General features: G+C 30.4%; 66 protein-coding genes (1 of these 66 running past the window's edge). 21 read left to right on the forward strand and 45 right to left on the reverse strand.

Annotated elements, in window-relative coordinates:
- Nucleotides 1–76: 76 nt before the first annotated feature.
- The 6 genes from MKX83_RS23945 to MKX83_RS23970 are packed head-to-tail and all read right to left on the reverse strand — an operon-like array spanning nucleotide 77 to nucleotide 10,443.
- Entirely contained in the window at nucleotides 77–1,777 is a 1,701-nt protein-coding gene (locus MKX83_RS23945; protein WP_341060315.1) for an ArdC family protein, read from the reverse strand.
- 3 nt (nucleotides 1,778–1,780) lie between these two features.
- A complete protein-coding gene (locus tag MKX83_RS23950; RefSeq protein WP_341060316.1) occupies nucleotides 1,781–1,972 on the reverse strand; it encodes a hypothetical protein in 192 nt (63 codons plus the stop codon).
- A 13-nt stretch (nucleotides 1,973–1,985) separates the two neighbouring features.
- Nucleotides 1,986–3,929, reverse strand: coding sequence for a hypothetical protein (locus MKX83_RS23955; protein ID WP_341060317.1), 1,944 nt, complete (start codon nucleotides 3,927–3,929; stop codon nucleotides 1,986–1,988).
- Between the two features lie 12 nt (nucleotides 3,930–3,941).
- On the reverse strand, nucleotides 3,942–6,074 hold the full coding sequence (locus tag MKX83_RS23960) for a type IA DNA topoisomerase (RefSeq protein ID WP_341060318.1): 2,133 nt from the start codon (nucleotides 6,072–6,074) through the stop codon (nucleotides 3,942–3,944).
- Nucleotides 6,075–6,093: 19 nt separating this feature from the next.
- Complete coding sequence (locus MKX83_RS23965) at nucleotides 6,094–8,376, reverse strand: VirD4-like conjugal transfer protein, CD1115 family (protein ID WP_341060319.1); 2,283 nt, start codon at nucleotides 8,374–8,376, stop codon at nucleotides 6,094–6,096.
- A 12-nt stretch (nucleotides 8,377–8,388) separates the two neighbouring features.
- A complete protein-coding gene (locus MKX83_RS23970) occupies nucleotides 8,389–10,443 on the reverse strand; it encodes a MobA/MobL family protein (protein WP_341060320.1) in 2,055 nt (684 codons plus the stop codon).
- Between the two features lie 227 nt (nucleotides 10,444–10,670).
- On the opposite strand from MKX83_RS23970, the gene MKX83_RS23975 reads away from it, so the two are divergent.
- Nucleotides 10,671–10,928 (forward strand): hypothetical protein, encoded by a 258-nt coding sequence (locus MKX83_RS23975; RefSeq protein ID WP_341060321.1) that lies wholly within the window; start codon nucleotides 10,671–10,673, stop codon nucleotides 10,926–10,928.
- Nucleotides 10,903–11,193 carry a hypothetical protein gene (locus MKX83_RS23980; protein WP_341060322.1) on the forward strand — a complete coding sequence of 97 codons (291 nt, stop codon included), beginning with the start codon at nucleotides 10,903–10,905 and terminating at the stop codon, nucleotides 11,191–11,193. Before MKX83_RS23975 ends, MKX83_RS23980 begins: the two co-directional genes overlap by 26 nt.
- A 108-nt stretch (nucleotides 11,194–11,301) precedes the next feature.
- On the opposite strand, the gene MKX83_RS23985 is transcribed toward MKX83_RS23980, so the two are convergent.
- Nucleotides 11,302–11,859: a hypothetical protein gene (locus tag MKX83_RS23985; protein ID WP_341060323.1), complete on the reverse strand. Its 558-nt coding sequence runs from the start codon at nucleotides 11,857–11,859 to the stop codon at nucleotides 11,302–11,304.
- Nucleotides 11,860–12,145: 286 nt separating this feature from the next.
- On the opposite strand from MKX83_RS23985, the gene MKX83_RS23990 reads away from it, so the two are divergent.
- The 12 genes from MKX83_RS23990 (at nucleotide 12,146) to MKX83_RS24045 (ending at nucleotide 23,830) form a co-directional block, all read left to right on the forward strand.
- Nucleotides 12,146–13,396, forward strand: a complete 1,251-nt coding sequence (locus tag MKX83_RS23990; RefSeq protein ID WP_341060324.1) for a ParM/StbA family protein — start codon at nucleotides 12,146–12,148, stop codon at nucleotides 13,394–13,396.
- A 58-nt stretch (nucleotides 13,397–13,454) separates the two neighbouring features.
- Complete coding sequence (locus MKX83_RS23995) at nucleotides 13,455–13,871, forward strand: hypothetical protein (RefSeq protein ID WP_341060325.1); 417 nt, start codon at nucleotides 13,455–13,457, stop codon at nucleotides 13,869–13,871.
- A gap of 471 nt (nucleotides 13,872–14,342) precedes the next feature.
- Nucleotides 14,343–15,509, forward strand: coding sequence for a hypothetical protein (locus MKX83_RS24000; RefSeq protein WP_341060326.1), 1,167 nt, complete (start codon nucleotides 14,343–14,345; stop codon nucleotides 15,507–15,509).
- A 465-nt stretch (nucleotides 15,510–15,974) separates the two neighbouring features.
- Nucleotides 15,975–16,211 carry a hypothetical protein gene (locus tag MKX83_RS24005; RefSeq protein WP_341060327.1) on the forward strand — a complete coding sequence of 79 codons (237 nt, stop codon included), beginning with the start codon at nucleotides 15,975–15,977 and terminating at the stop codon, nucleotides 16,209–16,211.
- Nucleotides 16,212–16,318: 107 nt separating this feature from the next.
- Nucleotides 16,319–17,356, forward strand: coding sequence for a hypothetical protein (locus tag MKX83_RS24010; RefSeq protein WP_341060328.1), 1,038 nt, complete (start codon nucleotides 16,319–16,321; stop codon nucleotides 17,354–17,356).
- Nucleotides 17,357–17,371: 15 nt separating this feature from the next.
- On the forward strand, nucleotides 17,372–19,258 hold the full coding sequence (locus MKX83_RS24015) for a VirB4 family type IV secretion system protein (protein WP_341060329.1): 1,887 nt from the start codon (nucleotides 17,372–17,374) through the stop codon (nucleotides 19,256–19,258).
- Nucleotides 19,259–19,270: 12 nt separating this feature from the next.
- Nucleotides 19,271–20,302, forward strand: coding sequence for a M23 family metallopeptidase (locus MKX83_RS24020; protein ID WP_341060331.1), 1,032 nt, complete (start codon nucleotides 19,271–19,273; stop codon nucleotides 20,300–20,302).
- Nucleotides 20,295–20,864: a hypothetical protein gene (locus tag MKX83_RS24025; protein ID WP_341060333.1), complete on the forward strand. Its 570-nt coding sequence runs from the start codon at nucleotides 20,295–20,297 to the stop codon at nucleotides 20,862–20,864. Before MKX83_RS24020 ends, MKX83_RS24025 begins: the two co-directional genes overlap by 8 nt.
- Complete coding sequence (locus MKX83_RS24030) at nucleotides 20,857–21,111, forward strand: hypothetical protein (RefSeq protein ID WP_341060335.1); 255 nt, start codon at nucleotides 20,857–20,859, stop codon at nucleotides 21,109–21,111. Before MKX83_RS24025 ends, MKX83_RS24030 begins: the two co-directional genes overlap by 8 nt.
- Nucleotides 21,112–21,116: 5 nt before the next feature.
- Nucleotides 21,117–22,136: a conjugal transfer protein TrbL family protein gene (locus MKX83_RS24035; protein ID WP_341060337.1), complete on the forward strand. Its 1,020-nt coding sequence runs from the start codon at nucleotides 21,117–21,119 to the stop codon at nucleotides 22,134–22,136.
- 28 nt (nucleotides 22,137–22,164) lie between these two features.
- On the forward strand, nucleotides 22,165–23,562 hold the full coding sequence (locus tag MKX83_RS24040; RefSeq protein ID WP_341060339.1) for a hypothetical protein: 1,398 nt from the start codon (nucleotides 22,165–22,167) through the stop codon (nucleotides 23,560–23,562).
- 13 nt (nucleotides 23,563–23,575) lie between these two features.
- Nucleotides 23,576–23,830 (forward strand): AbrB/MazE/SpoVT family DNA-binding domain-containing protein, encoded by a 255-nt coding sequence (locus MKX83_RS24045; protein WP_341060341.1) that lies wholly within the window; start codon nucleotides 23,576–23,578, stop codon nucleotides 23,828–23,830.
- A 28-nt stretch (nucleotides 23,831–23,858) separates the two neighbouring features.
- Here the strand turns inward: MKX83_RS24045 and MKX83_RS24050 are convergent, their stop codons facing one another.
- From MKX83_RS24050 to MKX83_RS24080, 7 genes are all read right to left on the reverse strand, one after another.
- Nucleotides 23,859–24,953, reverse strand: coding sequence for a DUF262 domain-containing protein (locus MKX83_RS24050; protein ID WP_341060343.1), 1,095 nt, complete (start codon nucleotides 24,951–24,953; stop codon nucleotides 23,859–23,861).
- 201 nt (nucleotides 24,954–25,154) lie between these two features.
- A complete protein-coding gene (locus tag MKX83_RS24055; protein ID WP_341060345.1) occupies nucleotides 25,155–25,427 on the reverse strand; it encodes a hypothetical protein in 273 nt (90 codons plus the stop codon).
- A gap of 533 nt (nucleotides 25,428–25,960) precedes the next feature.
- On the reverse strand, nucleotides 25,961–26,308 hold the full coding sequence (locus MKX83_RS24060; protein ID WP_341060347.1) for a hypothetical protein: 348 nt from the start codon (nucleotides 26,306–26,308) through the stop codon (nucleotides 25,961–25,963).
- 30 nt (nucleotides 26,309–26,338) lie between these two features.
- The gene (locus MKX83_RS24065) at nucleotides 26,339–27,058 is read right to left on the reverse strand and encodes a hypothetical protein (protein WP_341060349.1); all 720 of its coding nucleotides are present in this window, start codon (nucleotides 27,056–27,058) and stop codon (nucleotides 26,339–26,341) included.
- A complete protein-coding gene (locus MKX83_RS24070; protein ID WP_341060351.1) occupies nucleotides 27,055–27,318 on the reverse strand; it encodes a hypothetical protein in 264 nt (87 codons plus the stop codon). The genes MKX83_RS24065 and MKX83_RS24070 overlap by 4 nt, the downstream gene beginning before the upstream one ends.
- A 64-nt stretch (nucleotides 27,319–27,382) precedes the next feature.
- Nucleotides 27,383–27,889, reverse strand: coding sequence for a hypothetical protein (locus MKX83_RS24075; protein WP_341060353.1), 507 nt, complete (start codon nucleotides 27,887–27,889; stop codon nucleotides 27,383–27,385).
- The gene (locus tag MKX83_RS24080) at nucleotides 27,886–28,401 is read right to left on the reverse strand and encodes a hypothetical protein (protein WP_341060355.1); all 516 of its coding nucleotides are present in this window, start codon (nucleotides 28,399–28,401) and stop codon (nucleotides 27,886–27,888) included. The genes MKX83_RS24075 and MKX83_RS24080 overlap by 4 nt, the downstream gene beginning before the upstream one ends.
- A 224-nt stretch (nucleotides 28,402–28,625) precedes the next feature.
- Between MKX83_RS24080 and MKX83_RS24085 the strand changes: the two genes are divergently transcribed.
- From MKX83_RS24085 to MKX83_RS24100, 4 genes are all read left to right on the forward strand, one after another.
- A complete protein-coding gene (locus MKX83_RS24085; RefSeq protein ID WP_341060357.1) occupies nucleotides 28,626–29,069 on the forward strand; it encodes a hypothetical protein in 444 nt (147 codons plus the stop codon).
- Between the two features lie 17 nt (nucleotides 29,070–29,086).
- On the forward strand, nucleotides 29,087–29,443 hold the full coding sequence (locus MKX83_RS24090; RefSeq protein WP_341060359.1) for a hypothetical protein: 357 nt from the start codon (nucleotides 29,087–29,089) through the stop codon (nucleotides 29,441–29,443).
- 179 nt (nucleotides 29,444–29,622) lie between these two features.
- A complete protein-coding gene (locus tag MKX83_RS24095; protein WP_341060361.1) occupies nucleotides 29,623–30,339 on the forward strand; it encodes a restriction endonuclease in 717 nt (238 codons plus the stop codon).
- Nucleotides 30,340–30,366: 27 nt separating this feature from the next.
- A complete protein-coding gene (locus MKX83_RS24100; protein WP_341060363.1) occupies nucleotides 30,367–30,990 on the forward strand; it encodes a recombinase family protein in 624 nt (207 codons plus the stop codon).
- Nucleotides 30,991–31,006: 16 nt separating this feature from the next.
- On the opposite strand, the gene MKX83_RS24105 is transcribed toward MKX83_RS24100, so the two are convergent.
- From MKX83_RS24105 to MKX83_RS24125, 5 genes are all read right to left on the reverse strand, one after another.
- Nucleotides 31,007–31,288, reverse strand: coding sequence for an AbrB/MazE/SpoVT family DNA-binding domain-containing protein (locus MKX83_RS24105; RefSeq protein WP_341060365.1), 282 nt, complete (start codon nucleotides 31,286–31,288; stop codon nucleotides 31,007–31,009).
- Nucleotides 31,289–31,600: 312 nt separating this feature from the next.
- Nucleotides 31,601–32,197, reverse strand: coding sequence for a hypothetical protein (locus tag MKX83_RS24110; protein WP_341060367.1), 597 nt, complete (start codon nucleotides 32,195–32,197; stop codon nucleotides 31,601–31,603).
- 23 nt (nucleotides 32,198–32,220) lie between these two features.
- The gene (locus MKX83_RS24115; protein WP_341060369.1) at nucleotides 32,221–32,871 is read right to left on the reverse strand and encodes a hypothetical protein; all 651 of its coding nucleotides are present in this window, start codon (nucleotides 32,869–32,871) and stop codon (nucleotides 32,221–32,223) included.
- A 17-nt stretch (nucleotides 32,872–32,888) separates the two neighbouring features.
- Complete coding sequence (locus MKX83_RS24120; RefSeq protein ID WP_341060372.1) at nucleotides 32,889–33,167, reverse strand: hypothetical protein; 279 nt, start codon at nucleotides 33,165–33,167, stop codon at nucleotides 32,889–32,891.
- Between the two features lie 102 nt (nucleotides 33,168–33,269).
- Nucleotides 33,270–33,620, reverse strand: coding sequence for a hypothetical protein (locus MKX83_RS24125; RefSeq protein WP_341060374.1), 351 nt, complete (start codon nucleotides 33,618–33,620; stop codon nucleotides 33,270–33,272).
- Between the two features lie 709 nt (nucleotides 33,621–34,329).
- Between MKX83_RS24125 and MKX83_RS24130 the strand changes: the two genes are divergently transcribed.
- A complete protein-coding gene (locus MKX83_RS24130) occupies nucleotides 34,330–34,974 on the forward strand; it encodes a hypothetical protein (RefSeq protein WP_341060375.1) in 645 nt (214 codons plus the stop codon).
- A 39-nt stretch (nucleotides 34,975–35,013) separates the two neighbouring features.
- On the opposite strand, the gene MKX83_RS24135 is transcribed toward MKX83_RS24130, so the two are convergent.
- The 15 genes from MKX83_RS24135 to MKX83_RS24205 form a co-directional block, all read right to left on the reverse strand.
- On the reverse strand, nucleotides 35,014–35,373 hold the full coding sequence (locus MKX83_RS24135; protein ID WP_341060377.1) for a hypothetical protein: 360 nt from the start codon (nucleotides 35,371–35,373) through the stop codon (nucleotides 35,014–35,016).
- 713 nt (nucleotides 35,374–36,086) lie between these two features.
- The gene (locus tag MKX83_RS24140) at nucleotides 36,087–36,365 is read right to left on the reverse strand and encodes a hypothetical protein (protein ID WP_341060379.1); all 279 of its coding nucleotides are present in this window, start codon (nucleotides 36,363–36,365) and stop codon (nucleotides 36,087–36,089) included.
- 17 nt (nucleotides 36,366–36,382) lie between these two features.
- The gene (locus MKX83_RS24145; RefSeq protein WP_341060381.1) at nucleotides 36,383–36,637 is read right to left on the reverse strand and encodes a hypothetical protein; all 255 of its coding nucleotides are present in this window, start codon (nucleotides 36,635–36,637) and stop codon (nucleotides 36,383–36,385) included.
- A complete protein-coding gene (locus MKX83_RS24150) occupies nucleotides 36,624–36,911 on the reverse strand; it encodes a hypothetical protein (RefSeq protein WP_341060383.1) in 288 nt (95 codons plus the stop codon). Before MKX83_RS24150 ends, MKX83_RS24145 begins: the two co-directional genes overlap by 14 nt.
- Nucleotides 36,912–36,990: 79 nt before the next feature.
- Nucleotides 36,991–37,272, reverse strand: a complete 282-nt coding sequence (locus tag MKX83_RS24155) for a hypothetical protein (protein WP_341060385.1) — start codon at nucleotides 37,270–37,272, stop codon at nucleotides 36,991–36,993.
- Complete coding sequence (locus tag MKX83_RS24160; protein ID WP_341060387.1) at nucleotides 37,269–37,523, reverse strand: hypothetical protein; 255 nt, start codon at nucleotides 37,521–37,523, stop codon at nucleotides 37,269–37,271. The genes MKX83_RS24155 and MKX83_RS24160 overlap by 4 nt, the downstream gene beginning before the upstream one ends.
- A gap of 473 nt (nucleotides 37,524–37,996) precedes the next feature.
- Nucleotides 37,997–38,215, reverse strand: coding sequence for a hypothetical protein (locus MKX83_RS24165; RefSeq protein ID WP_341060389.1), 219 nt, complete (start codon nucleotides 38,213–38,215; stop codon nucleotides 37,997–37,999).
- Entirely contained in the window at nucleotides 38,212–38,949 is a 738-nt protein-coding gene (locus MKX83_RS24170; protein ID WP_341060390.1) for an AbiTii domain-containing protein, read from the reverse strand. The genes MKX83_RS24165 and MKX83_RS24170 overlap by 4 nt, the downstream gene beginning before the upstream one ends.
- 40 nt (nucleotides 38,950–38,989) lie before the next feature.
- The gene (locus tag MKX83_RS24175; protein WP_341060391.1) at nucleotides 38,990–39,352 is read right to left on the reverse strand and encodes a hypothetical protein; all 363 of its coding nucleotides are present in this window, start codon (nucleotides 39,350–39,352) and stop codon (nucleotides 38,990–38,992) included.
- Nucleotides 39,353–39,402: 50 nt separating this feature from the next.
- Entirely contained in the window at nucleotides 39,403–40,473 is a 1,071-nt protein-coding gene (locus MKX83_RS24180) for a hypothetical protein (RefSeq protein ID WP_341060392.1), read from the reverse strand.
- A gap of 296 nt (nucleotides 40,474–40,769) precedes the next feature.
- Nucleotides 40,770–41,249, reverse strand: coding sequence for a hypothetical protein (locus tag MKX83_RS24185; protein WP_341060395.1), 480 nt, complete (start codon nucleotides 41,247–41,249; stop codon nucleotides 40,770–40,772).
- A gap of 150 nt (nucleotides 41,250–41,399) precedes the next feature.
- Nucleotides 41,400–41,798: a DUF4320 family protein gene (locus MKX83_RS24190; protein WP_341060397.1), complete on the reverse strand. Its 399-nt coding sequence runs from the start codon at nucleotides 41,796–41,798 to the stop codon at nucleotides 41,400–41,402.
- 74 nt (nucleotides 41,799–41,872) lie between these two features.
- A complete protein-coding gene (locus MKX83_RS24195; RefSeq protein ID WP_341060399.1) occupies nucleotides 41,873–42,142 on the reverse strand; it encodes a hypothetical protein in 270 nt (89 codons plus the stop codon).
- A 63-nt stretch (nucleotides 42,143–42,205) separates the two neighbouring features.
- Complete coding sequence (locus MKX83_RS24200; RefSeq protein ID WP_341060401.1) at nucleotides 42,206–42,703, reverse strand: hypothetical protein; 498 nt, start codon at nucleotides 42,701–42,703, stop codon at nucleotides 42,206–42,208.
- 314 nt (nucleotides 42,704–43,017) lie between these two features.
- On the reverse strand, nucleotides 43,018–43,374 hold the full coding sequence (locus MKX83_RS24205; protein WP_144919623.1) for a DUF4183 domain-containing protein: 357 nt from the start codon (nucleotides 43,372–43,374) through the stop codon (nucleotides 43,018–43,020).
- Nucleotides 43,375–43,526: 152 nt separating this feature from the next.
- Here MKX83_RS24205 and MKX83_RS24210 point away from each other — a divergent pair, with 152 nt between their 5' ends.
- Entirely contained in the window at nucleotides 43,527–43,907 is a 381-nt protein-coding gene (locus MKX83_RS24210) for a DUF4183 domain-containing protein (protein ID WP_341060407.1), read from the forward strand.
- Between the two features lie 120 nt (nucleotides 43,908–44,027).
- Here MKX83_RS24210 and MKX83_RS24215 read toward each other — a convergent pair whose 3' ends face one another.
- On the reverse strand, nucleotides 44,028–44,603 hold the full coding sequence (locus tag MKX83_RS24215) for a recombinase family protein (RefSeq protein WP_144919621.1): 576 nt from the start codon (nucleotides 44,601–44,603) through the stop codon (nucleotides 44,028–44,030).
- Nucleotides 44,604–44,750: 147 nt separating this feature from the next.
- Between MKX83_RS24215 and MKX83_RS24220 the strand changes: the two genes are divergently transcribed.
- Nucleotides 44,751–47,714, forward strand: a complete 2,964-nt coding sequence (locus tag MKX83_RS24220) for a Tn3 family transposase (protein ID WP_341060409.1) — start codon at nucleotides 44,751–44,753, stop codon at nucleotides 47,712–47,714.
- Here MKX83_RS24220 and MKX83_RS24225 read toward each other — a convergent pair.
- The 10 genes from MKX83_RS24225 to MKX83_RS24270 form a co-directional block, all read right to left on the reverse strand.
- Entirely contained in the window at nucleotides 47,700–48,086 is a 387-nt protein-coding gene (locus MKX83_RS24225) for a hypothetical protein (RefSeq protein WP_341060411.1), read from the reverse strand. The two genes, MKX83_RS24220 and MKX83_RS24225, sit on opposite strands and share 15 nt — an antisense overlap.
- A gap of 18 nt (nucleotides 48,087–48,104) precedes the next feature.
- Nucleotides 48,105–49,067: a type II secretion system F family protein gene (locus MKX83_RS24230; protein ID WP_341060413.1), complete on the reverse strand. Its 963-nt coding sequence runs from the start codon at nucleotides 49,065–49,067 to the stop codon at nucleotides 48,105–48,107.
- A 3-nt stretch (nucleotides 49,068–49,070) separates the two neighbouring features.
- Nucleotides 49,071–50,483: an ATPase, T2SS/T4P/T4SS family gene (locus tag MKX83_RS24235; protein WP_341060415.1), complete on the reverse strand. Its 1,413-nt coding sequence runs from the start codon at nucleotides 50,481–50,483 to the stop codon at nucleotides 49,071–49,073.
- Nucleotide 50,484: 1 nt separating this feature from the next.
- Complete coding sequence (locus MKX83_RS24240) at nucleotides 50,485–51,333, reverse strand: hypothetical protein (RefSeq protein WP_341060416.1); 849 nt, start codon at nucleotides 51,331–51,333, stop codon at nucleotides 50,485–50,487.
- Entirely contained in the window at nucleotides 51,333–52,154 is an 822-nt protein-coding gene (gene cpaB, locus MKX83_RS24245; protein WP_341060417.1) for a Flp pilus assembly protein CpaB, read from the reverse strand. Before cpaB ends, MKX83_RS24240 begins: the two co-directional genes overlap by 1 nt.
- Before the next feature lie 19 nt (nucleotides 52,155–52,173).
- On the reverse strand, nucleotides 52,174–52,614 hold the full coding sequence (locus MKX83_RS24250) for a DUF5411 family protein (RefSeq protein ID WP_341060419.1): 441 nt from the start codon (nucleotides 52,612–52,614) through the stop codon (nucleotides 52,174–52,176).
- A gap of 17 nt (nucleotides 52,615–52,631) precedes the next feature.
- On the reverse strand, nucleotides 52,632–55,190 hold the full coding sequence (locus tag MKX83_RS24255; protein WP_341060421.1) for a hypothetical protein: 2,559 nt from the start codon (nucleotides 55,188–55,190) through the stop codon (nucleotides 52,632–52,634).
- 1 nt (nucleotide 55,191) lies between these two features.
- Nucleotides 55,192–56,181, reverse strand: coding sequence for a hypothetical protein (locus tag MKX83_RS24260; RefSeq protein ID WP_341060424.1), 990 nt, complete (start codon nucleotides 56,179–56,181; stop codon nucleotides 55,192–55,194).
- Between the two features lie 12 nt (nucleotides 56,182–56,193).
- Complete coding sequence (locus tag MKX83_RS24265; RefSeq protein WP_341060426.1) at nucleotides 56,194–56,679, reverse strand: hypothetical protein; 486 nt, start codon at nucleotides 56,677–56,679, stop codon at nucleotides 56,194–56,196.
- 77 nt (nucleotides 56,680–56,756) lie between these two features.
- A protein-coding gene (locus tag MKX83_RS24270; protein WP_341060428.1) for a hypothetical protein crosses the window boundary here: on the reverse strand, nucleotides 56,757–57,671 show its 3' portion. The gene runs 303 nt beyond the window's last position; only the last 915 of its 1,218 coding nucleotides appear in the window; its start codon lies off the right edge, out of view — the gene reads right to left on this strand; its stop codon occupies nucleotides 56,757–56,759.

Here is a 57,671-nt window from a genome sequence, read left to right on the forward strand (position 1 = left end):
CTCGGATAGCCTTTTTTTGTGATAAAAACTTACAGCTGCACTGTATAGATTGACTATAAACCCTATTCATAACGCATTATCTTTCTATTACTCTTTCATGTTCTGTATTGGCTTTTTTATTTTCTTGTTTTTTATCTTTTTGGTCTTCAATATGAACAATTGCATCTTGAAGTTTTGTATAAGATGGTACATTTTTATTTTTTTCCGCAAACTCTTTTAATTGCTCAATATTTTTCAATGATGGGTTTTTAAGTAATGTCCATCCTATCGTTGTTCCTCCTAAACCAATCGGGCGAATATGTTTTCCACTATTTACAGATAAGTATTCTCCTACTGATTTATTAATCTGATTTTCAATTTCTGTTGTAACTTCTTGAAGGTCGTTTTCCAGTTCTTTATTATTTTTTTCATATTTAAGCATTGTACTTTGGTGGAGGGCTTGAGCAATTGAGGAACGATTTTTAAACTCTTTTGCATCCTCTTTCTTTTCGAAGCCTTTTGAGATTACATCTTGACCATTTGCTGACTGGACAACATAAGGGCCGTTTCTAATCTTCTTCACCTCGTAATGCTCTGGTATACGACTATAAGCTTTGATTTCTTTTAAATGACCTAATTCCTTCTCTACATTCAAAACGGCTAATTTGCCACCTTTAGATAGTTCTGATAAAGGTTCAATTAAGTTGCGATTCGTTCGGAAGTAAAATGTTTCTGTCTTTTGATTATATTCTAGTTTCCCTGATAAAATAAAACCATTATCTTTATTGATTAACTGTAGTCTAGTTTCAGCTTTATTTTGAGGATCAAAAGCTTTATCATCAATGCCATGATATTCAATTAAATGTTTCTTAGCTTCTTCATACTCTTTGGTTTGGTCTTTATAAAAGTTTTTAATTTGGTCTTTTTGAAGCCGATCTATATCATCAATAACCTTATTAGCAACATCTTGTATTTCTTGTAAAGATATCTTAGCTAATTTCATATCTTTACTCCATGTTGCTATATATCCTGTTGAAAATTCTTCGGTATCTAGCCCATAATATTTACTTACTACATATGCAACTGATTCAGCTTGTGCTTCTTTATGTTCTCTTGGAAGGTTTTTCATTTCAGAATTTTTGTGATGCAGTTGCGAATGGGCATACTCATGAATTAACACTTTGAATTTTTCGGTATTATTATTATTTTCAGTAGTACTTATTACAATTTCATCAGTAGAACGGTTAAAGTATCCACCTACCCCTTTATCTGTTGGTTGTTCATCAATTGACATATTTTTAGTATCTTTTAAAAAGGTTTTATAGTCTTCATACAACTTACTAATATAAGAGTCTTCCTGCATATTTGAACTAATAAAATCTCTTACTTGTGGTATTTCTTTTCCTTCTGTCTGTTCTACATCAAAAACACTAACTGTAAAATACCCTGTCAGCATATCCTTTTTTTCTGTGGCTGTTTTACCATCCTTATCGATTACAGGTTTTTGTGTTTTTGGATCAATTTTTTCCATTTCAACTTTTTTTATAGATGGGGCAAGAATCCGTATTCCTTTTTCCCCTAACTGCACATTCCTACCAAGTTTCTTCCAATCTTTATACCCCATCACCATTGTTGCTGTAGGTCGTTGTGCCATAATTAAAAGAGTATTATTTAAAGAATAATTTTTAACATTAGCCATTACATTTAATAAATCCTGAAATCTATCATTAGAAAAAACATCTGATAGACTCTTTTCTAATGTTTTATTCACATCATCAACTGTCAATGTTTTAGCCATTAATTATTCCCCCTTTTGATAAATCTTTTCAAACATTTGTTTATCACCAATATAAAGAGTAACGAACCCTACATGTTGATAAGTATTAGGGTCTTCGTCTGCATAAATCAATTCATCATAAGTAAATTGACCTTCCTCTTTATTAAAAAAGATTGGCTTATCAGAGCCTACTATTTCACTTTTATTCAAATACATTTTTATTCCTCCCTTACCTTTCTATCTCGACAGGTTGTTTTATTTGTTCTTTAGGCTGAGTTTTATCATGTACTGCTTGTATATCTTTTTCAATTTCTGTTTTCATATTAATTAGTTTTTTATCTAATTTATCTATTGCATTGAAAGCAACCTTATAGACCGATTCAACTTTTCCATAAGTGAATTTTTTGAAGTTTTCCTTAATATCAGTAACATGTTGACTTAATCTTTCAACTTGTTCGTGTAACTTATTCATTTCTTTCTTATAGTTTTGTTTTACTGTTTCAGATAATAATTCAAATGCTTTTTTTGGTTCTTTTTCATCCAATTTTGATTCTTTTAATTTCCCTTCAAGTTCAGCAATCTTATTTACAAGTTGTTCATACTCAATACCTTTTTCATTATTCAAAGAATATGCTTTTTCAATAATTTTGCTTTTGTTTTCAACAGACAAATGTCGATCTACAATATTTTCGTAATTTACTTTTAAATACGAAATCATCTGCCTTACTTCATCAACATTTGGCTGTAATTCATCAGATTTTTTTTCTAAACCATCTATAGCTTTATATATAGTAGTTAAATGTTCTTCTAGTTCTATATCTTGAGAATTTGTTCTTTTGTCACCTTTTAAAGCAAGTATACTAATACCTTTATCAGCTTCTATCAAATTAATCTGTTTATCATCAATTTCTATCTCTTTTGAAATATAATCATTAATCTTCGTTAAGGTTTCTTGATGCCAGTATTCAGATACTTTTGTACTATATTCAGAAGAAATCTCATTTATCGTGAAAAGATTAATTTCTTTTTCATTCAATTGTGTTACAGGTTTTAATAGGTTAAATAAGTTGTTATACTCCCTTTGAGTATCCACTGTTTTATCTTCATTTCTCACAAGCTTAATATTAGCCTTTATATGTTCATGGTTATTAGCAAATTGTCTATTAACTACATTTATTGCTTTATCCATAGAATCATATGAGAGTTCTTGTAATTGATTATGCAATTCTTTAGATAAGTTCGAGTAAGGTTCGTTAATATATTCTTGGATGTTTTTATAATTTGTAAGATGCATTTTCACTTGTTCATTAGGCTCTGAAATCTGATGATTCATAGCTAAACCCAATGTATGGTTTAATCCTTTTGTTTTTGATTCTTCCTTAAACGCTTGTTCAAACCCTTTAATAAATGGTATTTCTTTATCCATCATTTGTAGAGAATGAACAAGTGGATTATCAGGATATAATTCATTCAATCGATCTTCTTGTCTCAATTCATTGAATTTGATACTTGAAAGAACATTTGTTGTTTCATGTAATCTTTCCAATTCATTTAATCTACTTATCACCCCTTCCTGCATATGCTTATATTCATCAATTTTTAATAGGATATCTTCTTGATTCATTTCTCTAACGACAGGATTATTTTCTATATCGTTTGTTCTTTCGATATATTCGTCTAAGGTTTGATACAATGATTCTTCACGTTGGATAGATTCATCTAATCTATGTTGTAATTTTTCTATTGCTTTGAAATCACTTAAAGAATCGCTGCTAAACTTTAAATCATTTTTAAGTTCAGCTATTGAATAAGGAATTGGCTGAAAAGCCTGTTGAACTATTGACTGTTCTAAATTCTTTACTGGATTACTAATACTAATGATATTAGTTAAATCTGGTTCAGCTAAATTATCTTTATAACCTTCATTGATATCTTGAAAAAGTTCCTCATTTCTTGGAATTAACTTTATTAGTTCCCCACCTTTATAAGTAGCTTCATACATTCTTGTATCCTTTCTATTAGTAAACACAATAGAGTATGGCTCATCTATTCGATAGGTAGCTTTCATAAGGTCATTTTCATCTGGATCAATTGCTTTTTGATTGAGTTCAATTCTATTCAACATTCTAAAAAAACTATCTCTCTTTTTTTCCTGTTCAGCCGTTAAATCCATTTAATTTCCTCCCTATTTAACAAGGTTAAATTTAAATTTATTTATATTAGTTTCTTTTACAACTTCTAAAGTAAGATATGAATTAAATGATTTTTTCCCTGAAAACCCTTTAATCGTATCAGTTCTCCCTTTACTCAATAGCTTTTTCATTTGAGTTTCAGTAATATTCTTCTCAAGCAGGGTTTTAGGAAAAGTTTGCTTGCAACCTTCCTTATATCCATTACAACCATAAAACTTACCTTTATCGATAATATTCCCTTTTTGACAAGTTGGGCATTTACCTAAATAATTCTCGGTTTCCTGTTTTTCAATAGTTTGTTGGAGGTTTGAGGAACTTATCTTCATAGGAATTTCCTCCATCATTTTATCTATTAACTTTTCTATACCTTGTAAGAAACTAGATTGTTTTCTTTCACCTTTACCTATTTGTTTTAGAAAGGTTTCCCATTTTGCTGTCATTGATGGACTACTTAAAAGTGAACCTTCAACCACATCACATAGAATTGTTCCTTTTCCTGTTACATAGACAAGATTTTTCTTAACTTCAATATATTCTTGTTTTTTTAATGTCTCTATAATATTCGCTCGTGTTGCTTCTGTACCAATTCCTTCACTTTCTTTTAAGATATCTTGATCTTCACTATCTAATTTATTACCGCAGTTTTTCATCATGGGAATTAAATCCCCTTCTGTATATCGTTTTGGTTTCTTTGTCTTTCCCTCCTTTATATCCACCTTTAGTTTAACTACATCATTCACACTGACTAATGGTAAGCTTTCTTCATTTTTTTCATGTTTATCAGAAGGATATAACTCTTTCCACCCTTTTGATATCTCTATTTTACCAGTAGTCATGAATACTAGTCCATTGTTTTTTATCTCGATTATTGTCTTACTATATTCATATTTACCATGAAACATAGCTAATGTATTTCTAACAATTTCAAAGTATATATTTTTTTCTTCTGATGTAAGTTTATTCACTTCATCTTCTGTTGGTATTTTCTCTGTAGGAATTATTGCATAATGTTCCTGTACCTTTTTAGAGTTAACATATCTTGTTTGGGCTTCCCTATTTTTTATTTCAAATGTTTGATTTATTACTCTTTGATATTCTTCAACATGCGATAGTAAATATTTAAACTCTTCATCTGTAATATACGGTGTATCAGTTCGTGGATATGTGACAAGCTTTTTTTCATATAGTTGTTGTACAATTTCTAATACTTTAGAAGGGCTGTATTTCCATAATTTATTCGCTTTTGGTTGTATTGATGATAGTGTATATAACCTTGGTGATGATTCTGTTTCAACTGACTGTTCAACATTGCTAACTTTCGTATCAAAAGAAGAATCAAGCAAAATATTATTCTTTGTCAATATTTCTATAGCATCTTCTTTTTTATCTACTTTAACGTTGGCTTTTACTTTGAATTGTCCTTTTTTATGGTGAACATCACCTTCAAGTTCATAAAACGATTTTGGTTTGAAATTTTCCATTTCTTTTTCTCTCTCATAAATCATATATAACGTAGGTGTTTGTACCCTACCTACAGAAAAAGAATGCTTGATACCTTTCGATTGTAAAAGAAGTGTATATAACCTTGAGGCATTCATACCTACTAACCAATCACCTTGTTGTCTCGTTTGTGCTTCTATATACGATAGATAGAAATCTTTGGCATCTTTTAATTCTTTAAATCCCTGTTGAATTTTGGGGATTGCTAAAGAGTTTATCCAGAGTCTTTTTAACGGCTTATTTTCTACCTTAGCTAGTTTAATAATAGACCTTGCTATATTCTCTCCTTCTCTATCAGCATCAGTAGCTAGAATTATTTCACTTGCATCTTTTAACAATGATTTAACAATTTTAAATTGTTCCTGTTTACCTTTAGAAACTACATATTGGAAATTTTTAGGCTTAATAGGCATTGTGGAGATATCCCACTTTTCCCATTTAATATCATAATCTTTAGGTTCTGCTAAACCTACTAAATGACCTATTGCCCAAGTAAGGTAAGCACCATTCGGAAAAATTGAATTAGGAAAAATTTCTATATAACCTTTATGGCTCTTGTTTGGTGTTAAGGCTTCTGCATAAGTTCTTGCCTGTGGTGGTTTTTCTGCTAATATTACTGGTTTCATTATTATAAAGTCCTCCTATTTATCCTAAAGGTAATTCATCTTCAAAATCATCTTCCTCGACTTTTTCCTTAATTTGTTTTGGTTCATCATCTGATAAATCTAATTGTTTAAACAAGTCTCTTTTGCTTTCTAAACTATCTACTAATTCATCGGTAGTCTTGATTATCGGTTTAATTTGAGAAATTTGTTGAAGAATGAATAAATCTTCTGGATCACTTTCATTAGAACTCTCAATTCCTTCTAATGTGCTATTTATAGAATCTTTTTCATCTTCATTATTCTTTATAGATTCTTCTAACGTGTCATTCTTTGTTTTAACTTCATTCTTTTCTGTTTCAATGGAACTAAAAAATGTATCAACAATGTTTTTTAATGCTTCTTCTTTGCTATTACCACTCGTTACAGTAGTTGGTTCTTTTAGTACCGATGGAATAATTTTTTCTTTTTCAATTTTTACTTCATTATCATTTTTGCTTAGATTCTCAGATTCCTCAATTAATGGTTTCAAACCGAATTTTTTAATATAAGCTTCTCTATTGTTTGGGTAATTATATATAAACTTTGGTTTACCAGTTGGTGTTTTTCCATCTTGTTTCGTAATAAAATCTTTATAAATAAGCCATTGGTAAGCCTTCTTCAATTCAATTACATGACCTGTCATGAATACATAACACTTATCAGTTGGACTCATATTTAATAATTTATCTTGTGATATTAACGGTTTACCAACTATTTGTTCATTAGTTGATCGAGAACTAGACGAATTACCACCTAATAGAATATCCATGAAACCACCACTTCCACTAGTACCTTTTGTCTTAAACTTGATTGTTGTATTCCCTGCTAAAGTCTCAAAGTACTTGGCTGTTTCTTGGTCTTTTGTTCGTAAGAACAATGTAGTGTCATGGTTACTTACAATGGTTCTTGCTATCTCTTTCGAATACAATTGTTCCATTTGAGCAAAGTCCTGAACAATTGTTATTAAACTCATTTCATATCCCCTACATGTAGAAAGGATATTATCATAACCATTAATTTTTCCAAGGTTAGCAAATTCATCTAACATGAATATTGTAGGAATGTGCAATTTAGAATCGTTTTGGTCACCAATCCAATATAACGTATCGAATAATTGATCGAAAAATAATGCTGTTAAGGCAGGAACAGGATTAAGTTTAATCGGTACTTTCACATACAAAATACTTTTTTGCTCTTGTAAGTCAAAAAAACTAAAATCACTATCACTCGTTAATTGTGCGACATCACCTAAAGAGAATATACCAGTTTGCTGTGCAAATGACTGTAGTATAGAAGTTCTTGTATTACCTGTGGCGACTGATGCATCTTTGAAATATTGATAAGAAGGGTGTTCAACACCTATTTCATTACTTAGTTTCTTTAAAAACTCTTCATCTTCCGATATTTTGTTGAATAATCCTTTTACTTCTCTTGAAATACTTGGTTTTATATATCTGTCCTTTTCCTTAGACACATAAATAATTAAACCAGTAAGTAAATCTTTTGCTGTGTTAAAGAAAAAATCTTGTTTTACATCTTTTGCCGAGTTGACTGATATTGTAGTAGCTAGTTTAATAGCATCAAAATCATTTTTCACATAATCTAACGGATTATAACGATCACCTTTTAGATTTAAAAAATCTATTTGATAAACTTTAAATCCTTGATCTTTTTTTATATCAGATGTTAATTTATGTAATTCCCCTTTAGGGTCAGTAACAACAATTGTATCTGATTTTGCATTAAGAATGTTGTTAATAACAAATGCTTGTCCTTTTGCTGAACCTGATGAACCAACAACATATACATTCCTATTATCTAGTTTTGAATCAGGAGGTATTATTACTAATTGATTTTCTTGTCTTCCTAATATAATTCCTTCTGATGCTTGCAATGTAATTAACGGGTCTTTCTCACTGAATTTACTTTCTTTCTTTTCGGCTATAAAACCAACTTCTCTTAAATCTTCCGCATAAGAAAACGCAGCGTTACCATAAGCACCATGTTCACTTGCATCTTTATACCCCGAGTCCTTCTTAGAAGAACCATTCATAAATAAAACAAACGTTCCAAAGGTAATTGCAAGAATAACAACCATAATGTATATTTCGCTATTTAAAAGCCATTCAATGCTTTCATTTGGAGATAATATATTCTCAATAAAAGTTCCATCACTATCAAGTAACATTCTTAATGCTGAAACACCTAAATATGCAACAACTAGGGAAAATACGATACCTATAATCCCATCAACAAGACGACTTTTTTCTTTCTTATTAGCCATACCACCACACCCTTATTCCATATCTAAAATTTCTTCTTTAGTTAGTTTTTTCATTCTTCGTTTTGCTCGCTTTCTTTTATTTTCTAAATCATCATAATTACCTTCATTCTGTTTTGCTGTATCAATGAGTTCCGTTAGAATACCACCTATTGAGTTATCGCGACTTTGTGATTCAGGTTCCCATTTAGCTTTATCATTTGATTTATCCATATCTTTCAACTGCTGTTTCTTTACAAGTTTTAAATCCTCGCTTAATTCATTAACGGAACGCTCTGAAAGGAAACGTTCTAATAATTTAACTTTTATCTTATCTGGGATTTTTTCAATAGTTGCTTGTTGATCTTTACCATAAATCTCAATTAATGCTTTAAACATTTTATTCTTTGTTTCTTCAAAAACCTTCGTAGCATGTTTAATTTCATTTTTGGTTGACAAGTAAAGTATAGCTTTTTTATACACATCGTTTCGTTCTTCTTGAATATCCAATGAACTACTTTTAATAGCATTTAGATAATCTTGTTCTAGCTTATCTAGTTTTTTAGGAAGTGAAAAATTCACTTTTGATTGATTACGATAATCAGCAACTATATCCCAAACATCATTTCTAAAATCTTGTTCTTCATTTGTAGTGAAAATCTCATATGATTCTAGTTCTGGAATCGAGCTAACGACTTGATCATTTTTCTTAAATTCTTCTACATACTTATTCTTAATTTCATTAATTTCAAACGAATCAATATCATGTATCTCCTTATAATTTGGATACAAAAACTCAAACTCTTTATCAAGTAATTGTTTCTGCATCTCATGAGATATTTTCACCAATTTATAAGATTCCTTATACGACTTTACTTCTTTTGTTAAACTTTCATATTTTTCATTAAGTAAACTCATTCTTTCATTGAAATCTTTAACAAAATTATTAGTAATAAAACCATAACGAGCAATACCATCTTTATTATCCTGATACATACTCTTTACACTAGTTAATGCTTTTTCTTCTCTTTCGAAACTTCTTAGCTTTTTATCAATATTTTGTTTCCAATATTTCATACTATCCATTGCTTTTAGGGAAACGTCATAATTAACAAATTTAACTTTTTGTCTTTCTTTCACAAAACTAACAGCTTTAAAATTACTATCATTCCACACAAAATTATTTCTTATATCTTTAAACTTATTGATATTAAAAGTATTTGCATTTTCTTTATATTTCTCTAATTGTTCTATTTCATTTTGAAGTTTAATTATTTTTTCATTATATACTTCAATTTCACTATTTAACCTACCAAAATTCGTCACTGGTTTATATTCATAATTATTCTTTTTTGCGTTTTCCTTCTCTTTCTTTTCTACATAAAATTCACTCCTTGTTAGTCTTTGTTTCGCTTTAATTTCTTTACCTTGTTCTTCATATGATAAATGAGAAACTGATTGAGAAATTCCATTTATTTTATAATACTCATTGACTTTCTCTGCGTAATTTTTACGCCATAACAATAGTTTATTTTTATTATTCCAACCAGTTAAATCTACATTTCTTGTCTTTTGTTTACCCTTATCATTAAGAACTGGATTTCCATTTTCATCATAAATATATTCTTTCTTCGTTTTAGTATCGAACCATTCTCCATTTTCCTTAAATGGTCTTACTGTTAATAGAATGTGAGCATGGGGATTATGTTCCTGATCTCTATGTATATTTACATCTGCAACCATACCATCAGATACAAAGTTCTCTTGAACAAATTCCCTTAACAAATTTGTTTGTTCTTGATTTGAAATTTCAATTGGTAAAGCAACAACAACCTCCCTTTGCACTTGAGCATTGTATTGTTTTTCTACTTTCTCTGCTTCATTCCAAAGTGACTCACGATTATAAACCCATTCAGGAGCATGAGAAGGAGCAATAATAAAAGATTCAGGTTTCACTACACGTTCTCTGAATTTCTTTGTTTCTTCATCCCTTTCGGAATATAAAGCATCATTACTTACATAAGAAGCTTTTGCAACTGCTGATTGCTTTGCTTTAGAAACAAACTTCGCATCAAAATAATAGATACCCATAATCTCATTCTCCTTCCTCTGTTTTAATTGCCCCTGCGGGTTCAATGCGATAGCATTATTTATCTAATCGGAGATTAGACCCATGAGCACACTTTAGGGTGCATAGATGGGCACTCGTTCCACTCATGACTCTATTTTACCACTTGATTTACCAACTAACAAGTTATATAATTTAATATAATATAACAATATAGAAAGAGAAATTTCGAAAAAAAAGGAGTAGTAAAATGGCTAGAAAAACAAAAATAGAAAAAATCAAAAGTTTAGATGAACAAATTAGGGAATTAGAACAAAAAAAGAAAGAAGTACAAGATCGACTTTATACAGACGTTGGAAAATATGTTGTTACTCAATGGGAATGTGAAGATGATGAAGTACTTAAATCTTTAATTGATAAATTTAAAAATGAAGTATTACTTTCTAACGGTAGTAGCGATACTCATAGCGAGGTTTTAAATAATGAAGAAAGATACGAGCAAAGATAATAACCTTAATGATATAAACAAAAAGATTAATTTATTAAAAACCAAAAAAGAAAATTTAAAAAAGGAAATTGAGTATAAAAATAAACAAAATTATAGAAAAGAACGAGCAAGAAGATTAATTGAAACTGGTGCATTAGCAGAGAAATATTTTGAAATAAGTAACTTAACAATAGATGAAAGAGAAAAACTTTTTAAAATGTTTTCTCCTTTTATAATTGGTAATAAGCCAAAAGAATTTAAGAATAATTACCCCAATAAAGAATAATATCTATCTCTATTCTCCCCCATATCTTTTACTTTGATATATCTAAAAACAAAAATAAGTCTAGGACACTGTCTTAATGTCCTAGACTTATTAAATTTATATTTGAACTTACATTTCTCTTTCTTCAAAATCTATTTCTTCCTTAATTAACGTTTCTTTTTCATATTCTTTTTCTAATGGTTTCAATTCATTTAAAATTGAATTAGCTAGTTTTTCTTTTTTATTTTCTTCTTTTTCTAATCGATTGATAATTGCTAATTGATCCATTGCATTAGGTTTGCTCATATCAATATCCTCCTTTATTGATTTAAGCATCTTGCTCGTTTCGGAAGTCATTTCAGTTAGTTCTTTTGTTTGTTGTATTGCTTGTTCTGAAATTATTGATTGTAGCATTTTCATTGAATCTTTTGGATGGTCATGAAACGTTTGAGCCAGTTTTTTAACATTATCACTCGCATCACTTTCTAGAATATTCTTCATTGCACTTTGAAACCTTTCAATCTTATTTACATTCGAATTATGATTAACTTCTTCCTTTTCACCTTCAATTAAATTTTCATCTTTTGAGAATGAATTTATTTTTTTATTTAAGTATTCTTGTGTCTTTTTTAAGAGTTCAAAAATCGCTTCCATAACATCATCTTTTGCTGTATCTTGATTATGCATTCTTTACATCCTTTCATCTCTTTTTTTATTTATTTCTAAATAAAATTATATCATCTTTCCTTAAAATTTTGGTAGGTTTTACCCTCGTTTATTCCATTATATGCATAGATTTTATTATTTTTATCCCATATCGTTATCATATATCAAAATGATATAATAAATATATCAAAAATCTGATAGAAATCGAACCTTGATATAAAACAGATATAAAATTGATATATAAAATATATCTAAAATGTCAACTTCGTGTAAGTTTATATCATAAATATATCAAAAATATATCAAAATGATTGACTTTAGATATATTTTTGATATAATAAGAGTAAGAAAACAAATTAAGAAAATTAATAAGAAAATAAAAATTTATGAGGTGAATAAAATGAATTTATGTTGTGGAATTGATATCGGAAATGCAAAAACAGAAGTAGCTTTTATGGGGAATGAAAAATTAAATTTAGTCCGTCAACCTTCGGTTGTATCACAATTACTTTCTAAACCTGAAACAAATGATTCTGATGAAAAAACGTTAGTTACAAATTTATTAGATAACTTAGCAGTACATATTTTCAGTGATGCTTTAAAGAAAGATGGAATATATTTTGTTGGAAGAAAAGCTCTAGATACACCAAGAAACATTAAAAATATGAACATTACACTTGGTAATAAAGTTAAACAAGATATTCCCATCATTACAAGTTTATCTTTGCTTGCAGGAGTAGCGATTCAAAAGCACTACGAAACAAAAGAAACGTTACCTAAAACCCTAACACTTAATGTGAAGATGGCTACAGCTATTCCTTCAAGTGAATACACAAAAGATAGCGCTAAGTTTTTAGAAGACCGTTTTCTTGGAGAACATAATATTAAAGTTTTCGTTGGATCTAATTCAGTTGTTGTGAATGTGAATGTTACACATTGCAAATGTACAGAAGAAGGAAAAACAGCAATGTTGGCATTTCTAAAAAGCGAAAATGATATTTTAAGCAACTACAATGATACTTATAATGAAAATGCAAAACCTATAGATTTTGCTAAGGCTAGGTCTTTACATTCGGATATTGGTGATGGAACAAGCGAGATTATATTTACACAAGGATTTAATCCAGTACCAAATGGCAGCTATGGTGTCCGAGTTGGTGTCGGACATGCTACCAATGAAGCTATTAAATTATACAGAAATGAACTTGGAGGGTTAATAGGTGATATTACAAGGCAACATTTCATTGAGTTACTAACTGGTGATACCGAAAAATCAAAAGTAGCAAGAGAAAAAATGACAGAAGCTACTTATATCCAAGGCTATAAAATTAACGAACATATTCAACAAGCATTTGTAGAATACACTGCTTCTACTGCTGAGTATTTCTTTGTACATGGTGGAGGTTCTATTGTATTTAAAAAAGATATGTACGAGGATTTAATTGATTTTACTTCTCAAGTAAGAGCAAGAGTTGTTTGGATACCAGAGGAGTACGCAACTAGTATGAATAGTCGTGGAACATTTTATTTAGCGCAACAACTATTTTGTAAAGAATAACAAAGGCATAAGGGAAGCATCGCTTCCCCTTGTTTCATAAGTAAAGGAGAATATTACTATGTCAGAAAAAAAAATAAAAGAAACCCTTTATATAAATTTCAAAAATAACAAAGATGAAAAGAAAGAGAAAATTTCTGAATGGATTAATAATCAGGACAATTATACTAAAAGTATTTTATCTCTCATTGAACATGTAATAGATAGATTCGGTTATGTTGATGTTACGGATCACAAAATAGCAGGGAAGCTTCATACAGAAAAATTATACTTTGAAGGGAAAGATATTGTTCCTAACATCCAAGAAAAAGCAATTATTAGTGATAATAAACCTATTCCAAAAGAACTATCTGAAGGAAAGAAAGAAGTACTAAATCCCCACGAGAATAATCCAAATACCAATAAAAAGGAAAATAAAAGCCCTGATTCAGAATTGAAGGACTTTGATTTCGGAGGTCTTGATCCTGATAGTTTTTAAATCAAATAAAAAGGGCAGGATATCCTGCCCTTTAATGTTTCAGTAATATTACAGTTTGTCGATTAATGTCAACAACTTACTCGCTTGATATTCCTCGAATTCAAAATACTATACTTCCATTTTCGACAGTTTATGATATAATGGAAACCAATTAAGGCATTATATTCCTAGACATATTTTACTATTACAATATACCTACGTTGAGTAAATATTCTGTAAATAAAATTAGCCCTTATAAAAAAATAAAAACCCTGTCCAATAGTTTTAAACGATGAAAGGCGACCAACCATTCACATCATTTAAAACTCCAAAAGAAGGGTTTTAGTGCTAGTTTGTATAAGCAATTTTGTGTTATTTAGTTAACCTTATAATAGCACATATTAAACTATACTTTCAATACTAAAACCTCTTTATTTAATTACCTTTTTATGGACTTTTAAGGACAGGTATAAAAATATCGGAGGTTTTTTTATGTTTAATAATTGGAAGTCATTTATAAATTGGGAACAAACCACCAAAGATACTATAGATGTAAAAAAGACATACATAGACATTTCAGATGATTTTATGAGTGGGGTTCTACTTTCACAAATAGTATATTGGTATCTTCCCAATAAAGAAGGAAAATCCAAATTACGAGTGAAAAAAGATGGTCATTTTTGGATTGCAAAAAAAGTTGAGGATTGGCATGAAGAAATAAGGTTTTCGAGAAGAAATTATGAAACAGCTATCAAGAAACTTGTTGAAAAAGAGATAGTAGTTAAAAAGAGATTTAAATTTAATGGCACACCTACAACACATATTAGATTAAATATCCCTGTGTTTCTAATGAAATTAAATGAGGTTCTACAAAGTTACGAGAATAACTTAGATCATGATTATGATGATTTTGATTCTTACCTTCAAGAAGAAATACAATCAAATCCATTGGTAAATATGGATTCGCACGATTCCGCCATTTCGAATCGAGCGATTCGTGCAAATGGAAAAGAACAAACTGTACAAATCGAGAGTGCGAATCGTACGAATGAAAACGCACGAAACGAACAAATGAAAACGCACGAATCAATCTATTCTTTAACAGAGAATACAACAAAGAATACAACAAAGAATATAACAGAGAATATCTATCAATCTTCTTCTTCGATAGAAACATTACAAAAACAGGATTCTATAAATCTATATACAATTGAAGAAGAAGAAGAAAATAATAAAAATATAATTGTTAATCCTTTTGTTATTAATTTTCTTAAAAATGAACTAAATTATTCCGAATATATTATTAGTGACATAATTAATAATATGAAAAAATACAAGATTGAAAGTTTCACTAAATCCCAATTAAAAAATCAAGCTAGAAGAATACATAACTGGATTAAAAAGAATCAAACTGAAATAACAGAATTTGGGTATTTCTTCGTTAATGGTATTTTAAAACATGAGCCTTCAAGAGATATCATTGACAAGGAAATTGAATTAAATAAAATAGCAAAAAAACAAAAAGAAGAACAAGAAATTACTTCTTTTATAAATAGATTTACTCTATATGAGAAACGATATCCTACTGATGAGGAAATTGCAGACAGAGAAAATTATTCACCATATTCTACTGTTAATTATGACTGGATTGAAAATTAATTAACCTTTGTATTGGGGATTGGAGGATGGCTAGTCGTATGGGGGCTAAACCCCATGGTCTTAATAGCGTAACTAGTTAATGACTTATGAGAAGGCTTCTGGTGCGTCTGTGAGGGCGATTTGGCAGGTACAATAGGGAAAGCTAGCCGACTATCCTTAAATCCTCGTATTGGGTGTTTGTCGGCTTGGCGATTATGCCACACCTGCCAAAATTCGATAGACAAGGAGGAAAGGGTGGAGATTTTTTTGAGCATAGCGTTCCGCAGGACAAAAAAATACTACCCGAGCCTTGTCTCTCGGATAGCCTTTTGAGTTTATAGTAGTCAAATGTTGCAGTGTATAAGTACGTTTAATGATTGATATGATAAGGTTTTTATCTAAAAATAGTTGTCATTTATCTACAAAAGATTTATAATGATTAATAGAAACAAATATCCAATTTTATCCTTGAGGGGAGGTGAAGATATGAGTAATCCTTTCGTTGGTATAAGATCATTTTTAAATGCTTTATTTGGAGACATTGCATCAACAAGCATAACAGTATTTGGACTCGGATTCCTTTTCTGTGCTTTAATGGTATGGCGTGGAAGTGAAGAACATGTGCCTAGATTCCAAAAAGGTATGTTCTGGACAGGTGCGGCTGCTGCTGTTTCTGTATTAGCAAAAGTTATTGTAACTTATGTTAGAAATGGTGTGTCATAATTTTATTTGGCATGGGATCAATTGGTTTACTGGTATTCATGAATCCTTATGCTATTTATAATTTTATATGATTATTAGGTTCTTTTTCGTAGAAAGTAGGGATTGATATGTTAAGAAATCTAGCCCTTGAACGGAAGGAACAACTAAGAAATGAATTGAAAGTACAACTTCCAGTACCAATTGATTCCAAACGTTATTTAATGGGTAGGGTTGCATTTATAGATTTGGCGATTTTTTCACCATTTCTTGCCCTATCCAGTTTATTTATTTATATCTTCTATTCAATTGGACTATTAAATCAATATACTTTCATAATTTCTTCTATCCCTTCTGTGGCTATAATTACATTCCAAATGATGAAACATCCTGTTAGAAAAGAAATATCTTACCTAAAATATAAGATACTTTGGAAGTATTATTTTAAAAAGAGAGAAAAAGAATTTTATTATCGTAAAGGGGCATTAAATATGGCAGATAAACAAGATGCTCGTAGGAAAATCGGTATAAAAGCTACCTTTGCAGATTGCTATGAAACAACAGATAAAAGATTTGTACGAGTTTTTGAAGTTTCTAGTGTTAACTTATCTTTAGCTAATAAAACAGAAAAACGGTCTGCTTTAGATAGTTTTAAAGTATTCATGACTACAATAAATTTCATAAAGAGTATACAGTTTTCACAAATAGCCCAACCTATTAATCTTTCTAGACATTTACAAATTGTATTGAATAAACAAAAAGATGAAGAAAATTTAGCAAAAATATTACTTAATCAAGGATATCGAAAACACATTGAGGAAATCCAAAAATCTCGAGATTTGGTAACTAGGAAAAGATATATAACAATTAGTAAAAATATTGGTAGTGATCGAGAAAGAGCATTAGATGAACTAGACCAACAATCAAAATTACTTATGACAAAGATTGAAAGTATGACATTTGATTATACATCTTTGACAATTAAACAATTAAACAATGATGAACTTACTAAACTTATGTATACATGTACTGATTATGATAATGCAGTTTCTATAGGTGAACATATTTTGGATAGAGCAAGCAATCGTTCTAGTATTAGTGTTGGTGAGAAAACAGCTAAAAACTTAATTGAAGTGTTACAAAGACAATTACGTGAAAAAATAAATTAAAGGATTGATTATCTAATGGGATTTTTCGATTTTTTACCTTCTGCCAAAAAAAGAAAACAAGAAGAAGAAGAATTTGAAAGTACACTTGGAGAATTTGATGAATACCTTTTGAGTGCCTTATCTCCTGATTATATATCTGAAAAGGAAAATTATGTTCAACTAGGAAGTAATTTCACTAGAACGCTACTTGTTATGGATTTTTCCACTATATTATCACAAGAAGATATTCAGGAATTGAGTGAAATTTCTAATAACGTAAGCATTACTTATCATTTTGAAAGAGTAAACAGTACTGACATAAGACAGAAATTAGGTCAAGCTATTAAACAAGCAAACAACAAAACAAGTGACCCGAAATTAGATGAAGCTAGTAAAGTTGAAGCTGACGTACAACGTGAAGACGCTAGTATGGTTATTCGAGAATTAGCAAGTGGTTCAGATTCTATGTTTATGGCTCACATGCTTGTTCATATAAATTGTAGTTCACTAAAGGAATTAGATAGGCTAACACAACAAGTAAAATCCTTAATCGGACCGATAGGTACTGCTCATTCACCTTCTATACGTGCCTTTGAAGCCTACGAATCATTCCTACCACTAGGACAAAACAAGGTATCAGAATTGACATATAGGCTTATGAACTCCGAAGCTGTAAGCTACTTTTTCCCCTTTCATGAAAATGAAATGTTTGACGAAGAAGGAATGTTTATTGGAATTAATCAAAAAACAAAAAACGTGATTCTTGTTGATGATAGAAAATTACTAAATAAACATAAAGTTTATATAGGTATTTCAGGTGTTGGGAAATCTACTGCTATTTTTTCTGACATTATTAAAAAGTGGCGAGACGGTGAAAAAATACAAGTTAATGATCCAAAAGGTGAATTTGGTCAAAATTTTAAAGATTTAGGTGGGGAATGGATTAAATTTAGTATGGAAGGTGGAAGTAGATTAAACCCCTTTGACCTCCCTAAAAAGAAATATATTGTTGAAGGTGATGAATATGTAAATAGTCAAAATCCTATTTATGATAAAATTCCTTCTCTTTTAGTTATGTTCAAACTGATGTATCCTACGATGACGGATGTGGAAGAAAATGTGATTAGTGGAGTGATTGAAGAAACGTATTCAAAGAAGGGGATTTCTGCTGATACTGATTTTTCAAAACTGACTTATGATGATTATCCTATTTTAAGTGACTTCAACTCTCTTTTAGAAGAATTGAAAAAAAGAAATGATGAAAGATATAAGTACATTCATGATTTTCATGTAGCTATTCAAATTTATATTACTGGAATTTACAGAAATGTATTCAACGGTAGTACAAATGTAAACGTTGATAACAGTTTAGTAACTTATGATTCTTTAGCCTTCCAAAATAACGAGAAAGTTCAACGAATTTTGTACTACAACATAATGTCTCACATTACTTATACAGCAATCAATGGAAATGGTGAAGATATGCAAGTAGTATTTGATGAATGTCACGTAATTGCTGACCCTAAAATTCCATTAGCTATGCAACAATTATATTTTATGTTGAAAGTATTGCGTTCTTTCAATGTTGGTGTATCTACTGCCACTCAATCAATCAAAGACTTTTTATCTGCGAAGGATGATAAACGAAATTACGGTGAAGCCGTTATCAATCAGTCAGTACAAAGAATGTATTTACCAATGATAGAAAGTGAAATTGCCTTCCTAGAAAAGGAACTTGCACATTCATTTTCTGAAAAAGAAAAATCTATTCTTACAGTTCGAGAAGCTGAAAAAAGTAAACAAGCAGGTAAAGGGATTTTGTTTATTGGTTCAAAAAAAGTTCAATGTTCTGTGGTGCTCAATGAAGTTGAAGCTGACATCTGGTTTAAAAAGAAAAAACTTGATGATTTAAGAGTGGGTTAGGTTGGTGAAAAAATGAAACGTGAACATGCAGGGTGGTTAGTACTTTTATTGAAAAACCCTGTGGTTGCTCTTGTTGCTTTTATTGTGATTGTTATTTTAGCATTAGTTTTCTCAACTATGGGTGTGTTGTTAATTGGGTCACAATCTCAAAATAATAATCAAGATGGACAATATCCAGTAGCATGTCAAGCAGGGGATTTAAATGAAGAAATATTTGAATCACAATTTGATAATGCAGGTGTTTTTACTGGAATGGCTGATGTTTTCTTATCGATAGGGTATAAGCATCAAGTTGACCCTGTATTATTAGCTAGTATTGCTTTCCATGAAACAGGTCGTGGAACTTCAAAAATGGTAGTTGAGAGAAACAATCCTGGGGGGTTATATAATTCGAGTGCAGGAAGTTTCTTTGTATATAGTTCACTTGAAGAAGGTATAGATGCAATGGCATCTAACCTTTATAGATTATATATAGGTATGGGTTTACTTACAATAGAACAAATAGGTGCTAAATATGCACCGATAGGTGTTGAAAATGACCCAAACAATTTAAATATACATTGGGTTCCGAATGTTTCGAAGGTAGTTGCTAGTTTTGGCGGTTTATCAATGAATTGTGAGGTAATGGGATTAGACGGAAGTATGTTACACCCAATACCTAATGCTGTTATTACAAGTGAGTTTGGAACTCGTGTTGATCCTTTCACTGGAAGTATTTCTACACATAAGGGTGTGGATTTTGGTTGTTCCGTTGGTCAATCAATATTCGCAGCTATGTCTGGTACAGTTTATGATTCGAGATATAGTGATAGTTATGGAAATGTTGTTATCTTACAGCATGGAGATAAATATACTCTTTATGCACATATGACACAAAATAGTGTAGATAAAGGTGAGAGTGTAAAGGCAGGACAACAAGTAGGTACATGTGGCTCTACTGGTAACTCAACAGGACCTCATTTGCATTTTGAAATTCAATTATCTCCATATGGTCAAAGGATTGACCCTTTACCTTACCTACAGGGAGGTGCAACTCTTGAGTAAAAAACAATTTTTTTGGAATATAGGTTCAGTTGTTTTGATTTTAGCTTTAGTTATACTTTTGGTTGAAATAAAGTCTAATCAAGATGACATAAAGATAGATAGAGATAAATGGAAATCTATAGCCGAATCAGAACAAGAAATACCGACTATTAACAGTAAGGCAGAATCATTTTTAAATGCTTTAAATAAAGCAGAACATCAAGAATACTTATCTAATAGAGCATCAAAGAAGTTAGAAAAAGAATTAGAAGAACACTATGAAGATAATCATAGTCATGGTGATAATGGCGATCAATTAATAGATATCATTCATATAACAAGTGAAAAAAAAGATTTGAATGAAGCTTCAACATCTATATTATATAAACTTTCATATAAAAGCCCTTTTGATTCAAGTGAAACAGGAGTTATAGACCAAAGAATCTTAACATTAATGTTAGATGTAAGTTGGATAAAAGAAGGAAATGAATATAAAGTTGATAAATATTCCCTTGAATTATTAGAAGATAATTTAGATGATTATTTATCAAGTTTATCTAAAAAGGATGATAACAATGAATGATTCCTTGAAAGTTTTCTCAAAAAAAATAATCAGTATGAAGAATTGGTTTTTGATAAAAAGAGATATATGGATAAATAAAAAAATGCATGAATACAATGAAAGTTTTTTAAGGATTAACAATCGAGAACCTAATGAAGTAGAAAGCAAACACTATAAAAAAAATCTAGTTATGGGTTATGGGATGGTTGTTTATTTACCAATCGCTACTATTCTTTTTATCTTTATAGCTATGTTACGAGGTGAGTGAAAAAATTGAAAAAGGTAATTCCTTTAAGTTTAATAGTTGTATTGATCTTTAGTATTTTCACGACTACCACTGCATTTGCTGATAAGGGTGAATTTTATGAGAAATATGAAGATGAATTTAGTGATATGCCAAAAGGATATCAAGAGTTTATAGAAAAATTTGACGCTGATACAATGGAATTTGATTGTGGTAAGTTGGATGTTGTTTGTATAGCCAACTCTTGGCAATATAATTTTGCTTTAGGTTTTGCGAATTTTGTAGCGTTAGGAACGAAGGTGTTAGTTCTTGAGCCTGAGACTATTGTTACTGACGAAGGTTTCACTAAATATAAAAACTATCTAAAAACTTTATCAACAATCATGTTATCACTATTTTTAGTATGGCAAATTATGATTATGGTAGCCAAAAGATTTGGTGATCCAGACGATTATCCCCAAGCCATGAGCAACAAATTATATTTAGTAGTTAGTGGGGGGATTCTTTTAGGGTTGTATGAACCAATCTTTAGTTATATTCTTCGTATACAAAATTTAGCAATTAGTAATCTCTTAGAATCGGGATTGCAAAGAGACGATTTATTTGTAATGATTTTTAAATATTCCCCGAATTTTTCAATTGTTTTTGGGATTTTTGTTGGCTTAATTAATATAGTATTTCTCTTAGCAATTATTTATCGATTTGTAGCATTTGGTTTTTTCTATGTTGTCGGTCCAATTGCGATTCCTACAATTGTAAATGAAGAATTTAACTATTTTCAAATTTGGCTACGTGCAATAGTTAATAATTTAGTGACTTTATTTTTACAGACTTTGGCTTTTGTTTTATCTTTAGCCTCAATGACAGGGCAATTAGGTTTTGTCAAAGGTCTTCCACCACTTGTTGATATGGTTGTTGGATTCTTATTGGCTATAGTCTTTTGTTTCTTTGCTCTTGTAATTCCTTCTTATTTAGGAAATCTAGGTGCATCAACTGGAACAGGTAGAGCATTAGGGAAACTTGTTAGATATTCCGTATTAAGAAGATAAGTAAGTTAGATTAGGTGGTGTATTGAATTTGTACAAGTCTTTTAATAAGCTAGGGAGTATTGAAATTGAAGGTAATCAATTAAAGTACAGAATAGCTACGCAAGAAATAAATGTCGAAGACCCTAAAGAAATTGAAAAAGATATTAAAAGAAATTTAGTAAAATTAGATGAAGAAAAGGACAATTATTTATTGCCTTTTGATATTCAAACAATAAACCGTTATATGGTACTTTATTATGATCTCTCACATACTTATTCCCTTGAATATTTAAGAGAAATTTCTTTAAAAGAGAAATTACCTTATTTCTTATCCTTGGTAGAAATAGCTAAGTCAGAAAGGAAAAACATATACGTATTATGGGATAGAATGAACTTTGTTTTAGATAAATATGAGAAAAAGGCAAAAGTGATTTTATTTGAAACAGATCATTTGAAAATATACGAAAGAGAAAATAATCTAAAGTCAGTTGTTGACATTATGACTTATGCAATGACTACTTTAAATAAAGTTTTAGGTTTACCTAAAAGAAATGATTTTATCGATACAAGTCCCGATAATATAAATTTTATTGAAACTATATTCCGTTTAGATAACTTAGATGACTTGAGTATGTACATTGAAACTTTAATGATAGATTTAGAAGAAAAAGAAAATGAGATTGAAGAAGTACCCCAAAAAAGTTTTCTCAAGAACACTAGGTTGCCCAAAAGAAAAAAGGAAAATGAAAAAAAGCCAAAATATAAAAAAACAGAACAAAAGAAAAGAAAACCTGTAGATAAAAATAATAAGATGATGAAATTAGGTGTAGGCTTTTTTGCTTTCACAATGTTAGTCTATTTATTATTACCAGTGCTATTACCTTCTAGTGATGGGTCTAAAGGTGAAAAAGAGCAAGAGATAATATCAGTTGAAGATTTGGATACAGGAAAAGATGTATTTGCTAGTTCCGAAAAATATAATAATAATCTTGTATCTGCATATCGAAAAGCATATAATTCAGATTATAAAGATGCCTATAAATTATTATCGAATATACCTAAAAAAGAACTTTCTAACTCTGATATTCCTTTATTAATTAAAGTCTATAATGAATCAGGGAAGTTAGGTTCATTATTGGATGAAATGCCAATACTAGCAGGTAATGTTATTACTTTTCTATTGACTAATGATAAATTAGAGAGTCTTCCAGAAATCGCTTCAACAATGGAAACAAAAAATCCTTATATAGAGTTTGAAGTATCTTATATGATGGAAGAATATGAAACAATGTTATCTTATATGGATAAAATTGATATTAACGGTAGGAAAGAACAACAAATTATTGATGCATATTTGGCTTTAGGAGAGAAGGAAGAAGCTAGGAAATTTGCTAATAATGTAGGTAATCCCGACTTAATAAAACAAGTTGAGCAATATAATAATTAAGGGATTGAATTGTATGCACAAACGAAAAGTTACGAAAGAAGGAAGAGTGAATATACCTATAGAGTATCTTGAACAATTTCGTATCAAAGAAAATGATTTTGTAGAAGTAACTGCTAATAGAACAAGTATAATAATAAAAAAGTTTCATGATAAATCAATCTGTGATATTACTGGCAAGGTATCCAAGAACTTAATGAAAATTGGAAATGCCTATATTTCAAAAGAAGGTATAGAAATGATAAAAAAAACAACAAGTGATGGTAAATAATAAATCACTTGTTGTTTTTTCATAAGGATTATTGAAGTACTTCTTTTTTGTTAAAATACTCATTCATATGACGTTTCATTTCATTCATTCTGCCAATGGCTTTAACTTTATCAACTGTTCCTGAACCAGTATATTCTAGGTAGTTTGTTGGTATTTCTATTTCCGAACCTTCTTCTTCCTTCAATGCACTTTTGAAATAAGTCAACCATTCAAAAAATTCTTCTTCTTGAATTCCTTTTTGTTTAGCTTCTAATGCTGTGATTAAAGTCATTGGGAAATGGACTTTTTTAAGTAAAAGTTTTTCTTTTTTTCCTAATATATTTGATAAGTAATCCATAGCTTCTTTTACTTTTTCAATTAAAGTCTCTTTGTATTCTGGATCATCTTGAAACGTCTGAGAATATTCAGAAATGACTTTTTGAGAAACATTTATATATTCATATTTTCCATCTAACATCATCATTGTTTGTATTAATGCTGTAATATGTGCTTCTGTTCTTATTTGTGATTTAGAAAACGCAGCTAAGTTGTGTATCAAAATATGTTCACCTAAATCATTTATTTTTTCAGCCCATTTTAAGCCCATTAAAGCTTTAGATTTTTGTTGCGTGGTCATTGGCACGCCATTATTTAACCGAAATAATAAATCTGCAATTTCTTCATCTGTTACGATATCGCCTTCTACTGTATAAGATGTTATTGTTCTCGAAAGGATATTATCTTGAACTTCTTCATCGAGTTCTTCAAATGTTTTATTTGCAATTTCATATTCTTGAGCATCGATCACTACAGGCTTCATGTCTTTTGACAAAGCGTATTCACCTTTGACGTAACTATAAAAGTTTGTCATTCGTTGTTTTCCATCTAAAGTAGTACGTACCGTAACCAAATCAGATACTTCTTTACCACCTTTGGTAATCGTGATTTCCTCTTTATCTCCAACAAAATACACAGCAGGGATAGGATAATTTTTAATAAGACTATCAATCAATAATGATTTTTGGTCAATTTTCCATTGTCCATCTGATCTTTGGATTGGATAATCAAAAATGATTGTCTCCTTATCAATCATTTTAACTATTTGTTTCACGCTAAAGGGTACATTTTTAAATTCAATCGCCATCTATAATTCCTCCGATTTCTTCTTTATATAAATATTATATCATCCATATATAATAAACGCAACATAAAAAAGATAAAAAAAGTAACTAAGTTTTACTTTAATACTCTCCATTACAGAATATAGGATTTAAGCCAAATGTAAAGGGGAAAATGTATTATTTAAAAAATCTTGATTAAATAAAAAAAGAAGGGTATTACCCTTCTATTGTTGATATCTATTGGTCATCATTTCTAATTTACTGACCTTCTCAACCAAAAATTCAATGTCTTTGTTAAAATTCCTTGTTTGCTTCATAATTGTTACTAACATTGCATGTATGTCATTTGGTTGATCTGATAAAAGTAAATCAAGTTTTTCGTTCATAGAACTAAGTTTAGTGTCAATATTTTCAAAACGATTATCTACCTTATCAAAGCGTTCGTTTATTGCTTTAAACTTACTGTCAAGGTATTCAATTAATTCTTTGTTCTCCATAATTCGCACCCCATAAAATTATTATTTGAATTATATCATGCTAAACAAATAAATCATAGTTTGCTTGATAACTTTATATCTAGATTATATCATAAAAATATAATTATAACAACTAAAAAAAGATAAAAAAAGTAACAAATATAAATATAAATTTCATGAAATGGGGTTGCCTTATGCCCTTCCCCCTTGTATTGGGGATTGGAGGATGGCTAGTCGTATGGGGGCTAAACCCCATGGTCTTAATAGCGTAACTAGTTAATGACTTATGAGAAGGCTTCTGGTGCGTCTGTGAGGGCGATTTGGCAGGTACAATAGGGAAAGCTAGCCGACTATCCTTAAATCCTCGTATTGGGTGTTTGTCGGCTTGGCGATTATGCCACACCTGCCAAAATTCGATAGACAAGGAGGAAAGGGTGGAGATTTTTTTGAGCATAGCGATCCGTAGGACAAAAAAATACTACCCGAGCCTTGTCTTTCGAATAGCCTTATTTTGGTTGTGAGTAAATGCTTATTTTTCCTAGCTGCTTTAACTTTTACAATTTTATAAATGAACTGTTAAATTCAATAACTTTGTTTATATCTGAATACAACTTTATAGATTCTGTAGTTTGTTCCTGTTTAGTCCTGACATCCGTTAATATACAATAAAGGTATAAACCATTATAATTCTTTCGTTTTATTTCTTCTGTTGAGAGTATGAGAATATCGTATTCTTGGAATCTTAATGGAATACCTGGTCTATTCTTCTCCTTAGTTAGATACCATTGAAATTTAAAAGTTGAATATGGATTATATGACGGTGTATTTTCATTAGAATCAGCACATAGAATTAAATCACTGTCATAAGGACTTTTGTTTTTTGTATGAATATATTTAATCAAGTATTGAGTCTCCTTTTTAAATGGATCTTATTATTCGATTTCGATTTTTTGTATAACTATCATTTTTCCTTTTAAATTATCATAATTAATAAAGCAATCTTCATCCTTCATAACTTTAATTTCTGTAAGATGTTTTTTGCTATTTTGATAGACAGTTTTTAATATTGGTCGTTTTTTATTTTTAGGTTTTGTTAATGCATAATAACGTTTCCAATTAAAACCTCGATTAAGAAGTTGATTCCTTTTGAATAACTTTTTAAATCTAAGTAATCTAATTTTTGAACCCAATTTGTTTTTTTGACTATATAGACCTGAAATATATAACGAATTCGCTTTTTCTAATATTATCCAGTGAGCAATATCCATTTTTCTTGTTTTATTACTTGTTAGTATTTTACATGGTAAAATCGGAAAAATAATATAAGTATTAGGACTATTTAGTGAACCTGTTATTTGTTTTTTCATAGATTTCAAATCATTAAATTCTAAAACATCTGCCTTAAATTCAATGCTTGGAATGACTTCGTTTATTACGTTTATGAATTTTGCTAGATCATAGGAATTAAAGAACTCTCCTATATTAGTCATTTTTTTATCTAAAGCTAGAATCAATAATTTATGTGCTAATTTTTGTCCATACACAGGTAAATGGTGTTTCTTTGAATTAAATGCTTCTAAAACCATCGATATACAGTAAATCCCACAAGTCGGTCCGAATTGTGGGATGTGTTTAATTGCTTTTTTTTTCATTGTATCCCTCTTATTTTTTGTTTTTCCCTTTTTTTATATAATGTGTTTTGAGTTGCAATTCTTTCTGTATATCCACAAATATCAAGAGAACATATTGATAAAATAAAATCGCCTTCTTTTAAATCTTTTTCCCAATTATGGGGAGTATTGATTTCTATCATTTTGAAAGCATTATCCTCGTATCTAATTATAGAATATGGAGTCATGAATCCCCTTTTGCATCTTGGGCAACTAGAGTGTATGTGTAATAGTTTATTCATATATATAGTCTCCTTGTATATTAAAATATTTTATTAAAGGTATTTAAAGTAACATTAATCGATGTTAATTTATGTATACAAACATTGGTTTATTTGAAGCAATTCTACCTTGTTCAATAATATTATTCAAAAATTCTTGAGTAATTTTTGGTGGGAAATATCCAGTTCTTTCTAAGAGAATGTTTTCAATTATATATCTCCTTTTAGATAGATCAATAAATTCTCTTTTTAATTGTTTAATTAAATCATCTTCATCATCTTTAGGTTTGGATAGAATATTTTCATCTTCAATTAATTTTAAATTCTCAAGAGCCTTTTTAATTGAATACCACGATTCTCTTACATCTTTTAAAAGGTGATACAAAGTAATTGTATCACGTTCTAAAAGATGTTTAGTTGGTACATAGTAAGTATAGTCATAATATTTCGGTACACTTAATTTTCTTTTTCTATCAACACTTGTCTCATCCAAAGGGAAGATTAACTCACAAAATGTACAATCAAAATAGCATAGATTATCCGATTCTCCTATAAATTTAACCTCTTGTCCACAATATTTACAGGTAATCATTTTTTCCCTTCTTTCTTTCTTTTTCTATATTCTCTTTCTCTTTCAATAAATGATTCAACAGTTTTTTCTAACCAATACGGAGTGCCATCTATTATTAAATCTGCGTTTGGGATTCTACCTGAATTTCTATGCCAGTATACATGGATCATAGATGGTTTGAATTTTATTCCTTCGATATTTTCTTCAACCATTCTTGAAAATCCCTTTTGTCCAACAATTTTCTCATTCATTAAATTTCTATCATAGTATGTTTGTTCTACATTTTGTACAAGGCTAGTATCGCTCTGGAAAAATGATAAAGAAACTTCCATAGCGAATAGTAAATCTTCATCTTTCAGATATTCATAAATCATATTTAAACTGAATTGAAAAGCATCTGGTTGATTAAAAAACTGAACTAAATTATAAAAAACAGCTTCTTGATTTGTTAATATTATTTGAGGATTACTTGGTTCATCATATTTATTCTTAACGTTTGGAAAACGATTGAATATCATCTCAATAGATTTCATAATAACCACCTTACTATAAAAATAATTGTTAATTTAGTATAACTAAAAAAGATAAAAAAAACAACAATATTTGAATAAAAAAATATACAAAATTTTGCATATGTGATATAATAAATACAGTGGTATCAATGGTTTAACACTAATTTACCGGAGGTGAAAATAATTATTTTCAAGTGATAAAACCTGTTCTCAAAATGTATTTATTGAAAAAGGAGTGATAATATATGCGAATAGATATAAGAAAAATCATCTTACAAAGATACTTATTGTATCCATTAATTATTGGTTTTTTTACATACCATGTGTTAAATTTCATTGAAGTTACAGAGATGAAAGATATAGTACATCAATATGGTATGTATTCTATGATAAAAAATGTAACTGGTATTGATCTATCTTTTGAAGAAGGAAAAATAATCTATTGTTATGTAGTTGGATTTGCATATGGAACTATATCACAATTTTTCAAAATACACAAAATGAGAATTGGACTATTTACATTAGTGTTATTTTTATTGAAATATTATATGTGTTTCTTTATGTTTGGAACATTAGCATTATTTTGGATTCCATTGGAAATATCTTTATTTTTATTAATCACACTTATAATTTTAGTATTTAAAAATATTAGAAAAAGATTTAAAGCTTTTTCCCCTATCGTGAATTAATAATAAGGAGTGAATATATGAAGTTTGTGAAAATGTTCATGTTAATTGCATTCTTAACTTTGCTTTTAGTAGCTTGTGGAGAAAGTAATAGCAAACAGGGTAGTATTGAGAAGACATCTGAATCTTTTGTGCAAGCATTAATAGATGGTGATAAAGAAGTGATAGAGAAAATAAATCGAGACACTAATTATCCTGCTGATTATGTTCTTAGTGATTTATCTCCCAAATATCAAGGACTACAATTAGATGATATTAATTTTGAATATGAAGATAATGAAGTAAAAATAACTCATAAGCTAAAAGAAGAAAATGTTAGATATAAATTAAAAATAGAAAAAATAGGTGAAGAATATTTTGTTGTTACTATAATTTAGTGATATTCAAATTTGCCCTTTAGTAAGGGCATTTTATAAAAATGTTTGTCTAATTAGGGTAGAGTCTAATCAAACAGAGTTAAAATGGCATTCTTTCTTGTATAGTATGACTTGTCTAATAAATAAACTAATAACATCAATAATTATAGAAAAAATTTTATATAATAGGATGATATATAATGTATAGAAAAAAAAGGAAAAAAAGTTATAAAAAAAGGATGGATTTATTTTATTCAATTTTTATTCTGTCAGGTTTGGCAATTTATTATTTTACAGGTTCAATTGTTATTTTTATAATTTTGATTATGTCAGTTTTTTCAGTGATTAAAATGTATTCTTATTTTAAAACAAAGAATAAAGAAAGTACCTTGAAGAAATCAGGAATACTTGATATAGATGTTATGGATGGAGTCCAGTTTGAATATTATCTTTCAGCATTGTTTAAAAGCCATGGTTATAAAGTGAAGGTCACAAGTGCTTCTCGTGATTATGGGGCTGACTTAATTTTAAAGAAAGGCAATGATACAATTGTAGTTCAGGCAAAGAGATATAAAAGCAACGTAGGTATTAAAGCTATACAAGAAATAACAGCTTCTAAATCACATTATAAAGCTTCCAATGCGTGGGTTGTTTCAAATAGTTTTTTTACAAAGCCTGCTATAGAACTTGCTGATTCAAATAATGTAAAATTAATTGATCGCAAAAAGTTAATGGATTTAATGTTAAAAGTAAACCCTACTCTCGTTCCTTCTGCTCAAGAAGTGCGTGAAAATATAACACCTAAACAAATTCATTGCCCGAAATGTGATTCTAAGATGGTAATAAGAAAAGGTAAAAACGGAAACTTTTATGGATGTAGTAAATTTCCTCAATGTAAAGGTACTAAAGCTTGTTAATATTATATTAAGGAAAGGATTTAACAAATGAAGATAGGTTATGCTCGTGTTAGTTCGGAAACACAAAATTTAGATCGGCAAGTAAAAGAGTTGAAAGAGTATGGGTGTGAATATATTTTTCAAGAAAAAATAAGTGGTAAAAATTTCGAACGCCCTGAATATAAGAAAATGAGAAAGAAATTGAGGTTTGGGGATATTATCGTTATTCATGATTTGAGTCGTTTTGGAAGGAATAAAGAAGAAATAATGAATGAATGGAAGAGTTTAGTCGAAGAAAATATTGATATTGTTGTTCTCAATCTACCTGTATTAAATACAGCACAATATAAGGACGTTGAAGGAATAGGAAAGCTAATATCAGATATCTTTTTATCAGTTATGTCATGGTTAGTTGAAGAAGAACGAACAAGGACTAAAGAAGCCCAAAGACAAGGGATTAAAATAGCAAAAGAGAAAGGAAAATACAGGGGTCGTAAAATTAAATATAGACCTGATGCACCTAACCCTATGGATAGGCTTGCGTATGAAACAGTAGTAGAAATGTTGCAAAGAAAAGATTCAGTAATGGATATTCATAAAAGAACTGGTATTGCAAGAATGACGATTTATAGGATTAAAGAAGAACTAGATATAAATAAAGAAAAAGCGTAAATATATATACGCTTTTTTAATTTGTTGTTTTATTAGATAGGATTTCGTTTAATAATAGTTCTGCTGTTTCCTTACTTAAAACAATTTTTCCACCTGCTAAGACGAAATTATCGCTACTAACTTCTCCAGTTACGTGACATGCTAAAGCAGATTGGTATTTCTGTAAAATGATTTTTTCTTCATCTACAAAAATTTCAATTGGATCTTTTTCTTTAATATCTAATGTTCTGCGTAATTCCTTTGGTATAACAATTCTTCCTAGTTCATCTACTTTTCTTGTAATTCCTGTGCTTTTCATATAAAATCTTCCTTTTGATTTATTGTATTGGTATTTATTAATTATCAGTAGGTGTTTTTAAAACTTTAATTTCATTTTCGTTTATAATTTCAATCAAAGAGTATGAATCCTCTTTTTCTCGCTAGACATTGTAACAAGAATCATACTGATTATTAATATAAACAATCCTACACTGGTAATTATAAAATGAAATTCCATTAAGTATCTCCTTTGGGGGATGTGTCATTTATTATTGATCTAAAGTGATGGCAGCTATGAGACATTATATCATCTGTAAGATACCTCACTATGGTTTTTTTGAACATAAAATTATTATTTAATCGTTATATTAGGGTGATTATCCTTTATATACTTAACTAATATATTATTGTTTCTTGGTTCTATGAAAGCTATAGTTATATATTCTCCGTTTCCTCCTGATAAGATATTAAAAAATAATATTAAGTTATTTATAATATTGTCTGAATAATTATGTTTAGCAGTAACATGCATTTCTATATAACCATCTTTATTTATAAATTCAATTTCTTTGATGTTTTGAATAGGTATACTCCAATTATTGTTAGATAGAGAAATAGGTGTGTGAACATCAATGCTATTAGATGTGTTATTTATTATTAACGAACTCATATTTTGTCTTTTTGAAAAAGAGATAAACTGGATAAGGTTTTTTATTATATAGTAAAGACAGAAAATCATAGCAATTGTTGTTCCTAATGAAAAAAGATCATTGAATATATCCTTTAATCTATTGAAGCTTGATTCTATTGGGATTGAATTATTATTGAGTTCTTGAGTCATATATTTCACAAGAATCAATGTTATAAAAGTAATTGTCATTAAAACAATAGAATTTTTCATGTTTTTTTTGTAAGTTTTTATACTTATTTCCCACGTAAAATCATGCATTATATCGCTCCTCTCAATAGGGATTAAATTTTTATTAATTTAAAGTATGTCTTACGATTCTCAACTTTCCATTCAAGCCAATCACTGTTCCATTCAGCCTTTAGAGTTTGCATTAATGATGGCTTGGGGTTGTTGTAATATGTCTCTACATTATCTAAAATTTCGTCAATGGTTACCCACTTTCGTCGCTTTAGAAATAATTTAATTAAATTAATCATTTCCCCATACTCTGTAAGACCTTCCCCACTTTTAACCCCTGCTATAGTGCGTGAATGAAAATCATGATTAATATGTTTTTTTATATCATGTGACTTCTTACGAACTCTTTTCCCCCAGAACTTAATAGAACTTTCTTTTAGTGTGGTTGATGATTGAGTACATTCTGTAATATAAATTAACCCTATTCCTTCCTGTTTCAACAAACTAATAGCAATTCTAGAATGAGGGTTTTTCGGTTTAGGTACTGCTATAAAAATGTAGTCAGTTGAATACTTGGCTTGTATTGCTTGCTCAATGACTTTGAAACTTAATTGCTTTTTCATTTCTACTACAATAGATATATCTCCTTTTAGTGCGACAATATCTTTGTTAGCAACTTCTGCATAAACTTTATTGCATTTTACTTTATCCATTAATAGGTTTTTAACAAAAGGGAACATATCGGATTCCTTCAAAATTACGTCTACTCCTTTCAGATATTGAAACTTCTTCCAGTGGAAGTTACTTTAGTTTCAATCGTCAAAATCCAATTATATAAATCAATTAAATCAAACCCCATTTCAATCAATTCTCTCGGGAAGTTATCAGGGTTTTCTCTCATTTTGTACATTTTCTCTAGTGCATCTGGCATTGATCCAAATGAATACAAGTATTTATGTTTTATTTTTTTATTAACTCTATAGGATTTTCTGAGGTATATGTAAGTGTGTCCTTTAGATATTTTTTTAGATAGATAGCCTTGTTTCTTCAAAATACCTCCACCTTTTCATAATAGAAGTCATTCGGTTTCCCCTACATATTTATTTTCGGCTATGTAGGGGAAACTATTAAAGATTATCTAATAATAACAACTCTAATTGTAATAACCTTTGAATGTGGTCTTTATATGACCATCTTCATATTTATGATGATAGTCAGGGATAGAATTTTCGCTTATAAACCATGAAGGTAAATCATATTCTACTGTCCGATCAATTCTCTCTCTACTATCGTAAACTTCTTCCCATCCCTTTCCGTTATCCTGATATTCTTTAAAAAAGACATTTTCCTCATCGTTATGCATAAACGTTTCTTCTTCGTTAGTTTCGGTATCAATAGTAAGGTTGATGTATTGCTCTGGATTTATTTTTGAAAATTTTTTACCGCCTGTAGCAATACCTTCAAAAATTAAAGTGTGACCTTTAAATACTTTACCAATAATCACATTACCATCTCCTTTTAATTTATATTTAAATTATATCACTTTTGTATAAAATAAACAACATAAAAAAGATAAAAAAAGTAACTTATATTATGGAAAGTATGATATAATATAAGTATAGATCGTCTTCAAGGGGGGTCGGCTCACTCCGTTTTTCCATTTAGGAAAGGGGGTGAGACGTATGACAGTGTTTGAGAGTCTTATGTTTGCGGTCGCTTTCGCAAGCTTAATCGTAGCAATCCTGTCATTTAACCATAAAAAATAGACCTCCCTTGAATCTGTGGTTAGGTTAACAGGGAAGGTCTACTTTATTTCCTAGAGCCAACCCCTCATATGAGGTCGGTCTATGGTTTGACCGTAGGTGTTCGAGCACCTATGGTCTTTTTTATTGTATTTAAATTATATGCTTATTATACCATATCTTTTGTATAAATGTACTAGTAGTGAAATTACCATTAACTTGTTTTTTTTGATTTATTGGTTCTTAAAGGTATATTATATTTTTTGCTTAATTCGATTCCTTTTTTCGCTAATCGTTCAGCTTCTTTTTTTGTCATTTTCATATTATTCACTCCCGAAAAAGATTAATAATATTATTGACAATAAATGAAAAAAATATTCATAACCCCTCCCTTTCTTCCATATACATAAATATATCTCTAGGACACTAGTACACTGTCCTAGAAATAAATTACGATTTTGAGGTGTGGAAATGGTTGAGGTGGAGGTTGTAGGTCAAAAGAAAAGAAAAATTCGTTCCGACAAAAAAAGAGATATTAAACCAACAATTCTTAAAGAATTAAAAGTATGTATTGAGCAGTTATCGTATATTACTAATACACCAGTTAAAGATATAGTCTCAACGATCTGTGAAAATGGATTGAAATCTAGGGTAGTCATAGAATATTTATCACCTTATTTCAGAAGGGATTATCAGTTTACAAATACGTTTTTTTTAGGAGATTTAGATAGGGAATCTCTACAAAGAAAGTATCAAGATGGTGAAAAATCTAGGATTACAACAAGGGTTACTCAAGAAGTGTATGAAAAGATAAAGCAGCTATCCGATGCACTGGATGTAACCCCATCAAAAGCTACAGCCCTTTTACTAGATGCAAGTATTAGAAATACAAATATTTTAAATGCGTATGTTAAAGCATATTTAAAAGAAAACGTTGATAATGGAAGGATTAAAGAGTTAAAGTTAGTTTTGAAATATATCAATAAGAATAACCCTTATAATGAATCTATATCGTGGTTCACACTCTTAACAATCATTTTTGATGAAATTAAAGGAAGTACAGAAAATGTTAAGCAGACTATTAATAATTGGTTAGATAAATATAATAAGACCTGACTTTTAAAGAGTCAGGTCTTATTATGAATGCTTTTGTTATCACATATAAGAATACCATCTTCCACAATCACTAATGCTTTCTTTATATTTTGGCTCTCCGATAAATTTTTTATAACTATCTATGTGCATATCAACGGAACTACATCCTGCATACCCTATACCCCAATCTAATACTAACTCACATGAAAAAAGTATATCATCAACATATGCATGGTAATAAATATTTCCGTCATCATCTAGTAATCGTATTTTGATTTTGCCGTTCTTGTAAATACAATCTTCTTGTTGTTCTTCTGTCATAAACATAGCGTTGATACCTGTCTGTCTAACGGATTCAACTCCAACTACCCCTTTTTCCTCTTTTCCTTTAATGAAATCACGTATAATTTTAAACCCCATAATTTTATCCTCCTGTTATAAATATATTTCGTTAGTATTTGATATGTTTTATTATATCAAATACATATAAATTAATCAACAAAATATAGATAATAAAAGTAACAAATATGAAAGTATATTTCATGAAATGGGATTGCCTTATGCCCTTCTCCCTTGTATTGGGGATTGGAGGATGGCCTAGTCGTATGGGGGCTAAACCCCATGGTCTTTAGCGTAACTGGTTGATGATTCATTAGAAAGCTTCTTGTACGTATGTGAGGGCGATTTGGCAGGTACAATAGGGAAAAGTTAGCCGACGATCCTTAAATCCTCGTATTGGGTATTTGTCGGCTTGGCGATTATGCCACACCTGCCAAAATTCGATAGACAAGGAGGAAAGGGTGGAGATTTTTTTGAGCATAGCGTTCCGCAGGACAAAAAAATACTACCCGAGCCTTGTCTCTCGGATAGCCTTTTATTGTAGTTGTTCCAATGTTTTCATTTTAATAGATTCTCTTTCTTGCTCTTAACCCATCCAATACAGAACGAGGGTATGTTTGTTAGTAGTAATAAACTTATATAACTTATTGTAATCTTGACATTTCCTTATTGCGGGTGGTTACAGCTTCGCTGGTAATACCCCTATTAATATATCTAAATTATATCATTAATATATAATAAAATCAACTAATATAAGATAAAAAAAGTAACAAATATAGAAAGGGACTCCCTTTCTATATCTCATTTAATTCTTTAAGTTCTTCTTCAACTACCTTTCTATCTTGAGACAGATAATAATTATAAGCCCATCCCTCATTAAAAGATTCATCTGTAATGACGTATACTTTTCTAAGTTTACTTTTCCCATCAAATGCATTCTGCGGAATTAGTTTTTCGTCACTATAAAGATAATCATGTATCTCAAGCATTTCTTGTATAAATAGTTTTGGTGATTGTTGTTCAAAAGTTGCAGAACTGAATGTATCACTTGTTTGTAAGTCTTTAATTGTCATAGCCATGTCACCTTTCTTTATACAAGAATGTTTTTTAAATTATTTTGTTCATCGTATAAGGGAATTCCTTGTTCTCTGCGATACAACTCTAGGAAGAGTGACTTATCTTTATTTTTAAAGGCTTCTATTCTGTTCTTTGTTTCAATTGGTTTTATTAAGCATTCATTATCTTCTTTGGCTTCATCTTCATAGAAAGTAAAACCAGTTTTTTTAGAATGAACTAACACTATTTGTATCCCTTCATCAGTAAATCGTATCTTATTCTGTATCATCTTCCTTCTCCTTTACAAGAACTTTCTTATGTACGTTTAATTCAAAACGAATATTTTCTTCTTTGTAAACAGATATTGAAATAGATTCCTTTCCTACTTCAAAGATATATAAATCACTTTGTTGGTCGATATCATATTCATCTAGGACTTCTCTAAGTTTAGACTTCGCAACCCTTTTCACTTCCTGAATATCTAAAAATACATCACTGAAACTATTTAGCTCATAACAACCTTTATGATTTTCTTTGAGTTCGCAAAGGACAAAAACTTCCATTGGTGAAAACCCCCTGTAATTTAAATAACTAATAATAGATAAAAAAAGTAACATAAAAGGGAAGTAACTTCCCTTTTATCTATCCTGCAATCTTTTGTAATAATTCTTTAAACGGTCTTAAAGTTTTTCCTTCTTTTTCAACCAAGGTAAGAATTTCCTTTATTTCTTCATTCTCTAATGTATACAAACTTCCATATTGTACGGTGTCTCCCCATATCTCTTTATTATGGAAATCAACTGATACGGAATATTCTTTTGTTGATAATGGGGTTTTAATATCTATATTATATCTATCACAATCATATTGTTTTCCTTGAACGGTACATTTAATAATTTCCGTTTCTATTGACTTAATTTTCATTTGCTTTTCTCCTTAATTTTTGTATCTATCTCTTTGCAATAAAAACACCTTCTTGATTTGTGTGACCACATGCCATATCTCATTAAGTAAGGATTGCCACTTTTATCTTCAAATAGTACACCTTGATTGCCCTTACCACAATGTTCACATGGATTATCTTTGGTTAATTCTTCGTAATCCTGTTGTTCTTTTAAAATGCGTGCTTGCACTTCCTCGTCATATTTTTGTAACGCAGCTTCCCATTTGTACATAAGTTTTCACTCCTTAATAACTATCAACTTTATATATTTATTATACCATAATATTATAAAAAAATAAACAAATAAAAGATAAAAAAAGTAACAAATATAAATATGAATTACATGAAATGGGGTTGCCTTATGCCCTTCCCCCTTGTATTGGGGATTGGAGGATGGCTAGTCGTATGGGGGCTAAACCCCATGGTCTTAATAGCGTAACTAGTTAATGACTTATGAGAAGGCTTCTGGTGCGTCTGTGAGGGCGATTTGGCAGGTACAATAGGGAAAGCTAGCCGACTATCCTTAAATCCTCGTATTGGGTGTTTGTCGGCTTGGCGATTATGCCACACCTGCCAAAATTCGATAGACAAGGAGGAAAGGGTGGAGATTTTTTTGAGCATAGCGTTCCGCAGGACAAAAAAATACTACCCGAGCCTTGTCTCTCGGATAGCCTTTTGTGATGATACACTCTTACATGCAGTACTTTATTTGAATAAATTCTCTATCCATTCTATAAGATTGTTCCAAAACGAAAAAAGTACAATAGAACCGCCAATTATAGAAATAATGAGATTAGAAATAATAGGGTGTTTCTCATGGAATCGTTCTTTTTTTCTAGCTTCTATAGCCTTATGGTTTGATAAGTATTGATGTCCAATAGTTGATTTTTTAATTTTATTCTTATCACCTATTTTTATACTCATTTATTATTCCCAAACAAATGACCAAGACTTGTTTTTTCTATTTTATTTTTATCACCTATTTTAATAGATTCATCATAAATAATATTTTCAATAATGTTATTGAAATTAGTTATGGTTGTGCTTTCTTCTACTTGTGATCTAATGTCTAATTCATCAAGATTATTAAATTCTTTTTCAAGTTCCATAATGACATCAATTAACTTACTCTTAACTTGTGATACAATTCCATCTAATCGATTTGAAGGAACTAGTACTCTCATTCCTGCTATTTGTATCGCTTCGGTTGATATTGCATGACTATATTCAGTCGGAATTACACGAGCATAGTTTTCTCGACGTTCACCTTGTAAAATATTTTGTACTGTGCTAATCCCATCTGTTATTCTTAATGTGCTTATTTCGTCTATTTGTTCTTTAGATATAAGATGTTGAAGTGGTACAGGTTGTAAATTATACTGTACTGTATAATTTATAAGATAATTACCTATTACATTCCCTTTAAATACCCTATAAGTAGGTAGGAGATCATCATCATTATAGCCTTGCAACTCCCCGTTTACCCAATTCATAATGTTTTCATTTTTTAAATCTGAAAGTATAACTTTTAATCTCATTAAAATATTTTGAATACTTACTTTCCCTTCTACTGCATCTTTTAACAATTGGCTACGTGCCATAACGCTCATTCCTTTTCTGTGGAATTTTTCTCTAATTTTATCATAGATGTAAGCCACTAATAATACTCCCATATGTGGTATTTAGTTTTATTAAAAATTAAAAGGGTTTTGTTTGGGAATTTCTGAAATAATAAGATTCTAACGTAAATGGAAATGTCCTATTTTCTTCTTCAATTAAGTATTTTAATGCATCATCCCAAGTAAGATTTTCATAATCTTCATCACAAACAACTGCCTTCCATTCTCTACAAACTCTAAATTGATATTTGTCTGTTTGTTCTTTTTTTATCGTCAGTTCATTACCCTTAATTACAAGTTTATCTTCATATAGATATCCTATATGGAATTTGCTACTATTCCCTATCTTCTGTGATTCCTCTTTGGTGGCAGAAGAATGCACCAATATTTCCATTTCAAAATTGCCATCATGCAAACCAACTGTAGTAAAATATTTACTCAAAAAATCTTCTCCTTTTTAAATCTAATTTTTAATCAAACAATTAATATAGATTACTTAATTTTATTTTTCCATTTCTCATAATTTTTATCTGGCGAAAAACAATAGTGAAGCCTAATAGGAAATGAAGTTAAAACCACGTTTTCTTTGATGTGTAAAACCCTATTATTTTCATCACCATAATAAAACTTTTGTCTATTTTTACTTAGGGGAGTATCTGCTAGAAAGGTAGCCAGACGAATTGAAGATAAATCATTACTTCTACTTAGTGATTGTTCAGTTGAAAATAAATTTCCTCTATCTACTTCAAATTGGATATGAATATCGTGTATGATTTCCTTACCGTTGCTAAGTTTCCAATGATAACTAATGTCTTTTTCTTTAGGAAATTCGTTTTTAGAAGCAATAATAGGATAAAATCCTGTAGTGAAGGTTTCTTTTCCAATTTTAACACCACCAACAATATATCGTTTATTTGGATAAGGTCTATCTAAAATTATTGGTTGTTCAGGAAGATCAATCCCTTTTATACTTAGTTCTACTTCTTCATTCATATCTTCAACAGGTAAAAAAAGTTTAGGAATTAAATGAAAAAGGTAATCATCAACACTTGGCTTTAAACCATATTTATCAATCATGTATTCATGGAATGCTACGGCTCTATCCTGGATTTCCTTTTCTGTGAAATATATTTTTTCAATTTCGTCTATACTCCATTGAAGGTAGAACATTTTACCAACATGAACAGGATCAAAGTCTGTTTCACCTCGTGTCTTTGTTAGACTATCTACTTTATCTCTATACGTTAAGAAGGATTCACTATAATTTTCTGTATATAACTCCATGAGATAATCTGTTCCCTTTGAGGTTATTTGTGCTTCAATATCGTTTTTATGTTCGACCTCAATATAATCTTCATCAATTAATTGCTCTATTAACTTATCAATATTGATTCCTTGTTTAGGATAAATATTTAACCCCTTTTGAATAATTTCCTCTTTAGTAAGTCCTTTTCTTCTTCTCCTTGCTTCATTAAGAATATTTGCCCTCGCACTATCCAATGATGTAAACCTATTATAATAACTCAGTTCTTGCAAAACTTTTATAATAGCATGTTTGTTCATTAGTTTTAACCACTCTTTTCATTTTAAATTATTTAGGTATTCATGAATACCTTTGTTTATATTATATCACTAAACTGTAATCGTTAACTATTGCCAGATAAAAAAATATACATATTAAAGTTAAACTGTTTACTCTAAATATTTTTTTGAAAAGCTAAATAGCTTATGTAATTGTTTATTATCACATCGAAATTCATAGAATAAGGTATTAGTTTGAATTTCAAAAAAAACAACCAATACATTAATGTGAAGGTTGTTTTTTTGAATCAGTTTTGTATGTAATATTTGAATTTCAATTATTTTTCCTCATATTCTTGCATACTTAATATTATAAGTTCGTAAACTTGCTCATCACAATTAATTACAAAAAGACCAATAGCTAATTCTATTACTTCACCTAGTGTAGTACTTTTTAATGAATTGATTTTAGTAATGGTAGACTTAGGGATTCTAAAAGAAATATTTTTTAATACATGAGTTCTTTTTGTATGGTTAAATACTTTTCTAACGGTAATCATACGAGGGTGGACAGTAATTTTAACCTTTACATCGTCATATGAATTAGTGGTTAATTCCTTATCTAGATCATCAATCATTTTCTGAATCAATTTATTAAAATCAAAACAATCTAAAGCCTTCGCATCTTGTATGCCAATAGTTTTCTTTAGCAAAGCTTTTAATAGATTGCTTTTTTCATCATTAACAACATCAATACAAGCTTCATATAGAATACGATATAACGGAAAAACTTTATAAGTTTTTGATGGAAAAGTCATGCTCATGCTAACTCCTAACAATTTCGTTTAAGTATATATATTCGTCAAATTCATCTTGTCCCCTTTTTTTAATCTTAATACACAAGATTTATAACAATACTTTAGTTTAGCAACATACGAAATATATGTTAAGAGTTCTAAAGAACTACACTAACCCCCATTTCTTTGCCAAACTTCGCTAATACCTGATTTCTTCGCTGATATAGGTAGGGTAAATTGTCCTACACCACTTCCTAATAAATTTATTGCTTTAAAAGTATACTCCCCTTTATATTCGATTGCAAAACGCCCACCTTGTTGAATTTCCCCCTCATTTTCATAAGAAATATTAAATCCTTTGTTATTCATACCTAATTCATTCTCAATTCTAGTATATGATGATTTAACTGAATTTGTAATACCACCTTGCATTTCTGCTTCTTTAGTAACTTGAGCAGTAATTGCATTGGCTTTATAATTCAATGTACCATAAACTATTAGGTCTGGAATAAAAACCATAATGACCATTGACATCATTAGAAAAAAACCGTAACCTATTGCTCCTCTCATGTTAAAACCCTCCTAAAAAAATAATAAGGAAAAGAGTAAGGGAACTATGTTCCCCTACCCTGCTTTGAATTAGTTTATTTCCCCCAACCATTAGGGTTTGTATTATCCCCATTGATTCCATCATTAAAGAAATTACCGATTGATTCAAAGGCACCTGTTGCAAACAAGATTACAATTCCTAAAACAATAATACCCACAACTACTCCTGCATACATTAAGTAACCTTCTTCTACAGTTCCTTTTGATCCTGATGTTTCATCTTTCAAAAACTCTTTGACTTTTGATACTAGTCCTTGTTTCTTAATAGTGATTTTTTGATTAGCTTTCATTAAAAGTGTTTTCATAATATAAATTCCTCCAAGTTTTTGTTTTTTATAAGAAACCCTTAATAAAGGGTATTCCTGTCTTTATAGTAAGGATGAAAATGAATCGGCAATTAATATGAATAAGAAAGTCATGATAATTGCGATTAAAGGAAATATCATAGGCATAACAAATTTTTCAACTTCATCAGGTCTAGATTCAATTTGCTCGTTATAAGCTTCTTCTTGCAATTCATTCATAATTTGTATCTGGTCATTAATAATTTGTTCTGCATTAGTCGAATCTACTCTAGTAATCTGATTCAGAGCAATGATAAACTCTTTAGCTTCTCTCATATCAATTGATCGAGCGAAGTCATCATAAGGAAAAGAACTTGCAGGGTATAAGTCGATTTGTGTAATAAGTCTTTCCACATAGGGTTTTATTAAAGGACCAGCATAATCTATTGATAATTTAGTTGCTTGATAAGGTGTATGGTTTTGTAATAACACTCCAAATGCATCTAAATAAATCGGTAATTCTATTTTCATTTGTTGTTCGTAATAAGCCCTATTTTTCTTTAATGTTTTTTTAGGAATCATATATGCTAAGATTCCTAAAGGAATGGACAAATAAAGATATAAAGTTAAATTGCTTATTACATATAGAAGGAGTGGAATACAAGCCATTATTATAGCTAAGATAGGGGTAGCGTCAGGAAAATGCGGATTTACAACGTTAAGGAAATCCAAATTTAAAAAAGTCTAATATACCAGTGTTGTAAGTGAGAAATTAGGCTTTAGTTACTTCATTAAAGCGCTTTGTTTGCTGAAGATTACATCTACACTATTTCCTTGAAGTGCTCAATAAATTTTTTATGACTTGTCCATTTTTGCCCAATAAGAAGTGGCCAAAATTACACAATAAACATTTGCAGTATAACCGGCGCTCCTTTTATTGGTACGTCCACTGTTTTTAACTTAATTACTCCTCTCCCCACTTCATAGCTTTCTTTAGGTTGCAATACTCCGTTTATAAAAAGGTTCATATATGATACCTTTTTAGGGTCAAGGATTATTTGTTTTCCAATCCCTTTTACTCCATCGTTTTCTTTATAAATTCTGCTACGTCCATCTGATATGGCATAAAATTCAATAACATCTATTTTTTTGGGACAACGAAAATATAAGGAAGTTGAAGGTAAAGAAGGGATCATTAGTAAAGGACTTGGTAAAGTATTTTCAGTTTTTTTTATAGTTATTCCATTTATCATATTCAGGCTAACCTCCATTTACATATCACTATATTTTATAAATTTTTATTAAGATTGTGCTAATAACTTTAACAATTAGATACTTTAGTTTAAACAAAATTTTTTTGTTGTCATAAACTAAATAGGAACACGATAAAGGTGGTGAAATCTAATTGGCACTTCAAATTATGAAACTTGCTATTACTGGTAGTTCTACTGTCGAAACAGTTCCAACTATTGAAAGATTCTTTAATGAAGCAGCTTCGACAGTTACAGGTGCAGGTACTTTAACAATTGCTGTTGAAGATTTCTTTACAGACACTGGAGCAGCCGCAACTACATTACCAGCCTTAGCAACTAATAATAGCTATTTTGACGTTTATATTAATGGTGTGCTACAGATGGAAGATGTATCGGCTTATACAGCTGGTGGTACAGGAGTAGGGCAGCTAGTAATTACAGTACCTGCTGGCTCAACAATAGAACAAAATTCTCCTGTGGTTCTTGTTGTTACAAACTTCTCACCAACATCAAATACTACAATAGTCACTTAATAACGAGTGCCCCTGAATCTAGATTCAGGGGGTTTTTATATTTGTTTTATGTCGTTTTTTTCTTCTACTACGTAATTAGAGATACTCCACAATCGGGACCTTATATGGAATAAGGAGTGACTAATTGTTCACTTCTGACAGCTTTCTATATAATGAAGCCCTAGATACATTTGTAATTTCACAAATTTGATTTACAGTCATATTTCCTTCTTTATATAGCTTAACTGCATAATTCATTCCTGCGTGATTTTTATGATATTTCTTTAACCGTCCTTTAAACTTCCCTTCTTTCTTTGCGAGCTCAATTCCTTCACGCTGACGCATACGAATAAGGTCTCGCTCTAATTGGTTAACACCAGCCATTACCGTAATTAAGAATTGACTGTATGGATTATCTTCTGATAAATCTAGCCATGTGTCCTTAAGTGATTTTAAGCTTGCCTTTTTATTTCGTATTAAATCAATCAATTCAAATAAATCTTGCGTACTTCGAGTGATCCGAGTTAAATCTGTAACATAAATAATGTCACCTTCCTGTAAATCCTCTAACATTTTTTGAAGTTGTTCACGATCCTTTGTGGCTCCTGAAATTTTTTCTTCATAAATAATATCCAATCCAATTTCGTTCAATTGCTGAAATTGCCTTGAAGGATTTTGGCTAGTCGAACTGACGCGTATATAACCGATTTTCCGCAAAAATTTCACCTCATTTTTGAGACAAGTCTTATGAGACACTCTTAACTATGATTTTATCAGTCTACTATACTTGTATCAATAGAGTACACTCTATTGATATATAATTATACTAATAATCTGAAAAATAGAGAAATGGGTTGGTACAATATGAAAATTGCAAGAGGAAGAGAATTACTTACAGCAGAGCAAAGGCAAGCTCTTATGCAAATTCCAGAAGATGAATGGGTCTTGGGAACGTACTATACTTTTTCAAAACGAGAATTAGAAATTATAAATAAACGAAGGCGGGAAGAAAACCGATTAGGGTTTGCTACTCAGTTAGCCGTTCTTCACTACCCAGGTTGGTCATACACGCATATCAAAAGTATCCCAGAGTCCGTTTTACATTACATAGCAAAACAAATTGGGGCTACTTCATCTTCACTTAGCCTTTATCCTCAAAGAGACAATACATTATGGGATCATTTGAAAGAGATTCGTAATGAATTTGGTTTTTTGCCTTTCACTTTAAAAGAATATCGAATGACATTTAAACATCTTCATCAGTTAGCTTTCGAAAATGGTGACACCTCACATTTACTATTTGAATGCTTAGACTTCTTGAGAAAAAATCGAATCATACTACCTGCCATTACTACGCTTGAAAGAATAGTGTGGGAAGCAAGAGCTATGGCTGAAAAGAAAATATATAATACCGTCAGTCAATCTCTAAAAATTGAGCAAAAAGAGAAATTGGAAGAAATCATTAGTTCACATCATCAATCAGAGTCTAATAAAACGATATTAGGCTGGTTAAAAGAACCACCGGGACACCCTTCTCCTGAAACGTTTCTAAAAGTAATAGAACGACTAGAATATATACGAGAAATGGAATTAGAAAAAGTTAATATTCATCATTTACACCGTAATCGATTGTTACAGCTCTCTCGTCTTGGCTCAAGATATGAGCCTTATGCATTTCGTGATTTTCAGGAAAATAAACGTCATTCAATACTAACTGTGTATTTATTACACTTATCTCAAGAGCTAACGGATAAAGCTTTCGAAATCCATGACCGACAAATTCTTAGCCTATTATCAAAAGGGCGTAAGGCACAAGAAGAAATTCAAAAACAAAACGGTAAAAAGTTGAATGAGAAAGTTATACACTTTACAAACATAGGACAAGCATTGATAAAAGCAAAAGAAGAAAAATTGGATGTTTTTGAGGTTTTAGAGTCCATTATTGAATGGAATTCTTTTGTTTCTTCTGTAGAAGAAGCTCAAGAGCTTGCACGCCCTGCTGACTATGATTATCTGGACTTGTTGCAAAAAAGATTTTATTCTCTTAGAAAATATACGCCAACATTATTAAAGGTATTGGAGTTTCATTCTACTAAGGCAACAGAAACACTTTTGCAAGCTGTCGAGGTTATACGAGGAATGAACGAATCTGGAAAGCGAAAAGTGCCCGACGGATCACCAGTAGATTTCATTTCAAATCGTTGGAAAAAACACTTATATGATGATGATGGTACAATCAATCGTCATTATTATGAAATGGCTGTCTTAACAGAATTGAGGGAACACGTTAGGGCTGGGGATGTTTCCATTGTAGGTAGTAGGCAATATAGAGATTTTGAGGAATATTTATTTTCAGAAGATATATGGAACCAAACGAAAGAGAATACCAGATTATCAGTTAGTTTATCTTTCGAAGATTATATAAAGGAGAGAACCGACAGTCTTCATGAAAGACTAAAATGGCTATCTGCAAATGCAAACAAATTAGAAGGAATTTCTTTGGAAAAAGGAAAGGTTTCCATTGCCCGGCTAGAAAAAGATGTTCCAGAAGAAGCAAAAAAATTTAGTGCAACCCTTTATCAAATGCTACCAAAAATAAAGTTAACGGATTTACTGATGGATGTTGCTCATATAACTGGATTTCACGAACAATTTACTCATGCATCCAATAACCGAAAGCCTGATAAAGAAGAAACAATCATAGTCATGGCAGCCCTGTTAGGAATGGGGATGAACATTGGTTTGAGCAAGATGGCTGAAGCAACACCAGAACTTACTTATAAGCAATTAGCTAATGTTTCTCAATGGCGAATGCATGAAGATGCGATGAATAAAGCCCAAGCTGTATTAGTGAATTTTCACCATAAATTAGACTTATCATCCTATTGGGGTGATGGCACAACTTCTTCTTCAGATGGAATGAGAATGCAATTAGGTGTTTCATCATTACACGCTGATGCTAATCCTCATTATGGGACTGGAAAAGGCACTACAATTTATCGGTTTACAAGTGACCAATTTTCTTCTTATTACACAAAAATTATTCATACCAATTCGAGGGATGCTATTCACGTTTTGGATGGTTTATTACATCATGAAACTGATTTAAATATAGAAGAACATTATACAGACACAGCAGGTTATACCGATCAAATTTTTGGATTAACTCATCTATTAGGGTTTAAGTTTGCTCCAAGAATAAGAGACTTATCAGATTCAAAATTATTTACAATAGGGAAAGCAAGTGAATATCCCAAATTAGAGCCTATTTTACGTGGTCAAATAAATAAAAAGATTATTAAAGAAAATTATGAAGATGTTTTGCGATTAGCTCATTCAATAAGAGAAGGAACTGTGTCAGCATCTCTTATTATGGGGAAACTAGGTTCTTATTCTAGACAGAACAGTTTAGCCACGGCTTTACGTGAAATGGGGAGAATAGAAAAAACAATTTTTATTCTAAATTATCTTTCCAATGAATCTTTAAGGAGAAAAATTCAAAAAGGATTGAATAAAGGGGAAGCGATGAATGGGTTGGCAAGAGCGATCTTTTTTGGCAAACAGGGTGAACTTCGAGAACGAACTCTACAACATCAATTACAAAGAGCTAGTGCATTGAACATTATTATAAATGCTATTAGTGTATGGAACACTCTACATCTTACAAAAGCAGTTGAGTATCAAAAAAGATTAGGTAATTTAAATGAAGACTTATTGCATCATATATCCCCTCTAGGTTGGGAGCATATAAATTTACTTGGAGAATATCATTTTAATTCAGACAAAGAGGTTTCTCTAGATTCTTTAAGACCATTAAAGCTTTCTTAACGTTGTTAAAAACGGGGTAATCGTTAGAAAAATTTGCTTAACGTTGTAAATCCGCATTTTCCTGACGCTACCCCAGATAACCCTTCTAATAATAAAACGATTAACACTGGTTTCCATTCTTGCTTCTTGTAATTCGTATTCTAAATATGTTTTATATTTAGTGAAAGAAGTCATTCTTTCAAGAAAAGTTATTTCTTCTTTTTTGAATTCTTTTTCTTTTTCTTCCTCTTGTAGAAAACCTTTTAATACAAATTTCCTCGATGTACGAGCATCTGCTACAACTGTAATAGTCTTATATGCCAAAGCTATAATAGATGCTAGTAAAATAAATTGTGAAACTTGTACTAACAATCCAGTTAACTCTATGTTCAATTAACCTCCCTCCTTTTCTTAAATTTGTACTTGCTCATCTGCCGTTGGATCATAGACTTCTAGTTTCTCAAGTTGTCTATAAGTAATAAAAATCAAAAGAAATGTGAGTCCAAAGACAATACTTGAAGCTATATGATTCATCACCACTAAATAGTTATCCATTGAAACAAAAATGAATAAAAAGGGTGCTGATAACGAAAGTACAACAAATGCTTTCCACGTTTTGAAATTCTCTTTATGAGCAACCTGTAATTTTTTTCTGTATATCTCTTTACGTTTCATCTTAAATGCAATTGAACGTAAAGACGTAACGTCTGTACTTCCACTTTTAACAATTACATCTAGTTGGTCATGATACAGCCTTACTTGTTTTTGATGATAACGATTATTCATTTGCTCAAAAGATTCTTTGACACTTTTACCATCTTGTAACTTAATTATTGCTTCTTCGACATCATTTTTTATTGGATATTCAAGTGATGGTAATATTGATTGTAATGCTTCTTTTGTATTATTGAATGTACTCATAGCAGTTGCTAACGAGGACATATAAATAGCTAATTTATTATCTAATTCCTGATAATATTTTTTCTTGATATTATGCAATTTAATATTAGATGCAATAATACCCCCTAATATCGCTAGTGGCATTATGAAGATAATAGGTTGAAAATAAACGACAATAACAACTATTCCAATTGCTGTTCCAAGTGTAAATGTCGAAAGGAATGATTGTTTAGAAATTTCGACACCATATTTATTAGATTCTGACATGATAAACGAAGGACTTACGTAATCAAGAATACCTCTTTTATCCAACCAATCTACAATTTTGTTTGGTTTTCTATCTTCTTCATCCTGTAGCATTAGAGAAAGTCTTTGTCGTTTTTTCTTAAAAGTAATTTCACTTATTTGAATAAAAGTAATATAAGCAAGTAAAGCAATGATAGTAATACCAACTACAGATACTATTATGTTCAATTTTTACGCTCCTTGTATAACATATTTATCATCGTTAATAGGTGCTAATTCATTTAAAATAGAAATTTCATTGTGTACTTCTTCTAAACGATTCCATAATTTTTGCGACATATTACCTTTCCTAACATGTCTTTTTAATTTAGGATCATATTCGAACAAAATATTGGCAATAACTCTACCATTTTCATATCCAAGGTATTCAACAATTTGATTTATCTTCCTGACATTATTAAACTTCTTCAAATGAACACCAATTTTAAAGCTGTTTGTTATCCTTTTTCCGTAGTATTCATCGGGATGCTGATATGCTTTTTGACAAAGAACAATAAAACGAATAATCGTATCTATCGCTGATTCAGCATGCAAAGTTGTATCAACAATATGGTCTGTTTCAGACGCTTCCAGAATATCTAATGATTCTTCTCCCCTAGATTCTTGTAGGAAAATATATTGAGGGTTTTGTCTCATTGCATTCCTTATATGATAAGAATATCCGAATTGTTTCTTATCATTGTCTGATGCTTCTCTATTCTTCCACATTTTAATTGGCTTTTCAGGATATAATTCATCTAAATAAGTTTCTGGTGTGTCTTCTATCATGATGATAGTTGCATTGGGTTTTGTATATCCTGTAAAGTACCTTAGAAATTCTGTTTTCCCTGATCCAGTACCCCCACTAATCAGGATACTTTCAGTTGCAAATACTCTTTTGATGAAATTAATCATCAATTCATTTGCATATCCAGTTTTGTAAATATAGTCCTCATCAAACCTCAACTCTTTAGAAATAATACGTATCTGTGTACTTACATTTGGTGATAAATCCTGACCAACAATATTTACACGCATATAAGGAAAAACCGCATCTATTGAAGGTTTAGCCGTAGATAAAGATTTATTGGATGCATAAGCAAAACGATTACAAAGTTCAAAATAATCTTGCTCGCTACTAAAAGATATATTCGTTCTGTACTCACCTTTATAAATATCATCCACCCATATGTTATTCCAACTAATGATATTGATATCTGTTATAGTGTCAATTTCAGTCAAAGGTTGAAGTACATCTAACCCCGTAATCTTTTCAACCAAATACTCTGTTACTTCTTCAATCGAAAAATCAGATATATGTTTAGAGTATTTAGATAAAAACTCCTTGCTTGAAACATGAGTTTGAATAACACTTTTTAATTGAATTTGCTTTCTCTTATTTCCAAACGAATCTCTAATTAATTCTCTATGTTGCTCTTGGTTTAAATACTCTTTTATATAATTTGTTACATCTTGTAATTTATTTGAAAACTTAATCTTTGGTTTTATTTGTTTGTCTTTTACCTTCTGGTATAAGAGCCTTTCAAGATTAATAACGTTTCTCTGTTCGGTTATGAGTCCCTCATAAGCAACTATATTATTCATCTTATACCCCCCTGTTAAAGAAAGTTCGTTTTCTTGGGCTTGTTTGGGTGATTGAGATATTTAGCTTTAATGCTAAACTTTCAAGCTTTTCTTGAATTGTTTCAGAACCGATTTGTAAAGATAACTCTTCTTTTTGACGGTGAATATCATATGGAATAAGGATTGGTTCTTCTTTTACAAGTTGATTATATTCACTAGGATCTACTTCTTCACTTGTCATATTCATAACGATATTCCAGTTTTCTTCTAGGTTCGGAATGTTAGAAGATAGAAATGTAATTGCATTTTTATTTTCAAATAACCTTGTAGCACTTGGTGTTACAATATTCACCACTTTGTCAGAACTTCCGATAACTTCGAAACCAAATATAGAATACAATTCTATAGGAAGGTTTAATATTACATATTCATATTTAGTAGTTTTTAAAGAATAAATAAACTTACTGATAAAATCTTGTGCTTCTTGTTCTGCCTTTTCTTGGTCTTGAATAATAGTAGGAAAATTAGATTCTTGAAATGATATAGGATAAATCAAATAATCTAACCTTTTAGGTAAGTTGCTATATAATTTTTTTACATTACGATCTTCGGTTTTCAATAATTCTTCTTTTGTTAATACATGTCGTTCCACATCGAAAGACTCTTTAACTACTGTTTCTTGGAAGTATTCATTAGTATTTCTTCGTGTATGTGTGATTTGAGTTGATAACGCAACGGAAGGTTTTCTATAATCCAGTTCAACGTATAGCACCTTATGTTCATTTTCTGCAAGTAATTTTGCGAATGTTAGAGATAGAGTTTTCTTCCCTTGTGAGTGTGCTACTGAATAAAAACTTATAATCTCTGCCATTACTTTTCACCTTCTTCTTTCTCTTTTTGTTCTTCTTTATTATTTATTGATGTCTTATTAATAAAATCAATTACTTCGTTTTCTTCATTTGTTACTTCTGCATCTAATTCGTAAGATTTACCTGTTGCTATTGGTACAATGTCCCCTAGTAATTTAGCTTTATTAACCAGTCCATTTAATTCTTCTGGAATTGCAAATATATATATCTTAGCTAGATTATTTTGGTCTTTTCCTGATTCCTTTTGTTCTTGTCCTTGTTGATACCCTTCTGGATCAAATACGTTCGATGCAGAAGCATCTTTGACAGCAACAACCCTTACTTGGGAAGCTAATTTTCCAAAAATAGCTTTTGATACATTATCTTCATCAATAAGTGAACGGAAATAAAGGTCAACATTGCTATTAGGTATAATACTATTTCCTAAACTAGTCTCTAAATCTACTAGTAAAGAAAAAGCAACTTCATTTTCATTCAATTCCAGTATTCCTGAATCTGGCATTTCGCTTTTCTCTACAATTTTATTTGAGTAAACAAAACTATGACTTGGTATTCCATACCCTGCAACTGTCCATTTCCCTAAAATATCTTCTTTCTCTTTAATTGCATCATTGGGTACACCTTGTATTGGTACTATAATGGTTTCTAACATATCCTCTGTAATTTCTGTTCTTGGTGGTATGTCTGTTTTCGTAACAATTACTTGTTGTTCGTTGATTTCAGCTTTTATTGTGAAATTGGTATATGCTAGTATCGCTGCTATTAACGCTAATACAGTAACTAAAGATAGGATTCTTTTCTTCCATACGCTTTTTTTCCTCATGAGAACCTCCATAAAAGATTTACTTTCTAGTTTCCTTTGCTTCAAAAATGACAATTTCTCTGTTTCTAATGATAGTATCTGTTAAATCGTTTTCTTCTGAAAATCGGTTTGCCATATCTTGAAATGGTGTTCCGATTGTTGAATAGGATTCCACTGCTAGGATTGGTGGCTTTGAAGATGAATGATAGATATTTAAATATCTATCACCATCGTAAAAGTCTGATGCATCAGCAAATTGTCTTAAAACTGCTTCTTCTGCTACTTCTTCATTTATAGTTATTTCTTCGTTAACCCTAGCGTTTCCCCAATTTATAGCTAAAGTCATTGCATTTCTAGTTGAGTTTTCCGAACTTTTTTCATTATCACTATCAGCAATAGTTAAGTACTGAAATGATACTGTGAAAAAAGTTAAAAACAAGAGCATCATGATAAAAAATCCACTTAAAACCATTTTAGACATTTAAAAATAACACCTCGTTATTCTTTGCTTGGTATACTTATTGAATCAAATATCGATTTACCTAACTCATACTCGTAATTCTCTTTTTCGTTGTATTTTTTTATTTGTTCTATAGTTTCTGTAGTTAGAAAATAAGTCTTTTCATACTGTGAAAAAGGTATTTGATTAGGGTATTGATACCATTCGTTATACCAATTATTCAAATTAGTAATATGAGATTCTTGACCGTTCCAATTCCAACCTATACCAGATGGGAAAGGGTTATTAGGAGTAACAGAACGCTTAATAAAATCATCATTACCATTTGGATCACCAATAATTGAACCATTTACTTCTACTTCACCAATAACACAAGTATTCAAATTATTCACACCTGCGTTTTCTATTAAAGTAGTAAATTCATAGATACCATCTGGCTGTTCAAAAGGTAAAAACCATTTTCTTCCCCCATCTAAAAGATTATCGTGATAATTTCTTTCAGAATGGTTTTCTGTTAGAAATACATTTCCACTAAATTCTTCAACAAAATAAACAGGAACTTTCCATTCTTTCTTTTGATCTTTACTATTACCAGTAGTCTTAGTATTCTGCAAAGGCACTTCAAAGCCACTAATTTTTAATTTGTTTGTTGGACTATTCCATGTACTATCTTTATAAGGTAAATGCTCAATTAAGGTTGGCATGTAAGATTTAGCGTTGTTAGGAGATTCACTATTAGTCTCAGAATCTTCATTTACATACCTAGTTGAAATAGTATATTCAAAACCGAATCCTGCCCTACGATTTTTATGTTCCTCTGGAATAGCAATGGTTGTATATACTTTTTCTTTAAAAACTTTTTGCCCTTCACCAGTTGAGTTTTCCGTTCTTATAATTCCTTCTGCATAAGATGTTTCATTAGGTTTGGCACATGCGTTAGGTGTATATTGACTAGCGACATGAATAGGAGTAGAACGGGTATTGTTACTATAGGTTTCTTCCGTAACACCTGAAACAGCCTTTCTTTCAGGGTTTATATCAGCTAACACTGTTCCTGCATCAGTAAGTTTCCACGTATATACAAGAGTTTTTGTTTCGTTTTCTCTTAAAGTTACATTTTGAGTGCCTTTTTGTGAATTGTTGAATTTGACAATAACAGGTGTTGTCATCGTGGTGTTTCCTGTTTCTACTTCCTTTAAATCATTCAATTCTTTTTTATAGTGATCTATTTCTTCTTGCAATGTATTAATTTGGCACTCTTTATTAACAATTTCTTGCCTTTTAGATTGCAGGTCTTTCATTAACTTGTTAATCCTGTCGTAATTATTTGTTTTCTCTGCTTCTTCAAGGTCTTTCTTTATTTTAGATTCTTGTGATTTCAAAGTAGTTAATTCGTTTTTGTAATTTGTTATTTTTGTATTTCTTGTGTTTATATCTGACTGAACATCTAACTTTGCTTCATTTCTATCACTGGCATAGCTTTTTCTTTTTACATCAACCTCTGTGACTGTATTAGAGTTTTTATTTACTGTTTTTCCGTCTATTCTTGTTACTTCAAAATCTAACTCATAACTATATCTTGGTTTTGGTTTAACAGGTTTTGGACATGATGCAGTAGGAGGTGGAATATAATCAGTTCGATAAGATAATAAGGCTTGCTCTCCCCCAAAAGTCCAATATGCTGTATTCGCCCATTTCTTAGCATTTCTATCCTCTGATGACCGTACACCATACCATACTGCTGTTGTACTTTCATCACTATCATTCTGAGTATAATATTTACCTGTTTGGAAATAGCGATCATCCCCTAATTCCTCTCTTACTTCAGCAGGTATCTGTCGTGGATAACTTCTTCTTAATACGTTTGTTCCATTCATTTGTAGGCTTCTTGCATTAATACCACTGGACAAAGATACTTCACCTTTTTGAAACTTCGTATCGGAGAATTCAAACGGAATATTCAATGGTGAATACACTATATGACTACCGACTTTTTTCACAATAAACAATGTCCATGATGCCGATTCGTCTTCATTTGCAAAGAGTTCATCCAGTGGTAGGAAAACATCAAATCCTACATTGTCATACCTCATATTACAATGTAATTCATTGTCTCGGTTTGTGGCATTTGCAGGGCATTCATTCCAAACTCCTGCACCTTGATTATTATATTCAAGGTCTTCTGTAGCACTTAAATTCCCTCTTGGAAGTGCTTTGTAAATTTTAGTTTGCCCAACCCCACTTAAACCGATAACTTTCCTTGCTACAATATAAGTTTCATGATTTGTAGTTGTATGCCTTTTGTGACCTTGTATAACAGACCACCCTTGAAAATTCACATATTTCCTAGTACCGTCTCCAAAATTTTTATTTACAATCTTATATCCATTTGATGTGTACTTTTTACTGTAAACGTCATAGACTAATCGTTTTCCTGTTGTTGCAGGGAAATTTTTAAGACCTAAATTATCATTCCATCCATTTTTAACACTTGAAGGTACATCATATGGTGTTTCACCATGCACGATTTTTGTATCAAAAATGAATGATGTAATGAAAAGAATTAATAGAAAACTGAGTGTTTTTAAGTATTTCATTTTAACCTCTCTTTCTATACCAAATGATACCTCCTGTAACTAATCCAACTAGACCAACGATCACTGTAGAAATTAATAGGATTGATGGTGATGAACTCTCTGTTTTTACATCAGAAGATAATTCTTTATCACTTGCATTTAACATGGTTTCTTCACCTTTTTCTTTATCTTCCTTTACATCTTCTTTGTCTTCTTCTTTATTTTCTTTTTCATCTTCTACTTTCTCTTTGTTATCTTTCTTTTCTTCCCCCTTGTTATCTTTATCTTTTTCTTTATTTTCAGCCGATGCAGAAGCAACGGATTTTACACCATTATCCTTGGTATTACTATTTGTATTATTTGAACTAGAATTGCTTGAATTAGATGTACTTGCTTTTGTTGTATTTGAATTAGATGTAATTGCCTGTGTTGAGCTTGAAGTTGAACTAGATTTACTTTCATTTTTAGATGAAGAATTATTTGAATTAGACGTGCCTTTATTGGATGAATTGTTATTTGAATTATTATTTCCAGGCTTAGGCTCTGGCTTTGGTGTTGGTTTTGGCTCTGGTTTCGGTTCTGGCTTTGGTGTTGGCTTTGGTGTTGGCTTTGGCTCTGGTTTCGGTTCTGGCTTTGGTGTTGGCTTTGGTTCTGGCTTTGGTGTTGGCTTTGGTGTTGGCTTTGGTTCAGCTTTTAATACAGTTGATACTGTCAGAACAGCAGTACTAGCACCACTTGGTGGATAAATAGTTATTTTTTCTCCATTTGTAACAGGTGTATTTACTAAACCATTAACACTAAATTGGTTTGTCGATTTTGTGTAGTAACCAAATACAAGCCCATTACATTCTCCACTAGCACTTGCAGGATTACTCATACTGGTATGTTTGTCTGAAATTATGGTCATGCTACATTGTGCTGTCTCTGCTCCTGCTTCATTGGGGAAACTTAAAATATTTGCTCCCAACAATAATCCCGCAGCTACTGTCATAAACTTGTTTTTCAATTTCATGGGTTTTTCCTCCTAAAATGAATGTAATATTATTACTGTTAATAATATCGGCAACGATTCAGGTCTGATAATAACGTTACCTTCCGTTCTATATGCAAAAAATGTAATTTCTTTTCTTTTTAAATCTTTAATTACTTTTATAAAAATGAATTGAATGAAAGATAATACTATATATAAACCAAATGTCACAAGAACTAGAAAAGAAAAATTATTAGGCTGATAGATGATCTGTTGAAAAGACGTAATTATCATCAACATTTTTAAATCTCCCGCACCTAAATTTACTGGTATCATTTTAGACATGACCATCCAAATAATTAATACTAAACTTACTGATGCTATAGTAATCAATAATGTTTTATTTAACATACAGGTAATCATGATTACTATTGCCATGAAAAGATGCCATATGTTTTTTGTTTTAAGTGTTAATGTGTCAGTTATTAAATTCACAATCATATATATTAACATTACACAGAAAAAGTATTCGGTATTCATGATTACTACCCCTGTGTTAATTATACTTGCCAACCACAAGGTTAGCAAGTACTTCCTTCTCACTTTTTTTACTTTTTCTAGTATTTTTTAAACAATCTTTTAAATGACAGTGGCTCTTTTCTTTTAATATCTATAAAATCTTTAGGAATAACTTTTACAATTAAGGGTAGTAAATTTTCTTCGAATATATCTCTATAATTAGAGTCATATAATAATTTGGATTTATAAATATTCTTTTGTATATCTTCATAAGGAATATAAGGTAATTTAGCTAAAGGTTTTCTATGGAGCATTTCATTCCATGCTTTCACATCAATTCCTTTTATATACTTCATATTTACTAAGTCATACCTTGATATTTTTTGCTCTAAATTTAGAAAATCCATAATCTTTTTCTCCTTATGGTTATCCCCATGATGATTATATAATGACCAATCATATTTTATGGGGTCAGCTTCTACACACAAATATATAAAATCAGCTATATATAGGTATTTTTGAATTTCAGGGTCTAACCATCTATCAGAGATATCTACAATTAGAACATTTGATTGAATTGTATGAGAAAGCACAAGAAGATTTTCGTATGTGAAAGATTGTAATGGTGGTTTCCTAGAATCTATTACATGCCATTTCACATCAAATTGATTCCATTCATCACGTTTTGATCTAGCTAGACCATCTGTTTGAATTTCTCTAGCTATATCGTAATATTCCTGTTCCTGTGTATGTATCTGTAAATAATCAAACATATAAGGTTTAATTAAAGGGTGTTCAACGTATGATACATCTATCCCTCGTTCTGCTATCATTCTTGCTAGATTGGTTGCTAAAATCGTTGAACCTGCTCCTTTATATAAAGAGCCTACCACAATTACTTTTGAGGGTATCGCTTTATAAGTCTCTCTGATAACCTCTTTCTCAATAATTTTTTCTTGTATGATTACTTTTCTTTTTTCATTCTTTTCATAATATATCTCTTCATTATTTTC

This window comes from Cytobacillus sp. FSL M8-0252, assembly GCF_038007345.1.
Classification (GTDB): Bacteria; Bacillota; Bacilli; order Bacillales; family Cytobacillaceae; genus Cytobacillus; species Cytobacillus kochii.

Bases quoted from the DNA above. Each gene is read 5' to 3' on its own strand.
- MKX83_RS23945 (WP_341060315.1), bottom strand. From the start codon at position 1,777: ATGGCTAAAACATTGACAGTTGATGATGTGAATAAAACATTAGAAAAG.
- MKX83_RS23950 (WP_341060316.1), bottom strand. From the start codon at position 1,972: ATGTATTTGAATAAAAGTGAAATAGTAGGCTCTGATAAGCCAATCTTT.
- MKX83_RS23955 (WP_341060317.1), bottom strand. From the start codon at position 3,929: ATGGATTTAACGGCTGAACAGGAAAAAAAGAGAGATAGTTTTTTTAGA.
- MKX83_RS23960 (WP_341060318.1), bottom strand. From the start codon at position 6,074: ATGAAACCAGTAATATTAGCAGAAAAACCACCACAGGCAAGAACTTAT.
- MKX83_RS23965 (WP_341060319.1), bottom strand. From the start codon at position 8,376: ATGGCTAATAAGAAAGAAAAAAGTCGTCTTGTTGATGGGATTATAGGT.
- MKX83_RS23970 (WP_341060320.1), bottom strand. From the start codon at position 10,443: ATGGGTATCTATTATTTTGATGCGAAGTTTGTTTCTAAAGCAAAGCAA.
- MKX83_RS23975 (WP_341060321.1), top strand. From the start codon at position 10,671: ATGGCTAGAAAAACAAAAATAGAAAAAATCAAAAGTTTAGATGAACAA.
- MKX83_RS23980 (WP_341060322.1), top strand. From the start codon at position 10,903: ATGAAGAAAGATACGAGCAAAGATAATAACCTTAATGATATAAACAAA.
- MKX83_RS23985 (WP_341060323.1), bottom strand. From the start codon at position 11,859: ATGCATAATCAAGATACAGCAAAAGATGATGTTATGGAAGCGATTTTT.
- MKX83_RS23990 (WP_341060324.1), top strand. From the start codon at position 12,146: ATGATTGACTTTAGATATATTTTTGATATAATAAGAGTAAGAAAACAA.
- MKX83_RS23995 (WP_341060325.1), top strand. From the start codon at position 13,455: ATGTCAGAAAAAAAAATAAAAGAAACCCTTTATATAAATTTCAAAAAT.
- MKX83_RS24000 (WP_341060326.1), top strand. From the start codon at position 14,343: ATGTTTAATAATTGGAAGTCATTTATAAATTGGGAACAAACCACCAAA.
- MKX83_RS24005 (WP_341060327.1), top strand. From the start codon at position 15,975: ATGAGTAATCCTTTCGTTGGTATAAGATCATTTTTAAATGCTTTATTT.
- MKX83_RS24010 (WP_341060328.1), top strand. From the start codon at position 16,319: ATGTTAAGAAATCTAGCCCTTGAACGGAAGGAACAACTAAGAAATGAA.
- MKX83_RS24015 (WP_341060329.1), top strand. From the start codon at position 17,372: ATGGGATTTTTCGATTTTTTACCTTCTGCCAAAAAAAGAAAACAAGAA.
- MKX83_RS24020 (WP_341060331.1), top strand. From the start codon at position 19,271: ATGAAACGTGAACATGCAGGGTGGTTAGTACTTTTATTGAAAAACCCT.
- MKX83_RS24030 (WP_341060335.1), top strand. From the start codon at position 20,857: ATGAATGATTCCTTGAAAGTTTTCTCAAAAAAAATAATCAGTATGAAG.
- MKX83_RS24045 (WP_341060341.1), top strand. From the start codon at position 23,576: ATGCACAAACGAAAAGTTACGAAAGAAGGAAGAGTGAATATACCTATA.
- MKX83_RS24050 (WP_341060343.1), bottom strand. From the start codon at position 24,953: ATGGCGATTGAATTTAAAAATGTACCCTTTAGCGTGAAACAAATAGTT.
- MKX83_RS24055 (WP_341060345.1), bottom strand. From the start codon at position 25,427: ATGGAGAACAAAGAATTAATTGAATACCTTGACAGTAAGTTTAAAGCA.
- MKX83_RS24065 (WP_341060349.1), bottom strand. From the start codon at position 27,058: ATGAAAAAAAAAGCAATTAAACACATCCCACAATTCGGACCGACTTGT.
- MKX83_RS24070 (WP_341060351.1), bottom strand. From the start codon at position 27,318: ATGAATAAACTATTACACATACACTCTAGTTGCCCAAGATGCAAAAGG.
- MKX83_RS24075 (WP_341060353.1), bottom strand. From the start codon at position 27,889: ATGATTACCTGTAAATATTGTGGACAAGAGGTTAAATTTATAGGAGAA.
- MKX83_RS24080 (WP_341060355.1), bottom strand. From the start codon at position 28,401: ATGAAATCTATTGAGATGATATTCAATCGTTTTCCAAACGTTAAGAAT.
- MKX83_RS24085 (WP_341060357.1), top strand. From the start codon at position 28,626: ATGCGAATAGATATAAGAAAAATCATCTTACAAAGATACTTATTGTAT.
- MKX83_RS24090 (WP_341060359.1), top strand. From the start codon at position 29,087: ATGAAGTTTGTGAAAATGTTCATGTTAATTGCATTCTTAACTTTGCTT.
- MKX83_RS24095 (WP_341060361.1), top strand. From the start codon at position 29,623: ATGTATAGAAAAAAAAGGAAAAAAAGTTATAAAAAAAGGATGGATTTA.
- MKX83_RS24100 (WP_341060363.1), top strand. From the start codon at position 30,367: ATGAAGATAGGTTATGCTCGTGTTAGTTCGGAAACACAAAATTTAGAT.
- MKX83_RS24105 (WP_341060365.1), bottom strand. From the start codon at position 31,288: ATGAAAAGCACAGGAATTACAAGAAAAGTAGATGAACTAGGAAGAATT.
- MKX83_RS24110 (WP_341060367.1), bottom strand. From the start codon at position 32,197: ATGCATGATTTTACGTGGGAAATAAGTATAAAAACTTACAAAAAAAAC.
- MKX83_RS24130 (WP_341060375.1), top strand. From the start codon at position 34,330: ATGGTTGAGGTGGAGGTTGTAGGTCAAAAGAAAAGAAAAATTCGTTCC.
- MKX83_RS24135 (WP_341060377.1), bottom strand. From the start codon at position 35,373: ATGGGGTTTAAAATTATACGTGATTTCATTAAAGGAAAAGAGGAAAAA.
- MKX83_RS24140 (WP_341060379.1), bottom strand. From the start codon at position 36,365: ATGACAATTAAAGACTTACAAACAAGTGATACATTCAGTTCTGCAACT.
- MKX83_RS24145 (WP_341060381.1), bottom strand. From the start codon at position 36,637: ATGATACAGAATAAGATACGATTTACTGATGAAGGGATACAAATAGTG.
- MKX83_RS24150 (WP_341060383.1), bottom strand. From the start codon at position 36,911: ATGGAAGTTTTTGTCCTTTGCGAACTCAAAGAAAATCATAAAGGTTGT.
- MKX83_RS24155 (WP_341060385.1), bottom strand. From the start codon at position 37,272: ATGAAAATTAAGTCAATAGAAACGGAAATTATTAAATGTACCGTTCAA.
- MKX83_RS24160 (WP_341060387.1), bottom strand. From the start codon at position 37,523: ATGTACAAATGGGAAGCTGCGTTACAAAAATATGACGAGGAAGTGCAA.
- MKX83_RS24165 (WP_341060389.1), bottom strand. From the start codon at position 38,215: ATGAGTATAAAAATAGGTGATAAGAATAAAATTAAAAAATCAACTATT.
- MKX83_RS24180 (WP_341060392.1), bottom strand. From the start codon at position 40,473: ATGAACAAACATGCTATTATAAAAGTTTTGCAAGAACTGAGTTATTAT.
- MKX83_RS24185 (WP_341060395.1), bottom strand. From the start codon at position 41,249: ATGACTTTTCCATCAAAAACTTATAAAGTTTTTCCGTTATATCGTATT.
- MKX83_RS24190 (WP_341060397.1), bottom strand. From the start codon at position 41,798: ATGAGAGGAGCAATAGGTTACGGTTTTTTTCTAATGATGTCAATGGTC.
- MKX83_RS24195 (WP_341060399.1), bottom strand. From the start codon at position 42,142: ATGAAAACACTTTTAATGAAAGCTAATCAAAAAATCACTATTAAGAAA.
- MKX83_RS24200 (WP_341060401.1), bottom strand. From the start codon at position 42,703: ATGATTCCTAAAAAAACATTAAAGAAAAATAGGGCTTATTACGAACAA.
- MKX83_RS24205 (WP_144919623.1), bottom strand. From the start codon at position 43,374: ATGATAAATGGAATAACTATAAAAAAAACTGAAAATACTTTACCAAGT.
- MKX83_RS24220 (WP_341060409.1), top strand. From the start codon at position 44,751: ATGAAAATTGCAAGAGGAAGAGAATTACTTACAGCAGAGCAAAGGCAA.
- MKX83_RS24235 (WP_341060415.1), bottom strand. From the start codon at position 50,483: ATGAATAATATAGTTGCTTATGAGGGACTCATAACCGAACAGAGAAAC.
- MKX83_RS24240 (WP_341060416.1), bottom strand. From the start codon at position 51,333: ATGGCAGAGATTATAAGTTTTTATTCAGTAGCACACTCACAAGGGAAG.
- cpaB (WP_341060417.1), bottom strand. From the start codon at position 52,154: ATGAGGAAAAAAAGCGTATGGAAGAAAAGAATCCTATCTTTAGTTACT.
- MKX83_RS24250 (WP_341060419.1), bottom strand. From the start codon at position 52,614: ATGTCTAAAATGGTTTTAAGTGGATTTTTTATCATGATGCTCTTGTTT.
- MKX83_RS24255 (WP_341060421.1), bottom strand. From the start codon at position 55,190: ATGAAATACTTAAAAACACTCAGTTTTCTATTAATTCTTTTCATTACA.
- MKX83_RS24260 (WP_341060424.1), bottom strand. From the start codon at position 56,181: ATGAAATTGAAAAACAAGTTTATGACAGTAGCTGCGGGATTATTGTTG.
- MKX83_RS24265 (WP_341060426.1), bottom strand. From the start codon at position 56,679: ATGAATACCGAATACTTTTTCTGTGTAATGTTAATATATATGATTGTG.